Origin of the sequence: Microbacterium sp. NPDC008134, assembly GCF_042957055.1 — a bacterium.
GTDB lineage: Bacteria > Actinomycetota > Actinomycetes > Actinomycetales > Microbacteriaceae > Microbacterium.
Genome location: NZ_JBIBHO010000002.1, coordinates 54,971 through 110,193, shown reverse-complemented (window position 1 = coordinate 110,193; position 55,223 = coordinate 54,971). Strand labels below are relative to the sequence as shown.

62 protein-coding genes (2 of these 62 running past the window's edge) are annotated in these 55,223 nt (G+C 68.2%); 4 read left to right on the top strand and 58 right to left on the bottom strand.

Translation table 11 applies throughout. The features are described 5' to 3' along the window. On the top strand, positions 1 to 1,060 hold the 3' portion of the coding sequence (locus tag ACFY9N_RS11045; RefSeq protein ID WP_391478596.1) for a pyridoxal phosphate-dependent aminotransferase. It extends 161 nt beyond the left edge of the window; 1,060 of the gene's 1,221 nt are visible here — the last part of the coding sequence; its start codon lies off the left edge, out of view; its stop codon occupies positions 1,058 to 1,060. A gap of 27 nt (positions 1,061 to 1,087) precedes the next feature. Here ACFY9N_RS11045 and ACFY9N_RS11040 read toward each other — a convergent pair whose 3' ends face one another. The 53 genes from ACFY9N_RS11040 to ACFY9N_RS10780 form a co-directional block, all read right to left on the bottom strand. Further along, positions 1,088 to 1,489: a VOC family protein gene (locus ACFY9N_RS11040; RefSeq protein ID WP_391478594.1), complete on the bottom strand. Its 402-nt coding sequence runs from the start codon at positions 1,487 to 1,489 to the stop codon at positions 1,088 to 1,090. Then, the gene (locus tag ACFY9N_RS11035) at positions 1,486 to 2,841 is read right to left on the bottom strand and encodes an AMP-binding protein (protein ID WP_391478593.1); all 1,356 of its coding nucleotides are present in this window, start codon (positions 2,839 to 2,841) and stop codon (positions 1,486 to 1,488) included. The genes ACFY9N_RS11040 and ACFY9N_RS11035 overlap by 4 nt, the downstream gene beginning before the upstream one ends. Continuing rightward, on the bottom strand, positions 2,834 to 3,451 hold the full coding sequence (locus ACFY9N_RS11030; RefSeq protein ID WP_391478591.1) for a phosphohydrolase: 618 nt from the start codon (positions 3,449 to 3,451) through the stop codon (positions 2,834 to 2,836). Before ACFY9N_RS11030 ends, ACFY9N_RS11035 begins: the two co-directional genes overlap by 8 nt. After that, a complete protein-coding gene (locus ACFY9N_RS11025; RefSeq protein WP_391478590.1) occupies positions 3,444 to 5,294 on the bottom strand; it encodes a VWA domain-containing protein in 1,851 nt (616 codons plus the stop codon). The genes ACFY9N_RS11030 and ACFY9N_RS11025 overlap by 8 nt, the downstream gene beginning before the upstream one ends. After that, the gene (locus ACFY9N_RS11020) at positions 5,291 to 5,971 is read right to left on the bottom strand and encodes a potassium transporter Kef (RefSeq protein ID WP_391478589.1); all 681 of its coding nucleotides are present in this window, start codon (positions 5,969 to 5,971) and stop codon (positions 5,291 to 5,293) included. The genes ACFY9N_RS11025 and ACFY9N_RS11020 overlap by 4 nt, the downstream gene beginning before the upstream one ends. After that, a complete protein-coding gene (locus ACFY9N_RS11015) occupies positions 5,968 to 7,539 on the bottom strand; it encodes an AAA family ATPase (protein ID WP_391478588.1) in 1,572 nt (523 codons plus the stop codon). Before ACFY9N_RS11015 ends, ACFY9N_RS11020 begins: the two co-directional genes overlap by 4 nt. A gap of 9 nt (positions 7,540 to 7,548) precedes the next feature. Then, positions 7,549 to 8,697 (bottom strand): AAA family ATPase, encoded by a 1,149-nt coding sequence (locus ACFY9N_RS11010; RefSeq protein WP_391478587.1) that lies wholly within the window; start codon positions 8,695 to 8,697, stop codon positions 7,549 to 7,551. Continuing rightward, positions 8,694 to 9,293, bottom strand: coding sequence for a nicotinamide riboside transporter PnuC (gene pnuC / locus ACFY9N_RS11005; RefSeq protein ID WP_391478585.1), 600 nt, complete (start codon positions 9,291 to 9,293; stop codon positions 8,694 to 8,696). Before pnuC ends, ACFY9N_RS11010 begins: the two co-directional genes overlap by 4 nt. Positions 9,294 to 9,299: 6 nt before the next feature. Beyond that, entirely contained in the window at positions 9,300 to 10,430 is a 1,131-nt protein-coding gene (locus tag ACFY9N_RS11000) for a UDP-N-acetylmuramate dehydrogenase (RefSeq protein WP_391479235.1), read from the bottom strand. Positions 10,431 to 10,444: 14 nt separating this feature from the next. Then, a complete protein-coding gene (locus tag ACFY9N_RS10995; RefSeq protein ID WP_391478584.1) occupies positions 10,445 to 10,843 on the bottom strand; it encodes a MaoC/PaaZ C-terminal domain-containing protein in 399 nt (132 codons plus the stop codon). Then, entirely contained in the window at positions 10,843 to 11,289 is a 447-nt protein-coding gene (locus ACFY9N_RS10990; RefSeq protein WP_391478583.1) for a MaoC family dehydratase N-terminal domain-containing protein, read from the bottom strand. The genes ACFY9N_RS10995 and ACFY9N_RS10990 overlap by 1 nt, the downstream gene beginning before the upstream one ends. 50 nt (positions 11,290 to 11,339) lie before the next feature. Then, on the bottom strand, positions 11,340 to 12,143 hold the full coding sequence (locus ACFY9N_RS10985) for a sulfite exporter TauE/SafE family protein (RefSeq protein ID WP_391478582.1): 804 nt from the start codon (positions 12,141 to 12,143) through the stop codon (positions 11,340 to 11,342). Between the two features lie 48 nt (positions 12,144 to 12,191). Beyond that, on the bottom strand, positions 12,192 to 13,022 hold the full coding sequence (locus tag ACFY9N_RS10980) for an ion transporter (protein WP_391478581.1): 831 nt from the start codon (positions 13,020 to 13,022) through the stop codon (positions 12,192 to 12,194). 82 nt (positions 13,023 to 13,104) lie between these two features. After that, positions 13,105 to 13,641: a 50S ribosomal protein L17 gene (gene rplQ, locus ACFY9N_RS10975; protein ID WP_391478579.1), complete on the bottom strand. Its 537-nt coding sequence runs from the start codon at positions 13,639 to 13,641 to the stop codon at positions 13,105 to 13,107. Between the two features lie 33 nt (positions 13,642 to 13,674). Further along, positions 13,675 to 14,664 carry a DNA-directed RNA polymerase subunit alpha gene (locus tag ACFY9N_RS10970; RefSeq protein ID WP_391478577.1) on the bottom strand — a complete coding sequence of 330 codons (990 nt, stop codon included), beginning with the start codon at positions 14,662 to 14,664 and terminating at the stop codon, positions 13,675 to 13,677. A 149-nt stretch (positions 14,665 to 14,813) separates the two neighbouring features. Beyond that, the gene (gene rpsK, locus ACFY9N_RS10965; RefSeq protein ID WP_017829189.1) at positions 14,814 to 15,212 is read right to left on the bottom strand and encodes a 30S ribosomal protein S11; all 399 of its coding nucleotides are present in this window, start codon (positions 15,210 to 15,212) and stop codon (positions 14,814 to 14,816) included. Between the two features lie 31 nt (positions 15,213 to 15,243). Next, positions 15,244 to 15,618, bottom strand: coding sequence for a 30S ribosomal protein S13 (gene rpsM, locus ACFY9N_RS10960; protein ID WP_050722514.1), 375 nt, complete (start codon positions 15,616 to 15,618; stop codon positions 15,244 to 15,246). Positions 15,619 to 15,784: 166 nt separating this feature from the next. Beyond that, complete coding sequence (gene rpmJ / locus ACFY9N_RS10955) at positions 15,785 to 15,901, bottom strand: 50S ribosomal protein L36 (RefSeq protein WP_005050492.1); 117 nt, start codon at positions 15,899 to 15,901, stop codon at positions 15,785 to 15,787. A 64-nt stretch (positions 15,902 to 15,965) separates the two neighbouring features. Beyond that, positions 15,966 to 16,187, bottom strand: a complete 222-nt coding sequence (infA, locus tag ACFY9N_RS10950) for a translation initiation factor IF-1 (RefSeq protein WP_017201569.1) — start codon at positions 16,185 to 16,187, stop codon at positions 15,966 to 15,968. A 225-nt stretch (positions 16,188 to 16,412) separates the two neighbouring features. Then, a complete protein-coding gene (locus ACFY9N_RS10945) occupies positions 16,413 to 17,072 on the bottom strand; it encodes a DsbA family protein (RefSeq protein ID WP_391478575.1) in 660 nt (219 codons plus the stop codon). Positions 17,073 to 17,235: 163 nt separating this feature from the next. Then, entirely contained in the window at positions 17,236 to 18,084 is an 849-nt protein-coding gene (map, locus tag ACFY9N_RS10940; protein WP_391478573.1) for a type I methionyl aminopeptidase, read from the bottom strand. An 11-nt stretch (positions 18,085 to 18,095) separates the two neighbouring features. Then, on the bottom strand, positions 18,096 to 18,692 hold the full coding sequence (locus ACFY9N_RS10935) for an adenylate kinase (protein WP_391478572.1): 597 nt from the start codon (positions 18,690 to 18,692) through the stop codon (positions 18,096 to 18,098). Further along, complete coding sequence (gene secY, locus ACFY9N_RS10930) at positions 18,689 to 20,011, bottom strand: preprotein translocase subunit SecY (protein ID WP_247625168.1); 1,323 nt, start codon at positions 20,009 to 20,011, stop codon at positions 18,689 to 18,691. Before secY ends, ACFY9N_RS10935 begins: the two co-directional genes overlap by 4 nt. A 129-nt stretch (positions 20,012 to 20,140) precedes the next feature. After that, complete coding sequence (gene rplO / locus ACFY9N_RS10925) at positions 20,141 to 20,776, bottom strand: 50S ribosomal protein L15 (RefSeq protein ID WP_391478570.1); 636 nt, start codon at positions 20,774 to 20,776, stop codon at positions 20,141 to 20,143. Beyond that, the gene (gene rpmD, locus ACFY9N_RS10920) at positions 20,776 to 20,961 is read right to left on the bottom strand and encodes a 50S ribosomal protein L30 (protein WP_017201575.1); all 186 of its coding nucleotides are present in this window, start codon (positions 20,959 to 20,961) and stop codon (positions 20,776 to 20,778) included. Before rpmD ends, rplO begins: the two co-directional genes overlap by 1 nt. Next, the gene (gene rpsE, locus ACFY9N_RS10915) at positions 20,961 to 21,638 is read right to left on the bottom strand and encodes a 30S ribosomal protein S5 (RefSeq protein WP_282185367.1); all 678 of its coding nucleotides are present in this window, start codon (positions 21,636 to 21,638) and stop codon (positions 20,961 to 20,963) included. The genes rpmD and rpsE overlap by 1 nt, the downstream gene beginning before the upstream one ends. Positions 21,639 to 21,658: 20 nt before the next feature. Beyond that, positions 21,659 to 22,018, bottom strand: coding sequence for a 50S ribosomal protein L18 (gene rplR / locus ACFY9N_RS10910; RefSeq protein ID WP_391478569.1), 360 nt, complete (start codon positions 22,016 to 22,018; stop codon positions 21,659 to 21,661). A gap of 2 nt (positions 22,019 to 22,020) precedes the next feature. Beyond that, positions 22,021 to 22,557, bottom strand: coding sequence for a 50S ribosomal protein L6 (rplF, locus tag ACFY9N_RS10905; protein ID WP_247634096.1), 537 nt, complete (start codon positions 22,555 to 22,557; stop codon positions 22,021 to 22,023). Between the two features lie 6 nt (positions 22,558 to 22,563). Further along, the gene (gene rpsH, locus ACFY9N_RS10900; RefSeq protein WP_247625172.1) at positions 22,564 to 22,962 is read right to left on the bottom strand and encodes a 30S ribosomal protein S8; all 399 of its coding nucleotides are present in this window, start codon (positions 22,960 to 22,962) and stop codon (positions 22,564 to 22,566) included. A 132-nt stretch (positions 22,963 to 23,094) separates the two neighbouring features. After that, on the bottom strand, positions 23,095 to 23,685 hold the full coding sequence (rplE, locus tag ACFY9N_RS10895) for a 50S ribosomal protein L5 (protein WP_096715096.1): 591 nt from the start codon (positions 23,683 to 23,685) through the stop codon (positions 23,095 to 23,097). Continuing rightward, a complete protein-coding gene (gene rplX, locus ACFY9N_RS10890; protein ID WP_391478567.1) occupies positions 23,685 to 24,044 on the bottom strand; it encodes a 50S ribosomal protein L24 in 360 nt (119 codons plus the stop codon). The genes rplE and rplX overlap by 1 nt, the downstream gene beginning before the upstream one ends. 3 nt (positions 24,045 to 24,047) lie before the next feature. Continuing rightward, a complete protein-coding gene (rplN, locus tag ACFY9N_RS10885; RefSeq protein WP_045253838.1) occupies positions 24,048 to 24,416 on the bottom strand; it encodes a 50S ribosomal protein L14 in 369 nt (122 codons plus the stop codon). After that, positions 24,413 to 24,730, bottom strand: a complete 318-nt coding sequence (gene rpsQ, locus ACFY9N_RS10880) for a 30S ribosomal protein S17 (RefSeq protein ID WP_391478565.1) — start codon at positions 24,728 to 24,730, stop codon at positions 24,413 to 24,415. Before rpsQ ends, rplN begins: the two co-directional genes overlap by 4 nt. Next, positions 24,730 to 25,047, bottom strand: coding sequence for a 50S ribosomal protein L29 (rpmC, locus tag ACFY9N_RS10875; protein ID WP_050722500.1), 318 nt, complete (start codon positions 25,045 to 25,047; stop codon positions 24,730 to 24,732). Before rpmC ends, rpsQ begins: the two co-directional genes overlap by 1 nt. Continuing rightward, complete coding sequence (gene rplP, locus ACFY9N_RS10870; RefSeq protein WP_129385843.1) at positions 25,047 to 25,466, bottom strand: 50S ribosomal protein L16; 420 nt, start codon at positions 25,464 to 25,466, stop codon at positions 25,047 to 25,049. Before rplP ends, rpmC begins: the two co-directional genes overlap by 1 nt. Beyond that, complete coding sequence (rpsC, locus tag ACFY9N_RS10865; RefSeq protein WP_017201587.1) at positions 25,466 to 26,221, bottom strand: 30S ribosomal protein S3; 756 nt, start codon at positions 26,219 to 26,221, stop codon at positions 25,466 to 25,468. The genes rplP and rpsC overlap by 1 nt, the downstream gene beginning before the upstream one ends. Continuing rightward, on the bottom strand, positions 26,221 to 26,619 hold the full coding sequence (gene rplV / locus ACFY9N_RS10860) for a 50S ribosomal protein L22 (RefSeq protein ID WP_247625177.1): 399 nt from the start codon (positions 26,617 to 26,619) through the stop codon (positions 26,221 to 26,223). Before rplV ends, rpsC begins: the two co-directional genes overlap by 1 nt. Continuing rightward, positions 26,619 to 26,900, bottom strand: a complete 282-nt coding sequence (gene rpsS, locus ACFY9N_RS10855; protein WP_017201589.1) for a 30S ribosomal protein S19 — start codon at positions 26,898 to 26,900, stop codon at positions 26,619 to 26,621. Before rpsS ends, rplV begins: the two co-directional genes overlap by 1 nt. A gap of 12 nt (positions 26,901 to 26,912) precedes the next feature. Continuing rightward, complete coding sequence (gene rplB, locus ACFY9N_RS10850; RefSeq protein ID WP_017201590.1) at positions 26,913 to 27,752, bottom strand: 50S ribosomal protein L2; 840 nt, start codon at positions 27,750 to 27,752, stop codon at positions 26,913 to 26,915. A 20-nt stretch (positions 27,753 to 27,772) separates the two neighbouring features. Further along, positions 27,773 to 28,096, bottom strand: coding sequence for a 50S ribosomal protein L23 (gene rplW / locus ACFY9N_RS10845; protein ID WP_391478563.1), 324 nt, complete (start codon positions 28,094 to 28,096; stop codon positions 27,773 to 27,775). Then, complete coding sequence (gene rplD / locus ACFY9N_RS10840) at positions 28,093 to 28,755, bottom strand: 50S ribosomal protein L4 (RefSeq protein ID WP_391478562.1); 663 nt, start codon at positions 28,753 to 28,755, stop codon at positions 28,093 to 28,095. The genes rplW and rplD overlap by 4 nt, the downstream gene beginning before the upstream one ends. Before the next feature lie 2 nt (positions 28,756 to 28,757). Further along, entirely contained in the window at positions 28,758 to 29,417 is a 660-nt protein-coding gene (rplC, locus tag ACFY9N_RS10835; RefSeq protein WP_391478561.1) for a 50S ribosomal protein L3, read from the bottom strand. A gap of 8 nt (positions 29,418 to 29,425) precedes the next feature. Further along, positions 29,426 to 29,734, bottom strand: coding sequence for a 30S ribosomal protein S10 (rpsJ, locus tag ACFY9N_RS10830; RefSeq protein ID WP_030147986.1), 309 nt, complete (start codon positions 29,732 to 29,734; stop codon positions 29,426 to 29,428). 794 nt (positions 29,735 to 30,528) lie between these two features. Then, positions 30,529 to 30,741: a hypothetical protein gene (locus ACFY9N_RS10825; protein WP_391478560.1), complete on the bottom strand. Its 213-nt coding sequence runs from the start codon at positions 30,739 to 30,741 to the stop codon at positions 30,529 to 30,531. Between the two features lie 46 nt (positions 30,742 to 30,787). Next, positions 30,788 to 40,000, bottom strand: a complete 9,213-nt coding sequence (locus ACFY9N_RS10820) for an isopeptide-forming domain-containing fimbrial protein (RefSeq protein WP_391478559.1) — start codon at positions 39,998 to 40,000, stop codon at positions 30,788 to 30,790. Positions 40,001 to 40,329: 329 nt separating this feature from the next. After that, positions 40,330 to 41,520, bottom strand: coding sequence for an elongation factor Tu (gene tuf, locus ACFY9N_RS10815; protein ID WP_391478557.1), 1,191 nt, complete (start codon positions 41,518 to 41,520; stop codon positions 40,330 to 40,332). 147 nt (positions 41,521 to 41,667) lie between these two features. After that, positions 41,668 to 43,782: an elongation factor G gene (gene fusA / locus ACFY9N_RS10810; protein ID WP_391478556.1), complete on the bottom strand. Its 2,115-nt coding sequence runs from the start codon at positions 43,780 to 43,782 to the stop codon at positions 41,668 to 41,670. Between the two features lie 93 nt (positions 43,783 to 43,875). Further along, a complete protein-coding gene (gene rpsG / locus ACFY9N_RS10805) occupies positions 43,876 to 44,346 on the bottom strand; it encodes a 30S ribosomal protein S7 (RefSeq protein ID WP_017201608.1) in 471 nt (156 codons plus the stop codon). 5 nt (positions 44,347 to 44,351) lie between these two features. Further along, positions 44,352 to 44,720: a 30S ribosomal protein S12 gene (rpsL, locus tag ACFY9N_RS10800; protein ID WP_017201609.1), complete on the bottom strand. Its 369-nt coding sequence runs from the start codon at positions 44,718 to 44,720 to the stop codon at positions 44,352 to 44,354. A gap of 228 nt (positions 44,721 to 44,948) precedes the next feature. Continuing rightward, positions 44,949 to 45,596, bottom strand: a complete 648-nt coding sequence (locus ACFY9N_RS10795) for a spermidine/putrescine ABC transporter substrate-binding protein (RefSeq protein ID WP_391478555.1) — start codon at positions 45,594 to 45,596, stop codon at positions 44,949 to 44,951. 68 nt (positions 45,597 to 45,664) lie between these two features. After that, entirely contained in the window at positions 45,665 to 46,168 is a 504-nt protein-coding gene (locus ACFY9N_RS10790) for a hypothetical protein (protein WP_391478554.1), read from the bottom strand. Next, positions 46,168 to 47,223 carry an ABC transporter gene (locus ACFY9N_RS10785; protein ID WP_391478552.1) on the bottom strand — a complete coding sequence of 352 codons (1,056 nt, stop codon included), beginning with the start codon at positions 47,221 to 47,223 and terminating at the stop codon, positions 46,168 to 46,170. The genes ACFY9N_RS10790 and ACFY9N_RS10785 overlap by 1 nt, the downstream gene beginning before the upstream one ends. 123 nt (positions 47,224 to 47,346) lie before the next feature. Then, positions 47,347 to 47,499: a hypothetical protein gene (locus tag ACFY9N_RS10780; RefSeq protein ID WP_391478551.1), complete on the bottom strand. Its 153-nt coding sequence runs from the start codon at positions 47,497 to 47,499 to the stop codon at positions 47,347 to 47,349. A 116-nt stretch (positions 47,500 to 47,615) separates the two neighbouring features. On the opposite strand from ACFY9N_RS10780, the gene ACFY9N_RS10775 reads away from it, so the two are divergent. Beyond that, positions 47,616 to 48,104 carry a YajQ family cyclic di-GMP-binding protein gene (locus ACFY9N_RS10775; protein WP_391478549.1) on the top strand — a complete coding sequence of 163 codons (489 nt, stop codon included), beginning with the start codon at positions 47,616 to 47,618 and terminating at the stop codon, positions 48,102 to 48,104. 88 nt (positions 48,105 to 48,192) lie between these two features. On the opposite strand, the gene ACFY9N_RS10770 is transcribed toward ACFY9N_RS10775, so the two are convergent. After that, positions 48,193 to 48,708 carry a GNAT family N-acetyltransferase gene (locus tag ACFY9N_RS10770; RefSeq protein ID WP_391478548.1) on the bottom strand — a complete coding sequence of 172 codons (516 nt, stop codon included), beginning with the start codon at positions 48,706 to 48,708 and terminating at the stop codon, positions 48,193 to 48,195. Positions 48,709 to 48,805: 97 nt separating this feature from the next. On the opposite strand from ACFY9N_RS10770, the gene ACFY9N_RS10765 reads away from it, so the two are divergent. Further along, positions 48,806 to 50,227 carry a DUF222 domain-containing protein gene (locus tag ACFY9N_RS10765; RefSeq protein ID WP_391478547.1) on the top strand — a complete coding sequence of 474 codons (1,422 nt, stop codon included), beginning with the start codon at positions 48,806 to 48,808 and terminating at the stop codon, positions 50,225 to 50,227. A gap of 371 nt (positions 50,228 to 50,598) precedes the next feature. Further along, complete coding sequence (locus ACFY9N_RS10760; protein WP_391478546.1) at positions 50,599 to 51,231, top strand: GntR family transcriptional regulator; 633 nt, start codon at positions 50,599 to 50,601, stop codon at positions 51,229 to 51,231. Between the two features lie 40 nt (positions 51,232 to 51,271). Here ACFY9N_RS10760 and ACFY9N_RS10755 read toward each other — a convergent pair whose 3' ends face one another. The 4 genes from ACFY9N_RS10755 to ACFY9N_RS10740 form a co-directional block, all read right to left on the bottom strand. Then, positions 51,272 to 52,294: an alpha/beta hydrolase gene (locus ACFY9N_RS10755; protein WP_391478545.1), complete on the bottom strand. Its 1,023-nt coding sequence runs from the start codon at positions 52,292 to 52,294 to the stop codon at positions 51,272 to 51,274. A 60-nt stretch (positions 52,295 to 52,354) separates the two neighbouring features. After that, positions 52,355 to 53,728 carry an FAD-dependent oxidoreductase gene (locus ACFY9N_RS10750; protein ID WP_391478543.1) on the bottom strand — a complete coding sequence of 458 codons (1,374 nt, stop codon included), beginning with the start codon at positions 53,726 to 53,728 and terminating at the stop codon, positions 52,355 to 52,357. A gap of 63 nt (positions 53,729 to 53,791) precedes the next feature. Beyond that, positions 53,792 to 54,853 carry a polyprenyl synthetase family protein gene (locus ACFY9N_RS10745; protein ID WP_391478542.1) on the bottom strand — a complete coding sequence of 354 codons (1,062 nt, stop codon included), beginning with the start codon at positions 54,851 to 54,853 and terminating at the stop codon, positions 53,792 to 53,794. Positions 54,854 to 54,873: 20 nt separating this feature from the next. Next, positions 54,874 to 55,223: the final stretch of a class I SAM-dependent methyltransferase gene (locus ACFY9N_RS10740; protein ID WP_391478540.1), read on the bottom strand. 382 nt of this gene lie beyond the right edge of the window; only the last 350 of its 732 coding nucleotides appear in the window; its start codon lies beyond the right edge, outside the window; its stop codon occupies positions 54,874 to 54,876.

Here is a 55,223-nt window from a genome sequence, read left to right as displayed (position 1 = left end):
TGCCGCGGCCGAGGCCCTGGCCGACCCCGCGAGCTACCGCTACACCCCCGCCGCCGGTCTCCCGGCGCTGCGCGAGGCGATCGCCGCCAAGACGCTGCGTGACTCGGGTCTCGAGGTCTCGCCGAGCCAGGTCATCGTGACCAACGGCGGTAAGCAGTCGGTGTACCAGGCGTTCCAGGCCGTGGTGAACCCCGGCGACGAAGTGCTGCTGCCCGCGCCGTACTGGACCACGTACCCCGAGGCGATCCGTCTCGCCGACGGCACGCCCGTCGAGGTGTTCGCGGGTGCCGACCAGGACTACAAGGTCACGGTCGCGCAGCTCGAGGCCGCCCGCACCGCGAAGACGACCGCGCTCGTGTTCGTCTCGCCCTCCAACCCGACCGGGTCGGTGTACACGGCCGAGGAGACGAAGGCCATCGGCGAGTGGGCGCTCGAGCACGGCATCTGGGTCATCAGCGACGAGATCTACCAGAACCTCACCTACCCTGCGACGGGATCAGGAACCGCGGTGAAGGCCACGTCGATCGTCGAGGCGGTCCCCGAGGTCGCCGGCCAGACGATCCTCGTCAACGGCGTCGCGAAGACCTACGCGATGACCGGCTGGCGCGTGGGCTGGATGGTCGGCCCGCAGGACGCGATCAAGATCGCCGGCAACCTGCAGTCGCACCTCTCGAGCAACGTGAACAACGTCGCCCAGAAGGCTGCGATCGCCGCGCTCAACGGACCGCAGACCGAGGCCGAGCAGATGCGCGAGGCCTTCGACCGCCGCCGCAAGCTCATCGTCTCGGAGCTGTCGAAGATCGACGGCATCGTCGTGCCGAACCCGCTCGGCGCCTTCTACGTCTACCCCGATGTGCAGGGCCTCCTCGGCCGCACCTGGGGCGGCGTCACGCCGACCACCTCGCTCGAGCTGGCCGACCTCATCCTCGAGCAGGCCGAGGTCGCTGTCGTCCCGGGCGAGGCCTTCGGCCCGAGCGGCTACCTGCGCCTGTCGTACGCGCTCGGCGACGACGCACTGCTCGAAGGCATCCAGCGCCTGCAGCGCCTGTTCGCCTCCTGACGCATCACGGTGTCACCCGGAGGAGCCTCACTCCTCCGGGTGGTGCCCGATCAGCCAACGGATGCCGTAGCGATCCACGAGCGACCCGTCGACGTCGCCCCAGGGCCGCGTGGTCAGCGGAGACAGCACCCGACCGTCGGCCGCCAGGGACTCGAACCATCGGGTGAGGGTCTCGGCATCCGCAGTACCCAGCAGCGAGAAGAACATCCCGCCGATCTGCACCGCATCGTCGTCGGCCCCGGCATCCGCTCCCGCGAGCTCGACGACGCCGCGCAGCATGCCGTGCCCGATCGCGTCGGCCGGACCGTCGTGGCGACCGAGCTCGGCGTAGTCGAAGAGCTGCAGCTCACCGCCGAAGATGCCCTGGTAGTGAGCGAACGCCTCCGCGGCATTGCCGGGGAAGAGGAGGTAGGGGATCAGTCCGCTCATTCCGCGAGTGTACTGCGGTAGCGGCGAGGCTTGCCCTCGCCGAGGTCGATCACCCGCGCCACGGCGGTGATCTCGATCGGCACCCCCAGCAGCGCGGCGAGCGCCGCCTCGATGGCCTCCGAATCGCCGCCGGCGATCGTCGCTCGCACGACCCGGTCGTCGCCCTGCACGACCGACCACCCCTCGGCGCCGTGCGCCTGCAGGTGCTGGGTGAGGTCGACGCTCGCGACAAGCGACCCGTCGCCGGCGAGGAAGCGGGTGTTCTCGCGTCCCTCGAGGTCAGCGATCCCGACCGCACCGTCGGGTAGCCGCACGAGCCGCCCGACGTCGCCGGTGCGGTAACGCACCAGGGGCAGCAACGGGTTCTCCCCCGCGGTCACCGTGATCTCCCCGATCTCGCCGTCGGGTACGGCGACGTCGCGCCGCGGATCGAGCACCTCGACGAGCACTCGCCGACCGAGCACCCGGAACGGACCGTCGTCGGCGCGCGCCGCGATCGGCCGCGTCTCGTGCAGCCCGTAGACATCGATCACGGGGCACGCGAACGCACGCTCCAATCGCGCACGAAGGGGTGACGACAGCGCCATCGCCCCCGAGAAGATCACCGACGGATGCAGGACCCCGTCGAGACCCGCATCGACGAGCTCGGCGAGGCTGGTCGGGTGCCCGCTGAGGATCTGCGGGTCGGCGTCGGCGAGGAACCGACGCCGGGCGTCGGCACCCGGCCAGGCGGAGACGTGCAGGTTGAGCCGCGCCATCGCGCACTGCCCGAAGCTGCTGATCACCGAGACGTAGGTGAACGCCTGGCGCTGGAAGACGAGGTTCGCGACCGCCATACGTTCGCCGCCCTCCCCCACGGTCACGCCCGCGTCGGCGGCCAGGGCACGCAGCAGATGGAATCCTCGCGCCACCTCCTCGACGTCGTCGGGGATCAGGAGTGCGGCACCGGTCGAGCCCGAGCTTGTGCCGTGCAGCATCCGGCTCAGGTCGGCGTCGAGCGGCACGTGCGCGCCGAGGTCGGCGACGAGGTCACTGCGGCGCGTGGTCGGGTAGTCGGCGAGCGCGGCATCCGCGGGCATCGCCCGATGCCGGAGGGTGCCGCGGACGGCGGCCAGATGCTCGTCGAGCCAGCCGTCGGTCGACAGCGGATGCCGCACCCGCTCGACCTGTGCGGCGGTGAGCCGGTCGCCGGTCGCGTGTGTCCACTGCGGGGCGTCCGGATGCCGTCGCCACCGGGCGAGGCGCGCGGCCCCCGCGTCGTCGAGGGTCGGCCAGCGCTCGGCATCCGTGAGCACCGCCGCCGCTCCCGGCGCGTACTCGGCGAGCGCGAGCGGATCTACGACGTCACTCACTGGAGTACCGCGCCGCCGCCTCCTTGCGACGCGCCTCCTGCAGCTTGCGGGCGATCTCGGCGCGGTGCCGGTACCCCTCGTAGGCATCCGCGAGCGCCTTGTCGCGGGCGAGCGAGTCGACGGCGGCGAGGAGCGAAACGGCGGTCTGCGCGTCCTCGCTCTGCGGGAGGTACCCGCGCCAGAGCAGGAAGGTGCGCGCCGCCTCGACGCGCCGCTCGTCGTCGGAGATCCAGTCCAGGGGGTCGGCGACCGGCGCGAGCCGCAGAGCGAGCGCATCGACCGCGAGCGCCGCGGCACCCCCACCCACGGGGTGGGAGAACGGCTCGATCAGGTCCTCGCTCGCGACGATCCAGAGGGCGATCGCGGCACCCCTCCGCACGCACTCGTCGGCCGCGAAGGACACGCAGGCGGGCGCCGTCCCGAGCACGTCCCCCGCGAGCGCGCGCACGGAGACGCGGTCGTCGAGGAACATCTGCGGCACGGCCGAGAGCCGGGCCGCGATGGCGTCGAGCGCGGGGCCCGGGCGCACGCGCGCCCACGCCTCCTGCTCCCCGCCCGACCGCTCGGTCCAGGCCGCGAGCAGGTCTTCCGTCGAGATGTGCTCAGCCATGCAACCGCTCCGCGAGGGCGGCGCATGCCGCCGGGGCATCGTCCATGCTCGACAGGTACACCACGTCGTAGCCGTCGCGCTGGGCGAGGTCGGAGACGCGGTGCAGACGATCCATGAGCACGAGCGTACCCGTGGTGAGCTTCTCCCTCACCGCTCGGGCCACCCCTCCGAACGGCTCGTTCCCGACGCCGAACATCGACACGAGTCCGTCGTCGGAGAGCACCACGACGTGGCGCTGCACCTCGCCGGTCGCCCGCGGCAGACCGGCGTAGCGGGAGCCGTACAGGTCGAGGGGGAACGACGTACCGCCACCGAAGAACACGCACAGCGCGCCGACGATCTCGACGGGGTCGCGGGTGGCGCGTTCCATCCCGGCGACCTGGCCGGCGGCCGAGAAGCTGGTCACCCGCACGCGCCCACCGCCACGGAGCACCGAGAGGGCGAGGATCGTGCCCGCCAGCACGGCGGGCGATCCCCGACGCGGATGCCGCATCGACCCGGAGGAGTCGATGTACAGATCGATCTCGAGGCTGGTCTCGCGCACGACCGGTTCGTCGTCGAGCTCGGTGCGGCGCCGGGTCGTCACCCCGGGGATGACGGGCCCGCCGCGCAGGGTGGCGGCCCAGTCGATGTCGCCGAGCGCATCGCCGGTCTCCCAGAGTTCGAGCGGCCCGGGGAGGCCACCCGTGGGCTGCACGGGCGCGCGTCGCGTGTAGGGGCGCACCCAGCGCGACGCCTCGGTGCGGTACCAGGCGGCGAGAACCTCCGCGGGGGCGAGATCGGAGTACAGACCCAGCGTTCGGGCGACATCGAGGCGTTGGCCGGGTTGCTGCGCGCTCTCCTCCTCTTCCGCGTCGGCGTCCCCATCCGGCGCACCGGGATGAACCGGCAGATCACCTCGCAGGCGCTGATCGGCGAGGATGCGCCCGAGCTCGTCGGGGGTCGGCCCGGTGTCGTCGGCCGCGCATCCGACCCCGCCGCCGACCGATGGCTCGCTCGCGGCATCCTGCCGTTCGGCGATGTACGGCGCGGCGATCACGCCGAAGCGCACGGCGCCCGACACCGGGTCGGCACCGAAGGTGCGCACGCTGTCGGCGACCAGAGCGGCGTCGACCACGGGATTCGTCGTGCGCGCGCCGGCGAGCTCCGCGGCGATGCGCGCACTCTCGGCTTTGCGCTCGCGCAGGATGCGCTCCTTCTCGCGGTGCTTCTCGGCGATCGTGTCGAGCGGCGGCAGTTCTTCGTGCGCGATCGCGGGCGGCGGCGCGGGCGGAGCATCGACCGCGCACAGCGTTCCGGCCGGCAGCCGCCACAGGATCTCGTAGGCCCGGCAGTACACCCACCACAGGCGGTCGGCGCTCCCGGCGGGTGCCGGGTACAGCACGCGGCCGAGACGGATGATCCCCGCCTCGCCCACGGCATCCCCCTCGGCGCGCTGCAACTGTGCGAGCCGCGTGTTGACGAGCAGGTCGTTCCAGAGATTGGCGAGCAGCCCGATGTCGGATGCCGCGGGCGGGCGCGGCGACACCGCCGCGAGGGCCCGCGCCATCTGATGCCGTACCTTGAGACCGTCGATCCGGGTGCTCGGGGCGAGCACGTGGTGCCCGATCTCGTGGGCGAGCATGCTCCAGAGTTCGTCCGCGAGCCCCCGCTCCGACAGGTAGTCGGGATCGATCGAGATCGAGGGCGGGAAGGTGAACCAGGCGGGCGCTCCGGCCGTCGCGTGCGCGCCCGGCAGCACCTCGGGGTCGTTCAACCGCACGCCCCACAGGGCGAGCGCGCGCTCCCAGGCCGCGCGCACGGTGTCGTCCATCGGGACGCGCGGCGCGGTACCGGTTCTCACGCGGCGTCTCGCACGTGGACCCAGGCGAGGTGGGTGTCGGGACCGATGACGATGCTCACGCCGTCGGAGGCCCCGTCTTCGGCTGCAACCGCCTCGGGCTCGACGGATGCCGTGAGCCGGGCGCCCCAGACATCGGCGTCGAGTCGCCACCACTCTCCCGCGACGAGGAACGCGAACGCCCCGGCATCCGCGAGCCGGACGACCCGGTCCGGAGGCCGGATCCACGCACCGCCGACGCCGCGGAACCCTCCGGTCGCGAGCACGTAGCCGCGCTCGTCGGCGCGCCCCGGCCACCAGAACCGGTCGGTCCGCTGCCGTCGCAGGAACGCCTCGAGAAAATCGACGCCGATCCCGAGGGTCTTCGCGGCGGCCCGCCGCTCGACCGCGGCCTCGATCCGCTCGAGTCGGGTCAGGGCATCGGCGCGAAGTGCCAGGGCGCCGGACCGCCAGGCGGCGATCGCGACGAGGTCGAGGGCGCGCTCACGATCGGCCGCGGCATCCGTGTCTTCCGCGAGCCCCGCGGCGAGCGCGCGCACGAACAGCCCCACCTCGCCATGCTCACGACGCACGCCCTCGATCGCCGCGGCGACGTCGAGCCCGGCGGCCATCAGGTCGGGCGGCGAAGCCGGCGGGAACCCGTCCCGCGCGTTCGCGAGCTGCAGGGGGCGGCGGATCACCCGCGGGTCTCCTGCCAGCGGGCGAAGGCGGTGTAGCGCTGGTGCAGGTACTTGAGCGCGATCACGTCGTCGAAGTCCCGCCCGTAGAGTTTGCCGACGCCGGCGATCCGGCGCAGCTGCGCCTCGATCGCGGTGACCCGGCGCGAGACGTCGAGGGCCGAGACGCCGTCGAGTCCGCTGTCGAGTTCGGCGAGGAGGGCGGCGACCGGGTCGTCGGCGTCGCGACCGAGCATGTCGTACTGGCGACAGGACTGCACGAAGAGGTCGTTCAGCCAGCTGACCGTATCGGTCGCGAGCTCCCGCTCGGCGCCCACATCGAAGCGCGGGTGCGTGTCATTGGGCAGCAGTTTGCCGCGCAGCACGAAGGGCAGGATCGCGGCGATGTCGGCGAGCTCGACGGCATCCGCTCCCCGGAACCAGGCCATCGCCTTCGCGTAGAGGATGAGGGTCTGCAGCGCACGGACCGAGAGCCCGTTGCGCGTCTGGGCCCCGAGGTCGACCTCGAGGTCGGCTCCGCTGTTCGCCTCGATGACCTCGCCGACGCTGCCGCCCGCCGTGGTCACGACGTCCTTCGTGCGGTACTCGAAGCGGCGTCCACCGTGCTGCACGAACTCGAAGTGGCTGAGGAAGAACCGCAGGCGGTGGCGCACCCCCTCGGGAATCGGCACGGCGCGGATCAGCGTGCGCATCCGCTCCTGCTCGACCGCATCGAAACGCAGCTCCGACGGCACGTGCTCCTCGGGCTTCTCCCCCGCCTCGACCCGCGTGATGAGCTCGTCGAGGAAGCGGCTGTTGAAGCCCGCGGCCTGCACAGTGACGTCCATGCGGTCGCGCAGCGCCTGGATCACCGGGAACGTGCCGCCGCCGGCGTCGTCGTTCGCGGTGAAGAACCAGCTCTCGACGCCGCCGTCCGGCGCGGTGCGCCGCATCTGATCGTGACTCTCGACGTACCCCTCGGCGACCATCGTCAGCAATGCCGACTGCGTCTTGGTGGGGATGCGGTTGTACTCGTCGATGATCTTCACCGGGAGCCCGAGCCAGTCCCGCCAGGCGATGCGGATGTCGCTGAGCTTCTCGGCCTCGACGAGGTCGCGCGGAAGCGGGATGCCCACGAGGTCGCTCACGGTGAGCTGCGGCTGCCCCTGCTGCACGGCCCGGCGAACGTCCTCGGCACCGGTGCCGGCGAGCACGCCCATGAGCACGGCGACGGTCGTCTTGCCGCGTCCCGGCCCACCGATCAGCAGGCATTTGCCGCCGACCGCGAAGGTGAGCAGCGGCAGCAGCACGTTCGACGAGAAGGATGCCTGGGTCGGCAGCGACACCCGGGCGTCGGCGTCGCCGAGCGCGATCGAGAGCGGATCGCCGTGCGAGAACTCGATGTCGTAATACGGCGAGATGACGGCCCGATTGACCATCCAGTAGTACGCCTGACGCAGCTTCTCGTCGAGGGGCACCGCCGCCTCGGCCGGTGCCGCGCGGAAGAGATCCTCGGCGGTCATCTGCCCGACGCCGTGATCGGCACCCGGGTTCGTGGGCGATGCGGACACGCGGCTCCAGCGATCGGACATGCGATCATCCTACGGGCGGCGGCTCAGGCGCTCCCGTGCGGTCTCCCCGGCATCCAGGACCGCATTCTGGGCGGCCGCGCGCTGCAGGGCACGCTGCTCGCGCATCGGCCGCGCCTCCAGCGGGATCGCGAAGCTCAGGTGCGCAGCCATCAGCGGTTCGAGAGCGGATGCCGCGGCCGCCACGCGCGCCGGAACGTCGCCGCGCACCTCGAGCCAGGGCACGGGCTGCGCGGCGAGGACGTCCCGGAAACGCTGTTGCATGTCGTGGCGGATGTGCTCGCCGTCACGCATGCCGTCCTGCTCGAACGGGATCTCGTCACCGGTGAGCACGTAGAGGAGCGGCCGGTGGCGGTCGGCGGTGCGATGCAGGCGTTCCGCGACCGTGCCGACGTACCTCTCGTGCCAGAGCGCGGTCGCGAGCACATCGGTGTCGCACACCAGCACGGGACGGGGCACGCGGCGGAGCGCGCGCTCCTCGAGAGCGATCTGGCGGTCGACGATGAGGTCGAACTCGTCGCTGCGCCAGGGCGCTTCGAGCCCGCCCTCGCGCACCTCGGAGTGCTCCCGCCCGTACTCCGGCACCCACAGCGTGCCGAGGTGCGCGGCCAGAGCGCCTGCGAGCGTCGTCGATCCGGTCGACTCGGCGCCGAGCACCACGACCCGCGGAGTGAGCGACGCCCGCACGGCCGGCGCGAGCTCGTGCCAGAGCGCCGCGGGGTCGGCGCGGATCGCCGTGCCCGACACCGGGTTTGTCCGTCGCCCCTCGTCGACCTGCACCCAGCGCGCGCCGAGGCGCTGTGCGAGCTCGCCGCCATAGGCATCGCACGAGAAGACGGTGTCGACGGGCTCATCGAGCAGCGACTCGATCACGGCGAGATGCTCGCGCCACGCGGCATCCGATCCGAAATCCACCGGGGCGTCGTCCATCGCCGCCACGACCCGCGCACCGGGGTGCGATTCGCGGATCCAGTCGGCGCGCGTCTCGAGCGGGATTGATTCGACGGAGGCTCCGAGCACCTGGACGGTCACGCGTGCGCTGCGGCGCTGGGCCTCGCGGATGAGGTGCGAGTGCCCGCTGTGGAACGGATAGAACTTGCCGATCACGAGCCCGTGACCTTCGCGGCGCTGGGCCTGGATGCGCGATGGCGTCTCGGTCACGCGGGTGCCTCGGCCCGTGTGCGCTCCCCGGCCGCCACCCGACGCCACGACGCGAAGCCGAACACGCACAGGCCGATGAACAGCAGGTACAGGGCCGCGATGACCCAGAGTCCGGTGACGATCGAGATACCGATGATCACGACGTCGACGCCGATCCACACGAACCAGTTCTGGATCCACTTGCGGTTGAGCATGTACTGCGCGACGAGGCTCGCAGAGGTGGTCAGCGCATCCGCGATCGCGACCTCGGAGTCGGTGAACGACGTCAGCGCCCAGACCAGCACGGCGGCGCCGGCGATCCCCGCGAGCACCAGCCACGGGACGGCCCGGCGCGGCGTGCTCGCGATGTAGGTGCGGCTCTGTTCGACACCGCGCGTCCACCGCCACCAGCCGTGCACGCCCATCACGAGGTAGACGACCTGGAGACCGGCTGCGGCGTAGACGCCCGCGCCGAGGAAGACGACGAACAGCACCACGTTGTTGGCGATGCCGATCGGATAGGTCCAGACGTTGCGGAGCCCGGCCAGGAGCACGCAGGCGGCTCCGGTCACGAAACCGAGCACCTGCGGCCACTCGGCGGCCAACCAGTCGAGCACGACGGCCTAGAGGTCGACGCCGACGAGCACGGGTTCGGGCTGCAGGACGAGCCCGAACTCGCTGTGCACCCGGCTCTGGATGAAGCGCGCGAGTTCCGCCACCTCGGCGGCGGTCGCACCGCCCCGGTTCGTGAGCGCGAGCGCGTGCTTGGTCGAGACCGAGGCGCGCGAACGCGGCAGCTTGAACCCCTTGCGGATGCCGGCCTGCTCGATGAGCCACGCGGCACTGACCTTGACGTCGGCCGCTTCGCGCGCCGGCGCCGGGATCAGGCCACCGTACGACGACAGCGGGATGACCGTGACGGTGTCGAGGTCGGGCGAGACCGGCCAGCGCGGGCACTCCGGCGGGAGTGCCCGGGCGACCGTCTCGGTGACGATCGCGTTCTGGAAGAACGACCCCACGCCGTGCGTGTCGGGATCGACCTGATCCCACAGCATGCCCTTCGATGCGCGCGTGGCGAGGATGCGCTCGCGCACCCACGTCAGCAGCACCGGGGCGTCGTCGCCGAGGGTGAGCGCGCGACGCAGCTGTTCGCCGCGCACGATGCGCTCCCGCGCGACCAGCAGGTCGACCGTGATCGACAGGATCACCGCGCGGCGTTCGGGCTCGCTGCCGTAGTGGTGCTTGAGCACCGAGGTGCGGAACCCGAGGCCCAGCTCCGAAGCCGGCACCGTCGAGATCTCGCCGGTGGCCTGGTCGATGAGCTCGACCTCGACCAGCGTCTCCTGGATCTCCTGGCCGTAGGCGCCGATGTTCTGCACGGGGGCTGCGCCGACCGTGCCGGGGATGCCGCTCATCGCCTCGAGTCCGGCATAGCCGCGCTCGACCGCGTACGCGACGAGCTCGTCCCAGCCGTGCCCCGCCTGCGCGCGCAAACGGATGCGCCCCTCGTGCGGGGAGGGCAACTCATCGATCCCGCGTGTGAGCACACGGATGACCGTGCCCTCGAACTGCTCGTCGCCGACGAAGAGGTTCGACCCTCCGCCGAGCGCGAACCACTCGTCGCCGCGCGCCCACGTCCCGCGGAGCGCGCTGACGAGCCCCTCGGTGGTCGTGGCGTCGAGCATGCGTTCGGGAGCGCCACCGGTCGCGATGGTGGTGAGCGCGGACAGCGGGATCGGCGTGATCTCGTGCACCTCGGCGTCGCCCATCAGACGGCGATGCGCAGCTGCGCCTTGACGAGCACGGTGGCCTCGCCGAACGTGACCTTGAGGTCGACGCGCGCCGCCGTCTCGTCGACGGCGCCGATCGTGGCCAGCACGTGCACGTCGGCGCCGTGCTCGGGGTCGACGACGACAGGCTTCGTGAAGCGCACGCCGTAGTCGAGGATGCGGGTCTGCGGGTCGAGGGCGGCGACGACCACCGACGAGGCGATGCCCATCGTCAGCATGCCGTGCGCGAGCACGCCGGGCAGACCCACGGATGCCGCGACGTCGTCGCGGTAGTGGATGGGGTTGAAGTCGCCGGAGGCTCCGGCGTAGCGCACGAGCGACTCGCGCGTCAGGTGCACGGTGCGTTCGGCGATCACGTCTCCGATCGAGTACGCCATCACTCCCCCTCTCCGACCAGCAGCACACTGGTCGCGGTCACGACATGGGCGCCGGCGGCATCCGTGATCTCGGCCTCGCTCGTGATCATCGCGTTGCCGGCCATCATGCGGATGCCGGTGACGCGCAGCTGAGCGGTGAGCTCGTCGCCCGCGACGATCGGCCGCGAGGAGGTGAAGCGCTGCTCGGCGTGGATCGTGCGCGCCAGCACGATGCCCGAGTCCTCCGCGCTCAGCAGCTGCTGGAGCGTGAGGTCCTGGATGACCATCGCGAACGTCGGCGGAGCGACCACGTCGGCGAAGCCGGCCGCGCGGGCCGCCTCGACGTCGGTGTGCTGCGGGGCGTCGGCGAAGACGGCGCGGGCGAACTCGCGCACCTTCTCACGACCGACGAGGTACGGGGGCGTCGGCGGGAACTCCCGGCCGACCAGTTCTTGGTTCACTGGCACCCCTCGATCCTATCGAGGGTCGCCGACAGCCGCCCCGCTCGTCCGGACCCTCAGTCCTTCTTCCTGCGGCCGCGGATCGCCTTGAGAGCCATCTGCACGCCGATCACGAGGAGGTACGCCGCGAAGAGGATGTTTCCCGTGCCGGGATCGATCAGCGTCGCGAGCCATGCGCCGAGCGCGGTCGTCGTGCACGCGGCGATGCCGATCAGAGCGGCGGCGAGAAGATCGACGTTGCGGTTGCGGAGGTTGCCGACCGTGCCGGAGACAGCGGTGGGGATCATCATCAGCAGCGATGTGCCCTTGGCGACGAGGTCGCTGGTGCCGAAGGCCAGCATGAGCACCGGGACGACGATCACACCCCCGCCGACGCCGATGAGCCCGGCGAGGATTCCCGTGCCGACGCCGACGGCGACGAGAGCAATGCCCGAGATCCAGGTGAGGTCGAACGGAGCATCCCGCGAGGGGATCACGAGGAAGAGGCTCACGATCACGACGACGAGGAAGCCGACGAATCCCCACCGCAGGGCGGTCTGGGAGATGCGCGGCAGCAGACGGGTGCCGATCTGGGCGCCGACGACGGCTCCCGCGGCGAGGATCAGCGCCGGGATCCAGGCGACGGATCCCGAGGCGGCGTAGGAGATGACGCCGACGCTCGCGGTCGGGACGATCGCGGCGAGCGACGTGCCGGCCGCGAGACGCTGATCGAAGTGCAGGAAGAGCACCAGCAGCGGGACGATGACCGTGCCGCCGCCCACGCCGAAGAGTCCGGAGAGAAGACCGGCGAGCAGGCCGATCCCGATGAACGTCGTGTAGGCCCGCGGTCCACGGAATGGCTTGGTCACCGCGTCGTTCACGTCGCTCCTTCTCACGCGGCCCACGCTGCGGCCGCACCGTCCGACAGCCTACTCCCGCGCCGACCGCGACCCCGACTCGATGACATGGGTCATCCGCTCCACCTGCGCACGCAATTCCCGCAGCTCGGCGAGCACCTCGGTGTCCGGGCCACCTGGACCCGGGCCGCCCTTCGAGGTCCGATCCTCGTCGAGCCCCTGCATGGCATCGACGATCACGGCGATGAAGAGGTTGAGCACCGTGAGCGCGCTGATCAACACGAAGGGCACGAAGAACGCGGGAGCCCACGGTATCTCGGCCGTCACGGTGCGGGCGATCGCGCTCCACGAGTCGAGGGTCATGATCTGGAACAGCGAGAAGAGGGAGGCCCCCATGTCTCCGAAGTACTCGGGGAAGCGCGCCCCGAACAGCATCGTCGACATCACCGCCCCGACGTAGAACACGATCGCCAGCAGCGCCGCGATCGATGCGATGCCCGGCACCGCGCGCACGAGCGCATCGACGACGCGGCGGAGCGAGGGGATCACCGAGATCAAGCGCAGCACCCGTAGCACGCGCAACGCACGCAGCACCGCGAAGCCGTCGGCGCCCGGGATCAGCGCGACGCCGACGACCAGGAAGTCGAAGACGTTCCACGCGCTGCGGAAGAACGCCAGCCGCTGGGCATAGAGCTTGAGGCCGATCTCCACCAGGAAGATGCCGAGGCAGATCTTGTCGAGCACGTGCAGCAGTTCGCCGAACGACTGCATGACGGTCGTCGAGGTCTCGAGCCCGAGGATCGCGGCATTGATGAGGATGACGACGATGATGACGGTCTGCACACGCGCGGAGAGCACGAATCGCCCGATCGCCGCGCGGGAGTACCAGGGCTCGGTTCGCATGACGGCATCCTTTCATGCCGTACCCGGTACATACGAAGAAGCCCGCCACCTCGCGGTGACGGGCTTCTCTCGAGTCGAGTGATTACTCGGACTTCTCCTCGGCGGCGGGCGCCTCGGTGGTCTCCTCGGCGGCGGGAGCCTCCTCGGCGGCGGGAGCCTCCTCGACGACCTCGGCGGTCTCCTCGGCCGGAGCCTCCTCGACCGGCTTCTCGGCCTTCGGCGCGGCAGCAGCCTTCTTGGTCGACTTCGCCTTCGGGGTGACGGGCTCGAGAACGAGCTCGATCACGGCCATGGGAGCGTTGTCGCCCTTGCGGTTGCCGACCTTGGTGATGCGCGTGTAGCCACCCTCGCGGTCAGCGACCAGCGGAGCGATCTCGGTGAAGAGCGTGTGCACGACTTCCTTGTCACCGATGACCGACAGCACGCGACGGCGTGCGTGCAGGTCTCCGCGCTTGGCGAAGGTGATGAGACGCTCGGCGAGCGGACGCAGGCGCTTGGCCTTCGTCTCGGTCGTCTTGATCGACTTGTGGGTGTACAGCGCAGCGGCGAGGTTGGCAAGCAGCAGGCGCTCGTGGGCGGGGCCGCCTCCGAGGCGGGGACCCTTAGTGGGCTTGGGCATAATCGTCTAACTCCTGGTCAGAAAGGTCGGGTATCAGAAGGACTCGTCTTCGCTGCCGCCGTAGAAGTGGGCGCCGTCGAAACCGGGCACCGAATCCTTGAGCGACAGACCGAGCGAGATGAGCTTGTCGCGCACCTCGTCGACCGACTTCTGGCCGAAATTGCGGATGTTCATGAGCTGCGTCTCCGACAGGGCGACGAGTTCAGAAACGGTGTTGATGCCCTCACGCTTCAGGCAGTTGTACGAGCGGACCGACAGGTCGAGGTCCTCGATCGGCATCGACAGCTCGCTGGAGTTCACAGCCTCCACCGGTGCCGGGCCGATCTCGATGCCCTCGGCCTCGACGTTCAGCTCGCGGGCGAGACCGAACAGCTCGGTGAGCGTCTTGGCAGCCGAAGCGACGGCGTCGCGGGGGCTGATCGAGTTCTTCGTCTCGACGTCCAGGACGAGCTTGTCGAAGTCGGTGCGCTCCCCGGCACGGGTCGCGTCGACGCGGTAGCTCACCTTGAGGACCGGCGAGTAGATCGAGTCGATCGGGATCTGACCGGCCTCGGCGTACTCGTTGCGGTTCTGCGTCGCCGAGACGTAGCCGCGGCCACGCTCGATCGTGAGCTCGAGCTCGAACTTCGCGGTGTCGTTGAGCGTCGCGATGACGAGCTCGGGGTTGTGCACCTCGACACCGGCCGGAGCCGAGATGTCTGCGGCGGTCACTTCGCCCGCACCGGTCTTGCGCAGGTACGCGGTGATGGGCTCGTCGCGCTCCGAGGAGACGACCAGCTGCTTGATGTTGAGGATGATCTCGGTGACATCCTCCTTCACACCGGGGATCGTGCTGAACTCGTGCAGCACGCCGTCGAGACGGACGCTGGTGACAGCGGCACCGGGGATCGACGACAGCAGGCTGCGACGCAGCGCGTTGCCGATCGTGTATCCGAAGCCGGGCTCCAGAGGCTCGATGACGAACCGGCTCCGGTTCTCGACGATCTTTTCCTCGGTGAGTGTGGGACGCTGTGCAATGAGCACTCTGTGTTCCTTTCGATCACATGACCGCTATATGACATGTGGTGGGTGAGGTCTTGAGTTGTGGAAGTCGATGCCCGCGAACGGGCGGGCGAGCCGCTCGGCCCCGGCCGTTCAGTGAACGGGACGGAGCGAGCGGCTCGCGAGCCGGATCAGACGCGGCGACGCTTCGGCGGGCGGCATCCGTTGTGCGCCTGCGGGGTGACGTCCTGGATCGAGCCGACCTCGAGGCCGGCGGCCTGGAGCGAGCGGATCGCGGTCTCGCGGCCGGAGCCCGGACCCTTCACGAGGACGTCGACCTTCTTGACGCCGTGCTCCGCAGCCTGACGGGCAGCGGACTCGGCAGCCATACCGGCGGCGTACGGGGTCGACTTGCGCGAGCCCTTGAAGCCCACGCCACCCGACGAAGCCCAGGCGATGACAGCGCCGGACGGGTCGGTGATCGAGACGATGGTGTTGTTGAACGTCGACTTGATGTGGGCCTGGCCCAGCGCGATGTTCTTCTTCTCCTTGCGGCGCGGCTTGCGCGCGGCGGCCTTGGGTGCAGCCATGAAAGTGTTCTCCTAGTCCCTGGGGCCGCGCTTAGCGGGCCTTCTTCTTGCCGGCGACGGTGCGCTTCGGGCCCTTGCGGGTACGGGCGTTGGTCTTGGTGCGCTGACCACGGACCGGGAGGCCACGACGGTGGCGGATGCCCTCGTAGGAGCCGATCTCGACCTTGCGGCGGATGTCTGCGGCGACCTCGCGGCGCAGGTCACCCTCCACCTTGTAGTTGCCTTCGATGTAGTCGCGGAGGGCGACGAGCTGGTCGTCGCTGAGGTCCTTCACGCGGATGCTCTCGTCGATCTCGGTCGCCTTGAGGATCTCGACCGAGCGGGTACGGCCGACGCCGTAGATGTAGGTAAGGGCGATCACCACGCGCTTGTCGCGCGGGATGTCAACGCCGGCAAGACGTGCCATGCGGTTCTCCTGGGTGTTGTGGAGGTGTGGAACAGGATCGGTGCCCGGGCCTCCGCCCCGAGGTGTCGGCTCCGGCGGACACAGCTCCCCTGTGGGTTGCTGAGCCTGTCGAAGCGTCTGATCCTGCCGTTCGTGTATTCAGTTGTGTGTCAGATCCGAAGAGTGATCAGCCCTGGCGCTGCTTGTGGCGCGGGTTGCTCTTGCAGATCACCATGACGCGGCCGTGACGGCGGATCACCTTGCAGTGATCGCAGATGGGCTTGACGCTGGGGTTGACCTTCATGATGTTTCCTGTTCGCTGTCTTCGTACCGCCCCGCTGAGGGGCAGGCCGTTACTTCTCGACCGATCAGCGGTAGCGGTAGACGATACGGCCGCGGGTGAGGTCGTAGGGGCTGAGCTCCACGACCACGCGGTCCTCGGGGATGATGCGGATGTAGTTCTGCCGCATCTTGCCGGAGATCGTTGCCAGGACCTTGTGTCCGTTGCTGAGCTCAACGCGGAACATCGCGTTGGGAAGAGCCTCGGAGATCACGCCCTCGATCTCGATGACACCGTCTTTCTTAGCCATAGCCTCGCTGACGCTTCTGCAGACCGGTCGATCTGCGGTGGGTGATTGGTTTGCTGGTGCTGCGCCGACGGACACGCCGAATCAGTGCGCAAGGCACCAAAGATCTATGTTAGACGACGCCGGAGCATCCGGCAACCTGAGTCGTCGGCATCCGTTCATCGATGACCGCGTACGCGCCGAGGGCGGCCCCGCGTCGGGACCGCCCTCGGCGTCGTGTGGATCCGATCAGGGCAGGATCTGTGCGAAGCGCGACTGGATGTCGGCGTTCTCGATGCGCTCACCGTTGATCTCGACGGTGGGCGTGCCCTGGATCTCGTGCTGGTTGGTCTGGTCGCGGACGAAGTTCATGTACGTGCCGTCCGCGATGCAGTCGGCCGCCGCCCCCGCACCGACCTGCTCGGCGTAGGACGCGAGCTCCTCGTCGGTGTAACCCGCGGTGTTCTCCTGCGGCTGGTTGGTGAACATGAAGTTGAAGAAGTCCAGGAACGAGTCCGGTGCGTTCTCGGCGACGCAGTACGCGGCACCCGCGGCGCGGGTCGAGTACTTCGTGTTCTGCGAGTAGCGGTCGAGGATCGAGATCGGGTGGATGTTCAGCGTGATGTCGTCGCTCGCGGCGGCGGACTGCAGCTGCTCGCCGTAGGCGTCCTCGAAGTCACCACAGATGGGGCACATGAAGTCGACGAAGACGTCGATCTCATCGTCGCCGCCACCGAAGCTGATCGCGCCGGTCTCCTGGTTGACATTGCCGCCCTCGGGGGCGACGCCGGGGGCCGTGGCCTGGTTGTTCAAGAACACCACGAGGCCGCCGAGGACGACCAGCACGACGACGACTGCTGCGGACACCCCGATCGCGAACCAGTTGGTGTTGCTCTTCGCCGCTGCCATTGTCTTCCGTTTCTCTCGGTCTCGCCGCAGTTATTGCGGACGCAAGTACCCTGTGATCTTCCTGCATCAGCCTATGGGGTTCGTGTGAGGCGGGCCTTGCCTGCAGTTCACGCTTGCGTAACGGATGCCCTGCGGCGAGAGACGATCGGGCGCCAGGCGCCTCTCAGGCGACGGGGACCGGCGTCACGCCGAAGGGGGCGAGACCCGCCGCACCGCCGTCGGGGGCGGTGAGCACCCAGATGCCGTTGTCGTGCACCGCGACGCTGTGCTCCCAGTGCGAGCCGTCGGAGCCGTCGACGGTCGAGACGGTCCAGTCGTCGTCCTCGATGAATGTCGCCTCGCCACCGGCGGTGACCATCGGCTCGATCGCGAGCACCAGGCCCGGCTTGACCTCGGCTCCGGGGTCGGGCGTGCGGTAGTTGAAGACGCTCGGCGCCTCGTGCATCTTGCGGCCGATGCCGTGGCCGACGTACTCGCGCAGGATGCCGTAGGTCTCCCCCGACACCGCCGACGGGCCCTGAGCCTCGATGTACCCCTGGATCGCAGCGCCCAGGTCGCCGAGATGCGAAGCGCTCGCCATCGCGGCGATGCCGGCCCACATGGAGCCCTCGGTCACGCGCGAGAGCTCCTCGCGGTTCGCGACCACCTCGGGACGCGACTCGTCGGGGACGACCACGGTGATCGCGCTGTCGCCGTTCCAGCCCTGGTACTGCGCACCGCAGTCGACCGAGACGATGTCACCGGGCTGCAAAACCTGCTCGCCGGGGATGCCGTGCACGACCTGCTCGTTCACCGAGACGCAGATCGTGTGATGGTAGCCGCGCACGAGCTGGAAATTCGATTCCGCACCGCGCGCGAGGATCACACGACTCGCCTCGGCGTCGAGCTCGAGCGTCGACACTCCGGGGCGGATCAGCGGACGCACGGCATCGAGCGCCGCCGCCGTGATCAGCCCGGGCTCGATCATCGATCGCAGCTGGGCCGGGGACTTGTAGATCGACCGGCGGAACATCCCGGACCCGCTCAGACGGCGACGCGCAGACCGCGGGCGTCGAGCGCCGCGACGATGCGCTCGGTGATCTCGTCGAGCGAACCGACGCCGTCGATGCGGTCGACGATGCCCTTCTCGCTGTAGACGTCGATGATCGGAGCCGTCTCGCGCTCGTAGATGTCGAGCCGGTGCGCGATCGCCTCTTCGGTGTCGTCGGAGCGGCCCTGCTCGATCGCCCGGAGGCTGAGACGCGAGATGCTCTCGTCGCGCGGCACGTCGAGGAGGATCACGGCGTCGAGCGACTCACCACGGCCGGAGAGGAACTCTTCGAGGTGGCCGACCTGGGCGGTGTTGCGCGGATACCCGTCGAGGAGGAAGCCGTTCGCGGCGTCGTCCTGCGCCAGACGGTCGCGGACGATCTCGCCCGTGAGTTCGTCGGGCACGAGGTCGCCGCGGTCGAGGATCGCGGTGACCTTCTGACCGAGCTCGGTGCCGCCCTTGATGTTGGCGCGGAAGATGTCGCCGGTCGACACGACCGGGATGCCGAAGGTCTCGGCGATGCGCACGCCCTGCGTGCCCTTGCCCGAGCCCTGGGGGCCGACGATCAGGAGACGTGCGGATGCCGTCATCGGAGGAGCCCTTCGTAGTGACGCTGCTGCAGCTGAGCGTCGATCTGCTTGACCGTCTCGAGACCGACACCGACGATGATGAGGATCGATGCGCCACCGAACGGGAAGTTCTGGTTGGCGCCGACCGTCGCCAGGGCGATGAGCGGGATCAGGGCGATCAGACCCAGGTAGATCGAGCCGGGCAGCGTGATGCGCGTGAGGACGTAGTCGAGGTACTCGGCGGTCGGACGACCCGCACGGATGCCGGGGATGAAGCCGCCGTACTTCTTCATGTTGTCGGCGACCTCGACCGGGTTGAACGTGATCGCGACATAGAAGTAGGTGAAGCCGATGATGAGCAGGAAGTACGCCGCCATGTAGATCGGGTGGTTGCCCGTGGTGAAGTACGTGCTGATCCAGGTGACCCACGCGGCCGGCGTCGAGCCGTCCTGAGGAGTGTTGAACTGAGCGATGAGCGCGGGGATGTACAGCAGCGACGAGGCGAAGATGACCGGGATGACACCGGCCATGTTGACCTTGATCGGGATGTAGGTGTTGGTGCCGCCGTAGGTGCGGCGTCCGACCATGCGCTTGGCGTACTGCACGGGGATGCGCCGCTGCGACTGCTCGACGAAGACGACGAGACCCATGACGATGATTCCGACGAGGAGCACGAGCAGGAAGACCTCGAAGCCCTTCGTCTGCCAGATGAGGCTCATCGCGCCGGGGAAGGTCGCGGCGATCGAGGTGAAGATGAGGAGCGACATGCCGTTGCCGACGCCGCGCTCGGTGACGAGCTCGGCGAACCACATGATGAGGCCGGTACCGGCGGTCATCGCCATGATGATGAGCAGCTGCGCCCACCACACGTCGTTCGTGAGCAGGTTCTGGCAGGCCGCGAGATCCGTGGTGCCGAAGAGCTGTCCGCTGCGCGCGACGGTGACGAGGGTCGTCGACTGCAGGAGCGCGAGGGCGATGGTGAGGTAACGCGTGTACTGGGTCAGGCGGGCCTGGCCGGCCTGGCCTTCCTTGTGCAGCGCCTCGAAGTGCGGGATGACCACGCGGAGGAGCTGCGTGATGATCGTCGCCGTGATGTAGGGCATGACGCCCAGCGCGAAGATCGACAGCTGCAGGAGCGCGCCACCCGAGAAGAGGTTGACCAGTCCGAGGAGACCCTCGGTCCCGTTGTTGGCCGCGAGGCACTCCTCGACGTTCGGGAAGTTCACGAACGGAGCGGGAACGTTGGAGCCGAGCCGGTAGATGGCGATGATGGCCAGGGTGAAACCGATCTTCCGACGCAGGTCGGGAGTGCGGAAGATCCGCGCGATGGCGCTAAACAAGAACGTGCCTCCTGAAAGGGGTTGCCGCGACCGATGGGCGGCTGAAAGACCAGAGTAACCTAATCCGGGTTCTCGGCATCCATGTGCACAGAAGGGGCCGGAGAATCTCCGACCCCTTCTGTGGTGTGGTTACTTGACGGAACCGCCCGCAGCCACGATCTTCTGCTCGGCGGAACCCGAGACCTTGTCGACCGCCACGGTGAGCTTCACGGCGATGTCGCCGTTTCCGAGAACCTTGACCTTCTCGTTCTTCCGAACCGCACCCTTGGCGACCAGGTCGCTGATGGTGACGTCTCCACCCTGGGGGTAGAGCTCGGCGAGCTTCTCCAGGTTCACGACCTGGTACTCGACGCGGAACGGGTTCTTGAACCCGCGCAGCTTCGGGGTGCGCATGTGCAGCGGCATCTGCCCACCCTCGAAACCGACGCGAACGGTGTTGCGAGCCTTCGTGCCCTTGGTTCCACGACCGGCGGTCTTACCCTTCGAGCCCTCACCACGGCCGACGCGAGTCTTGGCGGTGTTGGATCCGGGGACGGGACGCAGGTGGTGCACCTTCAGCACGCCGGGACGCGATGCCGGAGCATCCGCCTTCGGCGCAGCTTTCTTGGCAGCCGGCTTCTTGGCGGGAGCCTCAGCCTTAGCGTCGGCCGCAGCGGTCTTGGCCGGAGCCTTCTTCGCAGCGGGCTTCTTCTCGGCGGCGGCCTTGGGGGCAGCAGCCTTCTTCGGGGCCTTCTCGGCCTCGACGGCCTCGTTCTTCTCGGCCATTAGTCGATCTCCTCAACCTTGACGAGGTGTGCGACGGTCTTGACGTAGCCGCGCGTCTGCGCGTCGTCGGGGCGGACGGTGGTGTCACCGATCCGCTTGAGACCGAGGCTGCGCAGCGTGTCGCGCTGGTTCTGCTTCTCGCTCACCTTGGACTTGATCTGCGTGACCTTCAGACGCGCGGCCATCAGGCACCTACCTTCTGTGCGGCGATGGCCTCGGCCTCGGCGCGGACAAGACGCGCCGGAGCCACCTGGTCGAACTCGAGGCCACGACGCGCGGCGACCGCACGGGGCTCCTCGAGCTGCTTCAGGGCGGCGACGGTCGCGTGCACGATGTTGATCGTGTTCGACGAACCGAGCGACTTCGACAGGACGTCGTGGATGCCGGCGCACTCGAGCACGGCGCGGACGGGACCACCGGCGATGACACCGGTACCGGCGGCAGCAGGACGCAGCAGCACGACACCGGCCGCAGCCTCACCCTGCACGGGGTGCGGGATGGTGCTGCCGACGCGCGGAACGCGGAAGAAGTTGCGCTTGGCCTCTTCGACACCCTTCGAGATCGCCAGGGGGACCTCACGGGCCTTGCCGTAGCCGACGCCCACCAGACCGTTGCCGTCACCGACGACCACGAGAGCGGTGAAGCTGAAGCGACGACCACCCTTCACGACCTTCGAGACACGGTTGATGGTGACGACGCGCTCCAGGAACTGGTTGTCACCACGGTCGCGCGAGTTGCGGTCGCGGCCACCCTGGTTGCGGTCACCGCGTCCACCGCGACGACCGTCGCGCTGGTCGCGAGTCGGCTCGGCCTGCGTGGTGCCGGCGGCCGTCTCGGAAGTGGCAGCAGCCGCTTCGGTCACTTCGTTCTCCTTGTTGTCACTCACAGTGCCAGACCCCCTTCGCGGGCGCCATCGGCGATGGCGGCGACACGACCGGCGTAGCGGTTGCCGCCACGGTCGAACACTGCCTCGGAAACGCCGGCGGCCTTCGCGCGCTCGGCGACGAGCTCGCCGACCTTGCGGGCCTTGGCGGTCTTGTCACCCTCGAAGCCGCGCAGGTCGGTCTCGAGCGTCGATGCCGACGCGACGGTGTGACCCTTGCTGTCGTCGACCAGCTGGACGAAGACGTGGCGGGCCGAACGGTTGACGACGAGGCGCGGACGCGCCTCGGTGCCGACGACCTTCTTGCGAAGGCGGGCGTGGCGACGCGCGCGGGCGTCGGACTTTGACTTGAGAGCCATGGTTACTTACCACTCTTTCCGGCCTTGCGACGCACGTTCTCGCCGGCGTAGCGGACGCCCTTGCCCTTGTAGGGCTCGGGCTTACGGATCTTGCGGATGTTCGCAGCTGCCTCACCGACAGCCTGCTTGTCGATACCGCTGACGGTGAGCTTGTTCGTGCCCTCGACCGTGAGCGTGATCCCCGCCGGCGGGTCGATCAGGACCGGGTGCGAGAAGCCGAGTGCGAACTCGACCGAGCCGCCCTTCTGCTGCACGCGGTAACCGGTACCGACGACCTCGAGACCCTTGGTGTAGCCCTGGGTCACGCCGATGATGTTGTTGTTGATGAGCGTGCGGGTCAGGCCGTGAAGCGACCGCGACTCGCGCTCGTCGTCGGGACGGGTGACCAGAACCTGGTTCTCCTCGACCGCGACCTCGATGGGGCTGGCCACCGTGAGGGTGAGCTCACCCTTGGGGCCCTTCACCGCGACCTCGCGGCCGGTGACCGAAACGGTCACGCCCGCGGGAACGTCGATGGGAAGTCGTCCAATACGCGACATTTCGAATTACCACACGTAGGCGAGAACTTCTCCGCCCACGCCCTTCTGCTCTGCCTGACGGTCCGTGAGGAGACCGGAGGAGGTGGACAGGATGGCCACGCCGAGGCCGCCGAGGACGCGCGGGAGCTCGGTGGACTTCGCGTAAACGCGGAGGCCGGGCTTCGACACGCGCTTGATGCCGGCGATCGACCGCTCGCGGTTCGGGCCGTACTTCAGCGTGAGCGTGAGGTTCTGACCCACGCGGGCGTCCGAGGTCTCCCAAGCGGAGATGTAACCCTCCTGCTGGAGGATCTCGGCGATGTGCGTCTTGAGCTTGCTCGACGGCAGGGTCACGGAATCGTGGTGCGCCGAGTTCGCGTTACGCAGACGGGTCAGCAGATCTGCGACCGGGTCTGTCATTGTCATTGTTGTTTTCCTTTGTTCATGAGGTTCCGGCTGCCGTTACACGACAGACGGCCTGCGATGACACGCAATCTTCAATTGTACGCACACATCGACGGGCTCAGTGACACATGACCACTGAGCCCGCCGAGAGTGTTACGCCTGTGCGTCGTCCGAGCGGAACGGGAAGCCGAGGTGGCGGAGGAGTGCCCGACCCTCGTCATCCGTCTTCGCGGTGGTGACGACGGTGATGTCGAAACCGCGAACCCGGTCGATCTTGTCCTGATCGATCTCGTGGAACACGCTCTGCTCCTGGAGACCGAAGGTGTAGTTGCCGTTGCCGTCGAACTGCTTGGCCGAGAGACCGCGGAAGTCGCGGATACGGGGCAGTGCGAGCGAGACGAGGCGGTCCACGAACTCCCACGCGCGGTCACCGCGGAGGGTGACGTGCGCGCCGATGGCCTGACCCTCGCGCAGCTTGAACTGCGCGATGGACTTGCGGGCCTTCGTGACGATCGGCTTCTGGCCGGTGATCTTGGTGAGATCGTCGACCGCGCCGTCGATCACCTTGCTGTCGCGAGCTGCCTCGCCGACACCGGTGTTCACGACGACCTTGACCAGTCCGGGGATCTGCATGACGTTGGCGTAGCCGAACTCGTCCTGCAGAGCCTTCTTGATCTCGGCGTTGTACTTCTGCTTCAGGCGGGGCTGGATCTTGCCAGCCTCCACGGCAGTCTCGGTTGCCATCAGAGGTCCTTACCTGACTTCTTCGCGAACCGCACGCGGACGGTGCGCTTGACGCCGTCCTTGGTCTGCTCCTCGACCCGGTGGCCGACCTTGGTCGGCTTCTTGGTCGAGGGGTCGACGAGTGCGACGTTCGAGATGTGGATGGGAGCCTCGACGGTCTCGAGGCCACCGGTCTTGGTGCCACGCTGCGTCTGGCCGACGCGGGTGTGCTTGGTGACGTAGTTCACGCCCTCGACGATGACGCGGTTGCGCTCGGCAAGGATCTCGAGGACCTTGCCCTGCTTGCCGCGGTCTCCGCCGCGCTCGGGCTTGGCGCCCGTGATGACCTGAACGAGGTCACCCTTCTTGATCTTCGCCATGACTTAGATAACCTCCGGCGCCAGCGAGACGATCTTCATGAACTTCTTGTCACGAAGCTCACGGCCGACCGGTCCGAAGATACGGGTGCCGCGGGGCTCCCCGTCGTTCTTCAGGATGACGGCGGCGTTCTCGTCGAACTTGATGTACGAGCCGTCGGGACGGCGCGTGGACTTGACGGTGCGGACGATGACCGCCTTGACGACGTCGCCCTTCTTGACGTTGCCGCCCGGGATCGCGTCCTTGACCGTCGCGACGATGGTGTCGCCCACGCCGGCGTAACGGCGCTTCGAGCCACCGAGCACGCGGATCGTGAGCAGCTCCTTGGCGCCGGTGTTGTCGGCGACCTTGAGGCGGGACTCCTGCTGAATCACTTGGCCTTCTCCAGAATCTCCACCAGACGCCAGCGCTTCGTGGCGCTGAGCGGGCGGGTCTCGTTGATCAGGACCAGGTCGCCGATGCCGGCGGTGTTCGCCTCATCGTGCGCCTTGACCTTCGAGGTGCGGCGGATGACCTTGCCGTAAAGCGGGTGCTTCACGCGGTCCTCGACCTCGACCACGATGGTCTTGTCCATCTTGTCGCTGACGACGTAGCCACGACGCGCCTTGCGGTACCCACGGGCATCCGCATCGCGCACGTCGTGAGCGGCGTGCTCAGCCTCGACGGCGGCTTCCTTCTTGGTGGCCATCACTCAGCCTCTTCCTTCACGGCGTCGTCGGCGGCATCCGCCTTCTTCGCCTTCGACTTGGACGCCTTCTTGGCCGGAGCCTCGACCGGAGCGGGCGTCGCACGGATGCCCAGCTCGCGCTCGCGGATCACGGTGTAGAGGCGCGCGATGTCGCGCTTGACGGCGCGGATGCGGCCGTGGCTCTCCAGCTGGCCGGTGGCCGACTGGAAACGGAGGTTGAACAGCTCCTCCTTGGCCTTGCGCAGCTCCTCAACGAGGCGCTGGTCTTCGAACGTGTCGAGCTCTGCCGGAGCGAGCTCCTTGGTGCCGATCGCCATTACGCGTCGCCCTCCTCGCGCTTGATGATGCGTGCCTTCAGCGGCAGCTTGTGAATGGCTCGCGTGAGTGCCTCACGGGCGAGCTGCTCGTCGACACCGGCGACCTCGAAGAGGACGCGACCCGGCTTGACGTTGGCGACCCACCACTCGGGCGAACCCTTACCGGAACCCATGCGGGTCTCGGCAGGCTTCTTCGTGAGCGGACGGTCGGGGTAGATGTTGATCCACACCTTTCCACCACGCTTGATGTGACGGGTCATCGCGATACGAGCGGACTCGATCTGACGGTTCGTCACGTAAGCGGGGGTGAGGGCCTGGATACCGAACTCGCCGAAGGAGACCTTCGTGCCACCGGTGGCCTGACCCGAGCGACCCGGGTGGTGCTGCTTGCGGAACTTGACCTTACGGGGAATAAGCATCAGGCGGACGCTCCTTCTGCAACAGGTGCCTCGTTGCGCGGGGCACGGCGGCGGTCGCCACCACGGTCGTCACGACGAGCCTTGGGTGCGTTGGCCTGCTCGCGAGCGAGCTCCTTCGCCGTCAGGTCGCCCTTGTAGATCCAGACCTTGACGCCGATGCGGCCGAAGGTGGTCTTGGCCTCGTAGAAGCCGTAGTCGATGTTCGCGCGGAGCGTGTGCAGCGGCACACGACCCTCGCGGTAGAACTCCGACCGGCTCATCTCGGCGCCGCCGAGACGGCCCGAGACCTGGATCCGGATGCCCTTGGCGCCGGCGCGCTGGGCGCCCTGCAGGCCCTTGCGCATCGCGCGGCGGAAGGCCACACGTGCGGAGAGCTGCTCGGCGATGCCCTGAGCGACGAGCTGAGCGTCGGCCTCGGGGTTCTTGACCTCGAGGATGTTCAGCTGGATCTGCTTGCCCGAGAGCTTCTCGAGGTCGCCACGGATGCGCTCGGCCTCGGCGCCACGACGACCGATCACGATGCCCGGACGGGCGGTGTGGATGTCGACGCGGACGCGGTCACGGGTGCGCTCGATCTCGATGTTCGAGACACCGGCGCGGTCGAGCTGCGTCTTCAGCAGGTTGCGGATCTTGATGTCCTCGGCGACGTAGTCGGCGTAACGCTGACCCGGCTTCGTCGAGTCCGAGAACCAGCGCGACACGTGGTCCGTGGTGATGCCGAGACGGAAGCCGTACGGGTTTACCTTCTGTCCCATTACTTGCTCGCCTTCTTGTTGCTGTCACCGGCAGCGGGCGCAGCCGCCTCCGGCGTCGAGAGCACGACCGTGATGTGGCTCGTGCGCTTCTTGATCTGGAAAGCCCGACCCTGTGCACGGGGCTGGAAACGCTTGAGCGTCGTGCCCTCGTCGACGTACGCGTTGGCCACGTACAGGTCCTGCTCGTCGAGGTACTCGCCGTCGCGATCCGCCTTCACCTGCGCGTTGGCCATGGCCGACGCGACAAGCTTGTAGATCGGCTCACTGGCGCTCTGCTGTGCGAACTTGAGGATCGCGAGAGCTTCCTGGGCCTGCTTGCCCTTGATGAGCGCGACGACACGACGAGCCTTCTGCGGGGTCACGCGGATGTGCTTCACGCGTGCGATCGATTCGACCATTAGCGGCGCCGCCCCTTCTTGTCGTCCTTCTCGTGGCCGCGGAAGGTGCGGGTGGGCGCGAACTCGCCCAGCTTGTGACCGACCATGGTCTCGGACACGAACACAGGGATGTGCTTGCGACCGTCGTGGACCGCGATCGTGTGACCCAGCATGGCCGGGATGATCATGGACCGGCGGGACCAGGTCTTGATGACGTTCTTCGTGCCGGCTTCGTTCTGCACGACCACCTTGCGAAGCAGGTGCTCGTCGACGAAGGGGCCCTTCTTAAGACTGCGAGGCATCTTCTCTTACTCCTACTTGCGCTTCTTGCCGGCGTTGCGACGACGCACGATGTACTTGTCGCTTTCCTTGTTGGCGTGACGGGTGCGACCCTCGGCCTGACCCCACGGGGAGACCGGGTGACGACCACCGGAGGTCTTACCCTCACCACCACCGTGCGGGTGGTCGACCGGGTTCATGGCGACACCACGCACGGTCGGGCGGACGCCCTTCCAGCGCATACGGCCGGCCTTACCCCAGTTGATGTTCGACTGCTCGGCGTTGCCGACCTCGCCGATGGTCGCGCGGCAGCGCGCATCGACGTTGCGGATCTCGCCCGAGGGCAGACGCAGCTGGGCGTAGGGGCCGTCCTTGGCGACGAGACGGACGGATGCTCCGGCCGAACGTGCCATCTTCGCGCCGCCGCCGGGGCGGAGCTCGATCGCGTGGATGACGGTACCCGTCGGGATGTTCTTCAGCGGGAGGTTGTTTCCCGGCTTGATGTCGGCACCCGCGCCGGACTCGACGATGTCGCCCTGCTTCAGCTTCGCCGGAGCGAGGATGTAGCGCTTCTCACCGTCGAAGTAGTGCAGCAGCGCGATGCGCGCCGTGCGGTTGGGGTCGTACTCGATGTGAGCGACCTTGGCGTTCACGCCGTCCTTGTCATTGCGACGGAAGTCGATGACGCGGTACTGGCGCTTGTGGCCACCACCGATGTGACGGGTCGTGATGCGTCCCTGGTTGTTGCGACCACCGGTCTTCGAGAGCGGGCGCAGCAGCGACTTCTCCGGCGTCGATCGGGTGATCTCGGCGAAGTCAGCCACCGACGAGCCGCGACGGCCCGGGGTCGTGGGCTTGTACTTGCGAATTGCCATGATTGTCCTTATCCCCCGGATCAGCCGATTGCCGTGAAGATGTCGATGGTGCCCGACTTCAGGGTCACGATGGCGCGCTTGGTGTCCTTGCGCTTGCCGGTGCCGAAGCGGGTGCGACGGGCCTTGCCGGCGCGGTTGAGCGTGTTGACGGACGCGACCTTGACGCCGAAGATCTTCTCGATGGCGAGCTTGATCTCGGTCTTCGAAGCGCGCGGGTCGACGAGGAAGGTGTACTTGCCCTCATCGATCAGGCCGTAGCTCTTCTCGGACACGACCGGCTTCAGGATGATGTCGCGCGGGTCCTTGTTCAGGGCCGTCTGGAGAACAGATGCCTGCTCGCTCATGCGGAGACCTCCTGGTTGGCGCCGGACTTGGAGGCGATGAAGCCTTCGAGCGCGGCCTGGGTGAAGACGATGTCGTCGGAGACGAGCACGTCGTAGGCGTTGAGCTGGTCGAACGACAGCAGGTGCACGTGACCGAGGTTGCGCAGGCTCTTGAGCGCGAGCTCATCGCCGCGCTCGATGACGACCAGCACGTTCTTCGACGAGGCGACCTGACCGAGGAAGCCTGCGGCTGCCTTGGTCGACGGCGCGCCCTCGGTGCCGAAGGTGTCGATCGCGTGGAGGCGGTCGCCGCGGAAGCGGTCGCTGAGCGCACCCAGGAGGGCGGCGGCGATCATCTTCTTGGGCGTGCGCTGCGAGTAGTCGCGCGGCTTGGGGCCGTGCACGATGCCACCACCGGTCATGTGCGGCGCGCGGATGGAACCCTGACGGGCGTTACCCGTGCCCTTCTGCTTGAAGGGCTTGCGGCCGGCACCGGAGACCTCACCACGACGCTTGGTCGAGTGGGTTCCCTGGCGAGCCGCCGCGAGCTGCGCGACGACGACCTGGTGGATCAGCGGAATGTTCGTCTTGACGTCGAACAGCGCGGCGGGAAGCTCGACCGAGCCTGCCTTCTTGCCGTCTGCCTTGAGGACGTCGAGCGCGAGAGTCGAGTCAGCCATGATCAGGCACCCTTCACTGCGTTGCGGACGTAGACGATGCGGCCACGAGCACCGGGGACAGCGCCCTTGACGAGCATCAGGCCCTTCTCGATGTCGATGGCGTGCACCGTGAGGTTGAGGACGGTCACGCGCTCGCCACCCATACGGCCGGCCATGCGCATGCCCTTGAAGACGCGGCTCGGGGTCGACGATGCGCCGATGGAGCCGGGCTTGCGGTGGTTGCGGTGTGCACCGTGCGATGCCGAGACGCCCTTGAAGTTGTGACGCTTCATGACACCGGCGAAGCCCTTGCCCTTGCTCGTGCCGACGACGTCGACGAGCTGGCCGGCTTCGAAGGTGCCGTCGACCGTGAGCTCCTGACCGAGTGAGTAGTCAGCAGCATCCGCGGTGCGGATCTCGGTGACGTGGCGGCGCGGCGTGACGCCGGCGGCCTCGAAGTGAGCCGTGAGGGGCTTGTTCACCTTGCGGGGGTCGATCTGGCCGTACGCGATCTGCACGGCGTTGTAGCCGTCCTTCTCGGGGGTACGAACCTGGGTGACCACGTTCGGTGCGAGCTCGATGACGGTGACGGGAACGAGCTTGCCGTTCTCGTTCCACACCTGGGTCATGCCGAGCTTCGTGCCGAGCATGCCCTTGGAAATCTTTGCGTTGATGTCAGCCATGTCGAACCTCAGAGCTTGATCTCGATGTTGACATCGGCCGGGAGGTCGAGACGCATCAGCGAGTCGACGGCCTTGGGCGTCGGGTCGACGATGTCGATCAGACGCTTGTGGGTGCGCATCTCGAAGTGCTCGCGGCTGTCCTTGTACTTGTGGGGCGACCGGATGACGCACACGACGTTCTTCTCGGTCGGAAGCGGCACGGGGCCGACGACGGTCGCGCCCGCACGGGTCACGGTGTCGACGATCTTGCGTGCCGACGAGTCGATGACCTCGTGGTCATACGACTTCAGGCGAATGCGGATTTTCTGTCCCGCCATTGTCTGCTCACTCTCTTTAAGCGTCTTACCGGCCTGAACCCGGTGGCTCAGGGGCATTGGACGCGCGTCGGCGCTGTTCACGCCTCGGCACTCGAACGACTCCGGGGAGTCGATCTGCGCACCACTGTTCTGCTGTCATCCCGACCTCCGCCGCGCACGGCGAAGACCTCGAAAGGAAGGTGTCGGGGTTGTGTTGTCCTGCCACCCGCGGCCTAGAACCCTGCATCCCTCTGAGGAGACACCGTCTATGCACTGCCCTGGTGGTGATTCGGCGCACGCAGAGCGCACCGAAATGTCGAACCTGTCTATTCTGCCACGGGGGATTTCACTTGCGCAAACCCGGGCGTGTCGCGCCGCCGGCGAGACCTCGGCCGCGGGGTGAGAACGGGGCGAGGCATCCCCATGCCTCGCCCCGTTCGGGGAGGGCGTTCAGTGCGAGGGGGCACACCGAACGCGAGGAATCCGGCGTGAAGGGACGCCGAGATCCTCGATCGAGGGCACGGCGATGACGCCGCCGCGCAGGCGGGGTGACGGAGGCGCGCAACGAGTGCGCGCGTCGCAAGATGATCCCCAAGATCGCATTCCCCAGTTGGACGCGGACGAGCCGCGTGCTTCGGGAGTCCGGACCCCTCCGGGCTCCCCGACCGCCCTATCCCCAGTGCGGTCTCCTGCAGTCTACGCATCCGCGTGCTCCAGCGCGAGCATCCGCCGGAAGATCGCAGCGCACGACGGAGGGCGGCGACCTCCTCCCGGAGATCACCGCCCTCTGCGCGATGGACTGCCTGTGCGTCGGACTACTCGTTGCCGATCTGCTTGTCGGCCGCGTCGCGGATCTCGTCGATCTTCTCGGACGCTGCGGGAGCGATCTTCTTGGCGAAATCGGCGACGCCGTCGAGAACCTTGTCGCTGATGTCCTCGGCCTGCTCGCTCTTCACGGCCTCGGCGATCTTGTCCTTGTTCTGCTCGACGAAGTCCTTGCCCTTGTTGACGGCGTCTTCGATACCCATGTGCGTCCCCTACTGTTCATGTGCCTCGGATCGATTCCGGGCACCCTCATTCTGCATGGACGGACGCGCCGGCGGAAGAGCGTCGACGCGCAGCGACGAACAGTCCTCCCGACACCATCATCAGCAGGGCGAGGGCGAACAGACCCCAAGCCCTCTCGGCACCGGTGGTGGCGAGCGGATCGGCCGCCTTCACGTCGACCGTGGCGTCGTCGGTCAGCACGGCATCCTCGGTCTGCTCGCTGGGAGAGCCGACCATGACGACGTTAGTGACCGACGGGTACGCGGCTTCGCCGATGTCCACCCGCAGCGACAGAGTGATCTTCTCGTCGACCGCGAGACCGCTCTCCACCGTCCAGGTCACGACCTGACCGTCGACCTGCACGCCGTCGTCCGGCGACGACGCGAACGACAACCCTGCGGGAAGAACGTCCGTCACCGTGATCGGACCCGGGTCGGCGGTCGGACCGTCGTTGCGCACGACGATCTCGTACGCCCCGGCCTTGCCCACCTGGAACTCGCCGACCGCCGTCTTGCTGACGACCAGGGTCGACATCGGCGGCACCGTGACGGCATCCGACGCGCGGTTGTCGTCGGGGGTGCGGTCGGGGTGCTCCTCCGTGATCTCGATGGCGGAGACGTCCGCCACGTTCACGACCTCGGAGTACGCGGCGACGAGCACACGGGTGTTGACGCTCAGAACGGATGCCGTCTCCCCCGGGGCGAGGGGCAGCGCGTAGCGCGCGACCACGCGGGTCCCGGCCGACGCGTCCTCCGGATCGACCGGTTCGACGCTCTCGATCGACCAGTCGGTACCCACCTCGTCGCCCGCGATGGTGACGACCTCGAGCCCGGCGGGCACGACGTCGATCACGACGACTCCGGTCGCCTCCGAGGGACCGGCGTTGCGGACCTCGAGCGCGAAGGCGAGCTCATCGCCGATGCGCACGGATGCGGCATCGTGGGTCTTCGTGATCGAGAGGTCCGCCTCGCGGACGATCGTGAGATCGGCCGTGTCACCGTCGTTCTCGGGGTTCGAGTCGGGGGTGCCCGACGACACGACGGCCGTGTTGGTGAGCACCGTGTCGTGCGCCACCGTCGGGTCGACGGCGGCCTCGAACTCGATCGCCGGCGCGGCCGCACCCGTGACGAGACCCGCGTCCTCCGGCAGGAGGGTGAAGGTCACGGTCTGCGGGTCGACCTCGTCGGCCTGCGCGGACCACGTCTCGACGGCGTCACCGGTGAGCCCGATGAAGCGAATGCCGGCGGGCAGCGCGTCCGTGACCGTGATCGGGCCGATCGCATCGCTCGGACCGAAGTTCTCGGCCTCGAGACGGTAGCGCACGCTCTCCCCCGCGACGGCGGAGGTGATCTCGGCGCCCTCGGCATCGACAGCGGTCTTGACGAGGCCGAGGTCGGCATCCGTGGTGACGTCGATCACGGCATCGTCGCTGTCGGAGTGCGGCGACGTGCTCCGGCTGTCGGTCCACGACAGATTCGCCGTGTTGGTCAGCTCGGTGCCGGTGGGCACGTTCGACTCGACGAGGGCGACGACCGTGATCGTGCTCTCCCCCAGCGGGTGCCCGGTGCGGTTGCAGGTCTGGGCTGCGGGATCGCACGTCCAGCCCTCACCCGTGATCGAGACCGGGGTGAGGCCGGCCGGGAGCACGTCGGTGAGGAAGGCGTCCGCGACGGACGGGCCCTCGTTGTCGACCGTGATCGTGTACTCGACCTCGGTGCCCGCGATCCACGGGCCTTCGACGACGTCCTTCTGCACCGTCATCTCGGCGAGCGTGACGATGTCGACATCGGCCTCGCTGTGGTTGTTCGCGGGGTCGAAGTCGTCGGGACCCGTCACGTCGGCCTCGTTGACCAGTGTCTGCGGACGGACGTCCGCCGCCACGTCGGCCGTGACGACGATCACGACGGTCGATCCGACCTCGAGGGTCTCATCGTCGGCCAGCGCCGTCCAGACGATCGAGCGACCGTTCTCCGAGACCTCGGGAGCGGCAGCGGATGCTTCGGCGCCCGCGACCGAGATCGTCGACGAGACGTACGTGAGTCCTGCCGGAAGCCGATCGGCGATCGAGATGGGCGCGCTCGAGTAGCTCGGTCCCTCGTTCGTGACCGTGAGCAGGAATCGCGTCTGCGTACCCGCGGTCACCTCCGGGGTCTCCCCCGCGGCGACGGCGACGCCCTCGGCATCCAGCGACTGCTTGAGGATCGAGAGATCCGCCACACGATCGGAGTCCGTCGTGTCGCCGTCGCGCGGCTCGTTGGTCGCGTTGGTGGCCGACGCGGCCGCCCAGTTCTCGACCACCGAGGCCGGCTCCAGGGAGGCATCGACGGTGTAGGTCACGACGAACGCACGGGTGTTGTCGCCCGACGCCGCCGGCACGGTGCCGTCGACGGTGAACGTGTCGTGGCTGCCGGGACCCGCCACGCGGGTCCAGGTCCCCTTCTCATCCGCCACGGACGAGAACGAGAGCATGCTCGGCACCTCGTCCTCGACGCTGACGTCGCGGGCATCCGCCGGTCCGTTGTTCGTGACGACGACGCGGTAGCTGATCGTCTCACCGGCGACGACGTCGGGCAGCGGCCCGCCGAACTGCGCGGCATCCTTCCAGACGCCGCCGTCGTTCACGACGCGGGTCTTGGTGATGGCGAGGGTGGTCGCGTCCCCCGGGGAGACGGTGACCTCGTCGGAGTTGTTGCTCTCCGTCGGGTCGGTGGTCGCGCCCGGGGCGACGGTCGCGGTGTTGGTGATGTCGCCGTCGTCGGGCGTCCACGACGCGAGCACGGTACCGGTCAACGACAGGTCCTGCGCGGGCCCGACGGCCAGCTGAGTACCAGTGAAGGTCCAGGTGATCGTGTCACCGGCCATGGCGGGCCAGCCGTCGGATGCCGAGGCGGTCCACGCGGTGAGTCCGGCCGACGGGTCGAGCACGCCGGTGATCCCCTCCGGGATCGTGTCGGTGACGGTGATCTTCTCGTCCGTCGTCGACGCCGAGACCGAAGGCCCGTTGTTGCGCACCCGGATGCTCCACGTGATCGAGCGTCCGGCAGTCACCTCGGCGGTGTTCACCGTCTTCTCGATCGCGAGGTCGGCGGCGCTCGAGATGGGCTTCGTGGCGGTGGCCTCGTTGTCCTTCGCGATGTCGGCCGGCAGCTCGTACGTGCGTCCCGTGACCGCGGCCGTGTTCTCGGCCGTGCCGGTGGCCGGCGCCTGGATCGCGACGTTCGCGACCAGGACGATCCGGTCGGTGCCGTCGGACTTCAGCGTGGTGCCGGTGGTGCCGACGACGAACGGGTCGGATGCCGTGCCCGTCCCCGCGAGGCTGAGCGCGGTGCCCACGGTGTCCGCAGCACCGGTGTAGTAGCGCGCCGTGAACGCCCCGGTGGTCACGCCGTCCGGGAGGTCGGTGTCATCCGTCACACGGAACGGCCCGTTCGCGGCATCCGGTCCCTGGTTGGTGACCGTGATGCGCCACTGCGGCTGCGTGTATCCGCCGCGGACCGTGTCCCCGGCCGTCCAGGCGCCCTGCGCGTCTCCGCCGATCGCCTGCTTGACGATCTTCAGGTCGGCGCGGGCGATCTGGGCGTTCGCCTGGGCGGCGGTGTCGACGTACAGACCGTTCGCGTTACGGGTGACGCCCGACGTGTCGGTGGCCGAGCCCGTGAGTGTGTTGACGTGGTTCACCGAGAGACCGGCCCCCGCCGTGACGACGGCGTCGGCCAGCGGCTTCGCGGAGAACTCGACGAGCAGCGTGCGCTGCCCCTCGGTCGCAGCGTTGCCGGGAAGCAGCGCCGCACCGGTGGAGGATCCGATCGTCCAGGTGAGCACCTGGCGTCCGCCCTCCTCGCTGATCGCGAGTTCGTCGCGTCCGGTGACGATCTTGCCGTCGATGGACACCTGGGGCGCGACGGACTCGTCGTACCGCCAGTTCATCGGCAGCGTGTCGGTCAACGTGACGGTCTGAGCCGCGCCCGTTCCGACGTTGCGGGCCTGCAGCGTCCATCCGAACGCCTCGCCCACGAAGGCCTGCGAGCCGTTGCTCGCACGCTTCTCGAGTTCGATGCGCGGGAACATGGGCGTGATGGTCGCGTCACTCGTCGATGCCGCGATGTTGGCGGTCCCGCCTGGCACACGTCCGGTACCCGGCACGTATGTCCAGCCGCCCGTCGGCGCCGAGGTGTACTCCACGACGCGAGCGGTGTTCTTGTAGCCGCTTTCACGGAGGCCGTCCGCAGTCGCGAACGTGCCGATGTAGACGAGCTCGCGGCTGTTGTCTCCGCTGTTGCCGATCGATTCCGCAATGGTCCAGCGGATCGTACCTCCCCGCCCAGCTTCGATGTCCGCGCGGTTCGAGAACGAGAATCCGGAGCCGGAGAGAGCGGCCTGACGCGTGTCGACACGCACGCCGACGGGGACGACGTCCTCGACGACCGTGCCGTAGGCCGAGGACGTGCCGCTGTTCGTGGCGGTCACCCGGTAGGTGAACGACTGGTCGGGGTTGCCGTTCTTCGACGTCGCGTAGGTCGCGTCCTCCGCGCTGGTGCGCTTGACGGACTTCGCCACCGTCACCTCCGGATTGAGGAGGGTGACGTCGACGGTCGACGTCGGTGTCTTACGGTCGCCCGGCGCGGTCGAGCCATTCACGGCGCTCCATGCGAACGTGCCGGAGTTGCGGACGGACTTCGCCGCAACGGAGTCGGTGATTCGCGCCTGGAACGTCACGGTAATCGTGCGAGTCTCGCTCCACGCGAGGATGTCGTCCGGACCGATGCTCCACGTCAGCTTGCCGTCGTTCAGGGTCGGAGCGCCGATGTTCGGGACGTTCGGGTCGCTCGCCCAGTTCGCCGTCTCGGTGCGTGCACCGTCCGGGAGGTACTCCACTCCGGCGGGCAACGCGTCGGTCAGCACGGCGTCGTAGAAGTTCGTGCTGGCCGGCAGCGTGGTCGTCAACGTGTACGTGACCACAGACCCGACGGGAGCGGACGGGCGATCCACGGTCTTCAGGATGGATGCCTCGGGCATGCGCACCGTCACGGCGCTGGTCGCCGCGACCGTGCCGCGACGGTCGGAGGTGTCGGTGTCGTCGCCGACGGCGAGCGGGAGCGTGTATCCCTTGAGCTCGGCGCGGTTGACGAACGACGATCCGCCACCGGCCTGCGTCTCGACCGTTCCGGTGTAGGTCAGCGTGGGGGCCCCGGTAGGTCCGGTGCCGTTGATGACCGGGATGGTCCACTCGATGAGCGTGCCCGGGCCGGTTCCCTGCTGTATGACGTTGCCCGCGCCGATCGCGCAGTCGCCGATGATGCGTGCCGTGCCGACCGCGGGCGTGAGCGCACTCGGAGTGATCTCCGTCGGGACGCAGTCGAGTACGACGGAGTCGTAGAAGGACACCCGGTTCGCGCCGTTCTCCGCGCGCAGCGTGTAGGTCACCGTGCCGTCTGCGGCGACCGTCGCCGAGGACGCCGTCTTCGTGAGCTTGGGAGCGGGTTCGATGAACTGCACCTGGGCGTTGGCGGTGCGCGAGAGTCGCGCGTTCGCGTTCGAGCTGTTCGGGTCGACGAAGGTCAGCGTCGCCGTGTTCGTGAGCTGCGTTCCGTTCGCGATCTGCGGCTGGGTCGTATTGGCGGTGTTCGCGTCTCGGTCCTTCACCCACACGGACACCTGCACGCGGAACGTCTGCGCCGTCGCCGTTTCGTTCGTGTAGGTGCTCGGGAAGGTCAGGACACCGTGCGCGGCACCCGAGGTCTCGGCCGTGCGGAAGCCGTCCGCCTCGTCAGCCGTCTCGATCTCGTCGCCCGACGGGCCGAAGAACTTCGCGCTGCCCGGAACGTACTGGTACGTGATGCTCGCGCCACCGGTGCGGAGGGCACCGTTGTCGGAGAGCACGGCGGAGCGGATCGACGTGCGGGCCGGGATCGTCATCGAATACTCGAAGGTGGCGTACTCGCCCTGCACGATCTGCGAGGCCGAGTTACGTGTCGATGCGCCGAGGTCCGTCTGACCGAACGGGGTACCGGTCGTCGGACCGACCTCGGTAGAGACGAGCTTCTTGGCGACCGTCACCTCCGGCAGGTGCACCTCGGCGATGTCGACGGTGTCGACGTCGGATGCCGCGACCTCACCGGTCTGCGGGGTGCGGTTCGTGAGCTGCTGTCCACCGGCATCCGCCTGCGGAACGACGGTGGTCGTGGTCGAGGGCGTGTTCTCGATCGCGTAGCTGACGATGCCGGCCGTGTTCAGGTAGCTCTGCGTGAGCTGAGCGGCGGCCCCGCCGTTCGCGACGCCCGCGGGAACCGTGAGCGTGTAGCCGAGCGAGAGACCGCGCACGACCTCAGGGGCGGCGTTCTCTCCGGTCGTCGCGGGGCTGGTGCCGGGCACCGATGCGCCGACCGTCCAGACGATCACCGAGCGGCCGGTGTAGGCGGGCGTCAGAGCGATCCCGTTCGGCAGTTCTCCGCTGTCGTAGGCGACCGCGGTGACGTCCGCCGCCGGCGTCTCGGCGCCGCCGGCGTGGATCGCGGCGGTGAAGTCGCCGACATCCGCTTTCTTCACCCCGGCGGGGAGCACGTCCCACACGACGTAGTCGGTGGTCGAGTTCTGCGGCGCGGTGACGTCGATGCGGTACTCGACCTCCTGGCCCTGCACGACCTGAGCCGTCTCGGTGCGGGCGCCGAAGCGCGAGCCGTCAGCGGTGGCGACACCGTCGATCGCGGCGATGCCCTTGGTGAGCGTCGATCCCCAGTCGAGGTCGATACCCGCGTCGTCGCGGCGGAACGAGATCTCGCCGTTGACGTTCACCTGCTGGTACTTCGCCTGGTTCTTCGGGCTGTCGACCTCTTCACGCGAGGCGGACTGCGCCTGCACCTCGCCGCGGATGTACACGGTCACGGTGCTGCCGGCGGGCATGAAGCGGTGCTCGCTCGCTCCGCGGTTGCGCGAGCCGAACTCCCACGTGAGCGACGACTCGGTCGTCACCGGGTTCGGGATGTAGTCGGTCGGGAATCCCGGCGCGCCGTATGCCACCGGGGTCGTCGACGACGCCCCCTCGGGGAATCCCGTGTACGCGTAGCGGACCTCCTGCAGCTCGATGCCCTCGGGGAGGTAGTCGACGAGCTCAGGGTTGCGAGTGTCGATGCCCGTCGCGAAGGGGACCTGGATGCGGTACCAGACCGAGTCGCCGGGAGAGAAGGGCTGGACGGCATCCTTCACCCACGCCTCAGGGTCGGTGGTGAGGTCGTTGCCGCGCTCGAGCACCGTCTTCGTGAGCCCCGTGAGGCCCGACGTGATGATCGCCGCGGAGTCGTCGGAAATGAGCAGGGCACCGCCGACGCGATCGCTGAGGTTCGGATCGTTCGCGATCGCGTCGATCGGATCGGTCTGCGCCGTCACGGTGACACGGTTGACGAAGCTGTCACCCGAGCTCGTGCCGCCGCTGGGGCCGCTGTAGTTGGGGCGCTGCATCACCGAGTAGCGCCCGGTCATCGACTCGCCGGCGAGGAGATCGTCGGCCGAGAACACCACGGTGAACGTGCCGGCGGCGCTGTCGTAGTCGATCGAGACGACCGTCAGCTCGTCGGAGAGCACGGCTCCGCTCGCGGTGGTCGGGTAGTTGCAAGCCTCGCCGGGGATCTCGGAGTTCCAGCGCTCGGAGGTGACGGTCGCGCCGTCGATCATCAGCGTCGCGGCGGTCGCGCCCGCGGGAAGCGCGGGGCAGAGACCGTTCGGGATCACATCGGTGAGGACGATGTCGCTCGCGTCGACGTACTCGCTGACGTCGACCTGCATCGAGTAGACCGCCACCGAGCCGGTCGTGAACAGTCCGCTCGTGTCGACGCTCTTGAGGACGCGCACGTCGACGGCCTCGATGATCTCGTCATCGTCGTCGGAGCTCGCACGCAGCGACTCGTCACCGCCGAAGACCGGGCCCTGGTAGGTGCCGACGACCGACGCGACGTTGCGGAACGTCTGTGCTGTGGCCGGGGCATCCGTCGCACCGTGGCGGGTGGACGCACCGGTGTTGTTGTCGAGGTTGGCCGCCTGGGCGCCGCTCTCGGCGGAGGGGGCCGTGCCCTCCGCCCAGGCCGCGTTGGCGAACAGCGGGACGACGGCGCGGTACTGGAGGGTACGCGTCTCGTTCGCCGCGAGGTCGCCGATCTGCCAGGTGACCTTGGTGTACACGCCCGCGCCCGGGAGGTGCAGCGCCTGCGCCTGCGCCTCGGTGAGCTGCACGGTCTCGACGGTCTCACCGTCGATCGCGCCACCGGCGAGACGCGGCGCCGTGGTGTACTCGCCACCGGGAGTCGAGTTGTCGACGGTCGTGCCGTCCCCGAGGTACTCGATCCCGGCCGGGAGGTAGTCGGTCACGGTCGCGCCGAGGGTGGCCTCGCGCTTCGTGTTCTGCACCGTCACGGTGTAGACGGTCGGGGTGCCATGCGCACCGCGCAGGCGCTCGTCCTCGGCGCTGGGCTCGGACTTCGTGACGCGGAGGGCCTTGACCGGCACGTCGTCGTCGGCGAATCCCGTACCGGACGTGTGGTCGGACGTGCGCGAGACGCTGGTCGACCCGTCGAAGGTGGGCAGACGCGCGGGATCGTCGCTCGTGAAGGCACGGATCGAGAAGTCGATACGGCTGCCGACGGGGTAGGCGTCGCGGGCCGGTGCGATCGTGATCGTCGCGGGAACGGTTCCCCCCTGGGGGAGGTCGTTGACGTTCGACCAGACCCAGACCTGCTGGCCGGCGGGCACCGCGCACAGGTACGGCTGAGTGGAACCCGCGGGGGCGGCCACGAGGCCCAGGTCGGTGCAGCTGGGAAGGTCGGTGGTGGCGGTGCGGCTGCGGTTCGGCAGCACCTGGCCCTCGGTGAAGACCGTCGGGGCGCCGAACTCACCGCCGGAGACGAACGAGACGTCTGCCGGAACGACGGCCATCAGGCTGAGGTTGAACTGACGTCCGCCGGAGGTGTTCGACACGGCGACATCGAACGCGACGTTCTCCTCGGCGAGGACGAAGTCCTTGCCTGCGCCCGAAGGGTCCCCGCTCTCGACCGAGACCGTGGGTGTCCAGCTGTTGGCGGACGCCATCTGGGCCGAGACACCGGCGACGAACGCCCCGGCGATCACCGAGACGATGGCGGCGATCGCCGTCACCTTCCGGGCATGCTGCTGCTTCTGCGGCTTCGGCTGCTTCTGCGACTTCTGCTGCTCCTGCGACTTCTGCTGCTTCTGAGCGCGCGCGTTCGAACGCATGGTGAAACTCCCCTTTCCCGCGCGCCACTCCCCGACGCGCAGGCTCTCCCCGATCGCATGCACATGCACGCGAGCAACGCAGGCGCACGCAGATCAGCGGCTCAGGGAAGCTTCGGGTTTCCCTGGCCGCTGCAGCGCCGGTTCGACCTAGGGCTCGAACGCATGCCTGCCTGCCGCGCTTTCGCACGGCGAAGATCACACTATCCAACACTTCGTGTTTTATTCAAGTGGATAGGGAGACGGGTTTGGGATACCAGATTCACCGGCCTCCGGGTAACACAAAAGGGGCCGGACCCGAAGGTCCGACCCCTTGTGCAGGAAGCAGATGCTTACTTGATGATCTTCGTGACCGTACCAGCGCCGACGGTACGTCCACCCTCACGGATGGCGAAGCCGAGGCCCTCCTCCATGGCGATCGGCTGGATCAGCTCGACCGTCACGTCGGTGGTGTCGCCGGGCATGACCATCTCGGTGCCCTCGGGCAGCGTGATGACGCCGGTGACGTCGGTGGTGCGGAAGTAGAACTGCGGGCGGTAGTTCGTGTAGAACGGGTTGTGGCGGCCACCCTCGTCCTTCGACAGGATGTACGCGGTGCCCTCGAAGTCGGTGTGCGGCGTAACCGAACCCGGCTTGACGATGACCTGACCGCGCTCGACGTCCTCACGCTTGGTGCCGCGGAGCAGCAGACCACAGTTCTCGCCGGCCCAGGCCTCGTCGAGCTGCTTGTGGAACATCTCGATACCCGTGACGGTGGTCTTCTGCGTCGGGCGCAGACCCACGATCTCGACCTCGGAGTTGATGGCCAGCGTGCCACGCTCGGCGCGACCCGTGACGACGGTTCCACGACCGGTGATCGTGAAGACGTCCTCGACGGGCATCAGGAACGGCTTGTCCTTGTCGCGCACCGGGTCGGGCACGTTCTCGTCGACGGCCTCCATGAGGTCGAGGATCGACTGGACCCACTTCTCGTCGCCCTCAAGGGCCTTGAGAGCGGAGACGCGGACGACAGGAGCGTCCTCAGCGAAGCCCTGCGAGGCGAGCAGCTCGGAGACCTCGAGCTCGACGAGCTCCAGGATCTCCTCGTCGTCGACCATGTCGGACTTGTTCAGCGCGACGAGCAGGTACGGAACGCCGACCTGCTTGGCGAGCAGAACGTGCTCACGCGTCTGAGCCATGGGGCCGTCGGTGGCGGCGACCACGAGGATCGCGCCGTCCATCTGAGCCGCACCGGTGATCATGTTCTTGACGTAGTCGGCGTGGCCGGGGGCGTCAACGTGCGCGTAGTGGCGCTTCGGGGTCTCGTACTCGATGTGCGAGATGTTGATGGTGATACCACGCTGGCGCTCTTCCGGCGCCGAGTCGATGGAAGCGAAGTCGCGCTGCACGTTGGTGTCAGACGGGAACTTGTCAGCAAGCACCTTCGAGATCGCTGCGGAGAGCGTGGTCTTGCCGTGGTCAACGTGACCGATGGTTCCGATGTTGACGTGCGGCTTGGTCCGCTCGAACTTGGCCTTAGCCACTGGGTCCTCCTCAGGACGTCGTGTAGAGATCGCCGGGCACTGGATTGCGACCGGTTCTCTACGGGTGTGAATCTCAGTTTAGTAGAGAGGGAATGTGAAGTTGTAGGGGACCTGGGAGCCGGGCGTGAACCCGGCTCCCAGAAGTTGTTACTCGCCCGCGGTCTTCTGGACGATCTCGTCGGCCACGTTGCGGGGAACCTCGGAGTAGCTGTCGAACTCCATCGAGTAGACGGCGCGGCCCGAGGTCTTCGAGCGCAGGTCGCCGATGTATCCGAACATCTCGGACAGCGGCACCGACGCGCGGACGACCTTGACGCCGGCAGCGTCCTCCATCGACTGGATCTGGCCACGACGCGAGTTCAGGTCACCGATGACGTCGCCCATGTACTCCTCGGGAGTACGGACCTCGACGGCCATCAGCGGCTCGAGCAGGACCGGGCTGGCGCGGCGAGCCGCCTCCTTGAAGCCCATGGATCCGGCGATCTTGAACGCCATCTCCGAGGAGTCGACGTCGTGAGCGGCACCGTCGACGATGGTCGCCTTGACGCCCACCATCGGGTAGCCCGCGAGGACTCCGACGTTCATGGCGTCCTGGAAACCGGCGTCGATCGAGCCGATGTACTCACGCGGGATGCGTCCACCGGTGACGGCGTTGACGAACTCGTAGGTCTTCTCGGAATCCAGGTCCATCGGCTCGATGGTGAACTGGATCTTCGCGAACTGACCCGAACCACCGGTCTGCTTCTTGTGCGTGTAGTCGTGCTTCTCGACGGCCTTGCGGATCGTCTCGCGGTAGGCCACCTGCGGCTTTCCGACGTTCGCCTCGACGCGGAACTCGCGCTTCATGCGGTCGACGAGGATGTCGAGGTGCAGCTCGCCCATTCCCTTGATGGTCGTCTGACCGGTCTCGGGGTTGAGTTCGGTGCGGAAGGTCGGGTCCTCTTCAGCGAGCTTCTGGATCGCGAGACCCAGCTTCTCCTGGTCGGCCTTGGTCTTCGGCTCGATCGCGACCTCGATCACGGGCTCCGGGAACGTCATCGACTCGAGGACGACGGGCTGCGCGATGTCGGCCAGGGTGTCACCGGTGGTGGTGTCCTTCAGACCGATCACGGCGTAGATGTTGCCCGCGGTCAGCGAGTCGACCGGGTTCTCCTTGTTGGCGTGCATCTGGAAGATCTTTCCGATGCGCTCCTTCTTGCCCTTGGTCGAGTTGATGACCTGCGCGCCGGACTCGAGGTGACCCGAGTACACGCGGACGTAGGTGAGACGACCGAAGAACGGGTGAACCGCGACCTTGAACGCGAGAGCCGCGAAGGGGTCGTTGGCGTCGGGGTGACGCTCGATGACCTTCTCCTCGTCCTTCGGGTCGTGCGCTTCGATGGCGGGCACGTCGAGGGGCGACGGAAGGTAGTCGACGACCGCGTCGAGCATCGGCTGCACACCGCGGTTCTTGAACGCGGAACCGCAGAGCACGGGGTAGATCTCGCTGGCGATGACCATCTTGCGGATGGCGCCCTTGATCTCGGCGACCGTGAGCTCCTCGCCACCGAAGAACTTCTCGAGCAGCGCGTCGTCGGTCTCGGCGACGGTCTCGAGGAGCGCCTGGCGGTACTCGGCGGCCTTGTCGGCGAGGTCGGCGGGGATCTCCTGCACCTCGTACGAGGCACCCATCGTCACGTCACCCTTGGCGTCACCGGGCCAGACCAGCGCACGCATCTCGATGAGGTCGATGACGCCGACGAAGTCATTCTCGGCACCGATCGGGAGCTGCAGCACGAGCGGCTTGGCACCCAGACGGTTCACGATGGTGTCGACGGTGAAGTAGAAGTCGGCGCCCAGCTTGTCCATCTTGTTGACGAAGCAGATGCGAGGGACGTCGTACTTGTCGGCCTGACGCCAGACGGTCTCAGACTGGGGCTCGACGCCCTCCTTGCCGTCGAAGACGGCGACGGCACCGTCGAGCACGCGGAGCGAACGCTCCACCTCGACCGTGAAGTCGACGTGACCGGGGGTGTCGATGATGTTGATCTGGTTCTTGTTCCAGAAGCAGGTGACGGCGGCGGAGGTGATCGTGATGCCACGCTCCTTCTCCTGCTCCATCCAGTCGGTCGTCGACGCACCGTCGTGCGTCTCACCGAGCTTGTGGTTGACACCCGTGTAGAACAGGATGCGCTCAGTCGTGGTGGTCTTGCCGGCATCGATGTGCGCCATGATGCCGATGTTGCGGACCTTACTCAGGTCGGTGAGCACGTCTTGTGCCACGGGAGTGTCCTTATCTTTTCTGGCAGTCGTACTGCGAAGAGGGGGTGTGACGGGCTCGGGCGCAGGATGGGCGCCCGAGCCCGTCGGAGCTGTTTACCAGCGGTAGTGAGCGAACGCGCGGTTCGACTCGGCCATCTTGTGGGTGTCCTCGCGGCGCTTGACCGCGGCACCCAGGCCGTTCGAGGCGTCCAGGATCTCGTTCTGGAGACGCTCGGTCATCGTCTTCTCACGACGACCCTTGGCGTAGCTGACGAGCCAGCGCAGCGCGAGGGTGTTCGCGCGGTGCGGCTTGACCTCGACCGGAACCTGGTAGGTCGAGCCACCGACGCGGCGGCTGCGGACCTCGAGGGTCGGGCGGACGTTGTCGAGCGCCTTCTTGAGCGTGGCGACGGCATCCTGACCGTTCTTCGCCTCGACACCGCGGAGGGCGCCGTAGACGATCGACTCGGCCAGCGACTTCTTGCCGTCGACGAGGATCTTGTTCACCAGCGAGGTGACGATCGGAGCGCCGTAGACCGGGTCGTTGACGACGGGGCGCTTGGGGGCGGGACCCTTACGAGGCATCTAACTCAACCCTTCTTCGCGCCGTAGCGGGAACGAGCCTGCTTACGGTTCTTGACGGCCTGGGTGTCCAGGGCGCCACGGACGATCTTGTAACGCACACCGGGGAGGTCCTTGACACGACCGCCACGGACGAGCACCAGCGAGTGCTCCTGGAGGTTGTGGCCCTCACCGGGGATGTACGCGGTGACCTCGGTGCCGTTGCGGAGCTTCACACGAGCGACCTTGCGCATCGCCGAGTTCGGCTTCTTCGGGGTGGTGGTGTAGACGCGGGTGCAGACCCCGGCCTGCTGCGGGTTCGACTTGAGCGCCGGAGCCTTGGTCTTGGTGACCTTGGGCGAGCGACCCTTGCGAACCAACTGCTGAATGGTTGGCACGTTCTCTCCTCATAATGCTGCACGGTGACAGCGTGATGGGTTTCACATCATGACCCACCGGCTCGCCTGAACAGACGAGCCTTTGGTGTGGTGGGTATGCCGTGGGGGCGGACCGGCCATGGGGCCGGCGCCCAGCGCGCACGTCGAGACGTGCACACACCTGACCAAGTGTAATGGCGCGTAACGTAGCGGTCAAATGGTGGCGGACTCCCCGAGCGGATGCCGTCGCTAGCTCGGATCGGCGTCGAACGGCGAGTCCAGGGACTGCGTGAGCTCGGCGAGGAGAGCTTCGATCTGCGGCTCGATGTGCTGCGCGATGGCGGCCTGGATCGGCAGGCGGTGACGCAGCAGCAGTCCGCAGATCTCCCGGCCGACCATGTTGGCGTACTCGTCGGCGAGGCCGACCTCTTGCCGCAGCGCCACCTTCGCCTCCTCGGTCAGCGGTGGCAGGGGCGGCAGCGACTCGGCGGCGTCGTCGGCGAGCCCGGCGATCGTGAAGAGGAAGGGGGCACCCGGAACCGGGTCGGGATCGAGCGGCAGGCCGTCGAACTCGGGGTCGAGATCCTCCGCCGGACGGTAGCTGCGCGCGCGGTTGCGCGCGGCCTGCTGGTCGAGTTCACGCTGCAGCATCGGCAGGTTCCGCGCCGTGTAGTCGGCGACCGCGTGGTCGACGATCGTCTTCAACCGCGTCGAGAGACCGTGCTGCACTCCGTGGGGGACGTTCGCGCCGATCCCCGCGGCCGAGAGGAGCGGCGACCCGAGACAACGGCGGCAGGGCGCGATACGACCACGATGGGTCGCCGGCTCCCAGCGCGGCACCCAGCGCAACCAGGCCTCCACGGCCTGGTCGACCTGCGTCTCCAACGAGCGCTCCACCCCACCAGGGTACGCGGGAGCGACCGTTCCGCGGCGACACGCCCGGCGAACGGCGCGTCAAGGCGGGTTCACTCCCCGTCGTCGTCGCGTTCCCACGGCCAGCGCGGATGCCGTGCGCGGGTGCGCCGCAGGGCGATTCCCGCCCACGCGCCGATCGCTGCGGCCACCAGCAGCACGGCGCTCGCTCCCCCGCGCACCAGGTCTCCGGCGACCGCCGTGGCGAGCAGAGCGCTCCCGGCGACGCTCGCCACGGCGATCCAGACCGCAGCCAGGTGGACGAGGGCCGTCGAGACCGCGATCACGAGCGTCGAGAAGAACGACGGCGCGGGGCGACGGACCACCGACCAGAGCAGGAGGGCGAAGGCGAGCACGGACGCCGCCATTCCCCCGATGCCCGGCCACTGCCCCAGCCCCGGCGTCGCGATGATGTCGGTGTCGGTGAGTACGCTCACTCCACCGAGGCCGAAGATCGTCAGCGCGAAGAAGCCGATGGTCGCGAAGACCACCGCCAAGACGGGCGAAACCCCCGCGGACTCCGGTCCGCGGGGGTTCGACATCGGCGTGTGCGTCATTACCTCGAGAGCGTGGGGCCGGCCTCGAGAGTGCGCTCGTACTCGCGCTGCGCCTCGAGGTTCAGCTCGGTCTTGCGGGCGCCACTCCGGGCGACCCACGCGCCGAACCAGATGGTCAGCTCGCGGGCGAACACGAAGGCGACGATCGCGAGCGGGGCGAGGAGCTGCCCCCCGATGAGGTAGGCTCCCTCGGATGCCGTCAGCGTCCAGAACTGCGCCTGGAAGAGCTGACCGAGGAGGTGACCGCCGTACGCGATCGCGCCGACGATGATGCCGAACACGACCCAGAGGCCCCAGCGGCCGCGGTTGATGATCGCGCCGAGCAGCCAGAAGCCGAGGAAGAAGACGGCGACCGGGACCCAGTAGCCCGCGGTCTGCAGCGGGGCGAGCGCGGCCTGTCCGATGTTGTTGCCGTCGACATCGCCCGCGAGTGCGCCCAGTCCGAGGGTGGCACCGAGGTAGAGCACGGCGAAAGCGAGCGTCGCGAGGAGTCCGATCGCTCCGGCGGTTCCGCGGTTGCCACGGTCGCGCGGCGGCTCGGGGGCCTGCACGAAGATCGGCTGCGGGGAAGGAGCGGCGGCGGCGTACGCCGGCTCCGACGGGACGATCGTGGTCTCAGCGTCAGCACGCGACGAATAGGCGGTGTCCGCGACCGTCGGGGTCTCGTCGACGAAGGCGGCGGGAGCGGCGATGACCTCGGTCGCCTCGGCGCCGTAGGCGGCGTCGCGACGCTCGGCCGGAGCCGTGAACGTTCCCGGGTGATCGCGCTCGGCGGCCTCGAAGGCGGCGAGGTCGGGGTCGACGACAGCGCCGGAGCGCTCAGTCGACGGGGCAGCGGTCGCGGCATCCGTGTTCGCAGCGTTCGCGGCATCCGTCGTCGCGGCATCCGTCGTCGCGGCATCCGATGCAGCGACGTCGGCGCGGGTCGCGGCGTTGTCGCCGGCGGGCACGTCGGCACCGGCCGCAGCGGCGGCGTCGAGACCCTCGTTCGCGCTGTCGAGGACGTCGTTGACGTCTTTCGGCCGCTCGGGCTGGGGAACCTCGGGGTCACTCATGGGGTGCGCCTCTCATCGGAAGTGTGCAGTGCGAGGGTACCGCCGCCCACGGACACGCTCCGGGAGGCGTGCCGACGTGTCGGCATTCGCCCTCCGTGGGCGCGATCGGGACGAGGGTTCCGCTCAGGGGAACATCGAACGCAACGTGTCACCGGCGAACTCGGCGAGCACGGGCATCATCGGCAAGGAGAACCAGACCAGCCCGGCCACGACACCGGCGCAGACCACTCCCGCGAACCAGCTCATCGCCAGGTTGCGTCCACCGACTCGTGCCATGCATTCACGGTACGACCGATGTATCGGTTGCACGCGGAGCAACGCCGCGACACCCGCGTGTCGCCGGGTCGCGGCGGCGAGGGGCACGCGATACGCACTCTCGGTACACTCCCTGTATGGCTGACAGTTCCTTTGACATCGTCTCGAAAGTGGATCACCAGGAGGCCGAGAACGCCCTGAACCAGGCTCGCAAGGAGATCGAGCAGCGCTACGACTTCAAGGGCACGGGTGCGTCGATCGCCTGGAGCGGCGAGCAGATCCTCATCATCGCCGGCTCCGAGGAGCGGGCCAAGGCCGTGCTCGACGTGTTCCAATCCAAGCTCATCAAGCGCGGTATCTCGCTCAAGAGCCTCGACTCAGGCGACCCGTTCGCCAGCGGCAAGGAGTTCCGCATCGTGTCGTCGCTCAAGGACGGCATCTCCTCGGAGAACGCGAAGAAGATCAACAAGATCATCCGCGATGAGGGCCCCAAGGGCGTCAAGAGCCAGATTCAGGGCGACGAGCTGCGCGTACAGTCGAAGAGCCGCGATGATCTGCAATCGGTGATCGCCCTGCTGAAGGGCTCCGACCTCGACGTGGACCTGCAGTTCATCAACTACCGGTAAGCAGCCCCGCTGACCCGATGCAGCGCTGACACCGTCCGCCGCCGACACCGTCGCGACCCCCTTCGTGAAGCCCCGCTCCGGCGGGGCTTCACGCGTTCATGGGCTCACCTCCCCCGAGGTCGTGCGCCCATTCGTTGATCGCGAGCGGCGCCCCACGGAACTCCTCGACCACCGAACCGACGTGCGCGAATCCCGCGCGACGGCACACGGCGTTCGATGCGGGGTTCTCGACGCCGGGGAAGGCCACCAGCATCCGCCGATCCCCCGGCGCGGCCCGCACCTGCTCGACGATCAGTGCGACCGCACGCGCCGCGATTCCGCGACCCTGCGCCTCGGGAAGGACGAACCATCCCGTCTCCCACACGTCGGCATCGTGCCAGTGCACAGGCCAGTAGCCGATCGACCCGACCGGGATCCCGCCCTCGAGGATCACCGACATGTTCGCCTCACCCGAGGCGTTCAGTCGCAGATAGCGCGCATGTCGCTCCTCGACCTGGACGTCACTCTCGGAACCGTTCAGGTGCGACGTCATCGCGGGCTCGTTCGCCCGGTGCAGCAGCGGCAGGTCGCCGGATTCCCAGGGTCGAAGAGTGAGATCTTCCATGCCCGGAGCCTCTCACCGACCACCGACACGGCATCCGCCTTCGAGCGGTTTCTCGGATGTTTGTTCGAATGTCGGTGGTGTGTGGTGGGCTGTTCGCATGACGGAATTGCTGGACGCGACGGACTCCCAGACGGCGATGATCGCTGACCTGGTGGGGTCGGTGCGCGCGGTCGAGGAGACGATCGCGCGGTTGATGGCGGTGCGGGACGGGATGCTCGCCGTCGCGGCGCGGGTCGCGGTCGATGTCGCGCGGCAGGGCGCGCATCCGGATCACGGCGACATGGCTCTGCGGGCGGTGGCGGCGGAGATCGGGGCGGCGGTGCGGGTGAGTGACCGGACGATCGAGCGGCGCATGGACGCGGCGTCGTGGACGGTCGAACGGTTCGCCGAGGTCTGGGCGGCGCAGGGCGCGGGGCGGATCAGTGCCGCGCACGCCCGGGTGATCGTCGACGCGGGCGCGCACCTGGACGACTTAGCGGACCGGGCAGGGTATGCGGCAAGGGTGTTGGAGATCGCCGTGGCCGAGTCACCCAATCGGTTGCGGCGGGCGGCACGGCGGATCGCGGAACAGTTCCAGGCCCGCACCATCACCGAACGCCACCGCGACGCGCGGGAGCTGCGACGCGTGTGGGTGAAGGACCTCGACGACGGGATGGCCGAACTCGGGATGCTCGGCCCCGCCGTCCTCGTCCACGGCATCCACGACCGCCTCACCCAGATGGCACGCACCCTCACCCTCGAGCACACGAAAACCGCGAAAGCAACGAAGGCCGCGGAGGCAGAGAACGCCGCGAGCACAGAGAAAGACACCGCCCCGGACGCCGTCTCCGCCTCCGATACCCGCACGACCGACCACCTGCGCGCGGACTTCCTCGCCGACATCGCCCTCACCGGCACCCCGACCGGACACGACACCGAAACCGGACTGCTCAGCGAGATACGCGCCCGCGTCGAAATCACCGTCCCCGTGCTGACCCTCATCGACAACGAGAACCGCTCCGGGTCACCCCCGCCCGAACTCGACGGACGCTCCCCCATCGACACCCCCACCGCCCGGATCCTCGCCGGCGACACAACCGCGTGGGAACGCATCCTCACCCACCCCATCACCGGGGCACTCCTCGCCGTCGACCGCTACCGCCCCACCGACTCCCTTACCCGACACCTCCGCGCGCGAGATCAACGCTGCCGCTTCCCCGGTTGCGGAATCGCCGCCCGCAGATGCGACATCGACCACACCCACGCCGCCTCCGACGGCGGAGAAACCTGCGCCCACAACCTCGCCCACCTCTGCCGACGACACCACACACTCAAACACCACTCCCCCTGGCACGTCGAACACCACCGCGCCCCCGCCGGAACCACCGAAGCCACTGCAACCACCGGAACCACCGGACACACCGGACACACCGCACTCACCGGACGCACCGGCGACCTCATCTGGACCAGCCCCACCGGAAACACCTACATCGACCACCCACCCGCGCAGAACACCGTCACCTTCACCGACAGCGCCTGAGCCGGCTGATGATGATCGCGTTGGTGGCAGGGAGGAGCACCGAAGGCAAGAACACCACCGGCAGGAGCGCCAAAGGCAAGAGCACCAAAGGCAAGAGCACCAAAGGCAAGAGCACCGCAAAGAACACTGCAAGAACAGCGCAAGAACCATGGGCACGGCGGCTGCACAGGTGCATGATGTAGTTTCCTGCGGGAGCGTATGGGGCGCTCACGCACGACGGCACGACGGCACGACAAGCACGACAGCACGACAAGCACGACAAGCACGACAGCACTACCGAAGACAGCAGGACAGCACGACAGCAGGCGCACCGCGCGATCGGGACGCGCGGCCTGCGGTCGTGCACCGACGAACTTACTGGGGGTAAGTCGATGAGCAGCATTCACACCACGCATGTCGGCGACGGCAAGCAACTCCTCGCCGACGAGGTGTTCCATCACATCGGCCAGCAGATCATCGATGGGGTCATGGAGCCGGGCTACCGCATCCGCGACGTCACGGTCGCGGACGAGCTCCACGTCTCCCGCACGCCGGTCCGTGAAGCGTTGCAGCGGCTCGAGCGTCTGGGACTTGTCACGATGTATCCCAGCCGCTACACGGAGGTAACGCTCGTCACACCCGAGATCGTGCTCGGCACCCTCGAGTTCGCAGGCTACCAGGCCGGCGTCTCCGCGCGCATGGGCGTCCCCAAGCTGACCGAGGTCGAGCGCGCCTATCTGGCGGGACTCGTCGACCAGCTGCACACCACGCTCGACGACGCGGCGAAGACCTCAGAGAGCCGGTGGAGCGTCTTCTCGTACCTCACCCACCGCGCCGGCAACCCCCAGCACAGTGCCCTCGTCAACGACTCGAGCATCGCGCTTTTCCGCAACCTCCGCACCTGGACGGTGCCGGTCGAGGACCGCGCGCACATGATGCAGGTCTACGCCGATTTCCGCGATGCGGTGGAACGCGGAGACGGCGACGACGCCGAACGTCTCGCGCGCGCCATGTACTACGTCTGACCGCCGTCCGTCCTCTGAGCAGCATCCACCAGCCCGCGCATTACCCGGCGGCTCGCCACCCTCTCACCCAACGGTCGAGCCGCCGGTACGCGTCCTCGCGCGCGTCGTGCGCCGAGAGGAACACGTCGTGCAGCGCACCGTCGATCCGCTCGACGGTGATCGAGGGCCCGAGCCGCAGGGCGGCGCGGGCGATATCCTCGACCACGAGCACGGTGTCCGCGCGGGTGAGCTCGTCCGACCAACGAGTCGGAGACGCGAAGCGCGCCGACAACAGCACGCACACCGGAGCCGTGATCGACAGCCCCGCCGCCACCGTGCGGTGGCCGCTGAGGATCGCGTGCAGCCACCCCGCGTGCACGGCCATCGTCTGCTGCGGGCGCCAGCGGAGGTCGACCTCCATCGGATCTTCGGGATCGGCGACCGCCTCCTGCGCCCGACTGTAGAACCCGAGGTCGATCTGCGGCGCGGCATCGAGCGGCCGCAGCCGCGCCTGCAGCTCGACCATCGGCGCGATCGCCGCCCGTGCCGCAGCGAACTGGAACTCCAGCCACGGACTGTTCAGGATCACGCCATCCGCCACCCCCGGATGCCGTGACGCCCAGAGGCTCAGCGTCAGCCCGCCCGTCGAATGCCCGAGCAGCACGAGACGCCGGCCGGATCCCGCGACATCCGTGCCCCGCCCCATCGCAGCGAGCGCCGCGGCGATGTCCTCGTCGTAGGTCGCCAGATCGGTCACGTAACCGGGCGTCTGCCCGTCACGCAGGCTGCGCCCGTACTTGCGCAGATCCAGCGCGAAGAACCGCGCACCGCGCGAGGTCCAGAACCGCGCGAGGCGCTTCTGGAAGAAGTAGTCCGACCACCCGTGCACGTACAGCACGTCGACGTCGTGGAGGAGCGGCATCCGCCCCCGCATGCGCTGCCACCACCCGACGGATGCCGGAAGCGCACGAACCAGGGTCGCCACGACCGGCCCCTGGTCGTCGTCGGCGAGCGGCAGCGTCAGCTGCTCGAACTCGTCGCCGAGGACGTCGGGGATCCAGGTCGCGGAGCCGCTGTCAGCCATGCGGCCAGGCTAGCCGAGGCGAACTCGCTCCCCGCGGGAGACTCACTCCCCGCGGCGAACTCACTCCCCCCGGGAGACGCGCACCATCTCGTCGCGCGGCACGACCTTGACGCGCGCCCGCTCCTGCGGAGCACCGAGGGAGATCTCGTGCTCGTCGAGCCGGTGCCATCCGTCGAGGTCGGTCCACTTCACGTCGCGCTCCTGGAGCAGCGCCGGGATCGCCTCTTCGGACGGATCCTCCGGGTGCCACCACGACCCCTGGTCGTTGATGATGTGGCGCACGGTCTCCATCGCGTCGGACTTGGTGTGGCCGATGAGGCCGACCGGCCCGCGCTTGATCCACCCGGTCGCGTAGATGCCCGGCAGCTGCTCGTTCGAGTCCTTCGCGAGCACCTGCCCCTCGCGGTTCGGGATCACACCGTGCTTCTTGTCGAAGGGCACGCCCGGCAGCGGCGAGCCGAAGTAGCCGATCGCGCGGTACAGCGACTGGATGGGCACCTCGCGCATCTCGCCGGTGCCGATCGCGCCGCCCTGGCCGTCGGGCTGGGTGCGCTCGTAGACGAGCGCCGCGACGCGACCGCTGTCGTCGGTGCGCACCTCCACCGGGCGGGCCCAGAAGTGCAGGTGCAGACGACGGGATGCCGTGCCGCCGGCGTTGTTGACCGAATCGAGCTTGCGCCACGACTGCAGGATCCGATCGATGACCATGACCTGCTTGTTGCTCGCGACGGCATCCTTCGCGGCGTCGTCGTAGTCGAAGTCCTCGTCGTACACGACCATGTCGACATCGCGCAGCTCGCCGAGCTCGCGCAGTTCGAGCGGCGTGAACTTCACCTGCGCCGGACCGCGGCGCCCGAAGACGTGCACGTCGGTCACGGCACTGGACTTCAGTCCCTCGTAGACGTTCTCGGGCACCTCGGTGACGAGCAGATCCTCGGCGTGCTTGGCGAGCATGCGCGACACGTCGAGCGCCACGTTGCCGTTGCCGAGCACGGCGACCGATGCCGCGTCGAGCGGCCACTCGCGCGGCACGTCGGGGTGACCGTCGAACCAGCTCACGTAGTCGGCCGCGCCGTAGGAGGCGACCGCATCGATCCCGGGGATGTCGAGCGAAGTGTCGCGGATCGCGCCGGTCGCGAAGATCACGGCGTTGTAGTGCTTCTTGAGGTCGTCGAGCGTGATGTCCTCACCGAAGCGCACGTTGCCGAACAGCCGGATGTCACCGCGGTCGAGCACATCGCGCAGCGCGTTGATGATCCCCTTGATACGGGGGTGGTCGGGTGCCACGCCGTAACGGACCAGCCCATAGGGCGCCGGCAGCTGCTCGAACAGGTCGATCGACACGTCGAACTTGCGCTCGGCCTTCAGCAGCAGGTCGGCCGCGTAGATCCCCGCGGGTCCTGCGCCGACGATGGCCAGTCTGAGCTTGGTCATGGAGGTCCTTTCGTATGCCGTCGCGTGTGCCGCACAGCCGCGCCCGTCGGGACGCGGCGCCGGTCAGCTGGAGCGTTCGGCGAGGGTCTCGGCGAAACGTGTCAGCGCCTCGCGCACGGTGCCCCGGGGCAGCGGAGCGAGCGCATCGATCGCGTCGCGCGTCCAGGTGAGGGCGAGATCGAGGGTCTTCTGCGTCGCCTCGTGATCGCGCAGCTCGGCGAGCGGGCGATCGAGGATCGCAGGGTCCGCACCGTCGGCGATGCGCACCACGCCGGCGTCGATGCGAGCGGCGAGATCGGCGGCATCCGCGTCGTCCTGTGCCTTCAGCAGCAGGTACGGCATCGTCGGCACGCCCGCACGCAGGTCGGTGCCGGGAACCTTGCCGGTGTCCTCGGGCTTCGCCGACAGGTCGATGACGTCGTCGAGCAGCTGGAACGCGACACCGATCTTCTCGCCGTAGACGCGCAGTGGCTCCTCGTACTCGCTCGGCGCGTTGGAGAAGATCACCCCGCCCTGCGTCGCGGCGGCGATCAGCGAGCCGGTCTTGTCGGCCAGCACCTGGATATAGAAGTCGATCGGGTCGTCGTCGGGCTGAGCACCGAGGGTCTCGTGCATCTGCCCGAGCACGAGGCGCTCGAACGTGTCGGCCTGCAGACGGATCGCCCGCTCACCGAGACGCGACATGAGCTGGCTCGCCCGGGAGAACAGGATGTCGCCGGTGAGGATCGCGATGTTGTTGCCCCACACGGCGTGCGCGGCGGGAACCCCGCGGCGGCGGTCGGCTCCGTCCATGACGTCGTCGTGGTACAGCGAGCCGAGATGCGTGATCTCGAGCGCCTTCGCGACGTCGATAACCTGCTCGGTGTTGCCGTCGCCGAGCTGGGCGGCGAGGAGCGTGAGCACCGGACGGATGCGCTTGCCTCCGGCCTCGTACAGGTAGCGGCTCGCGGCGTCGGCGAGGGGATCGGCGACGCGCACGTCTTCCGCCAGTCCGGTCTCGACGAGCTCGAGGCCGTCTTCGATCGCGCGCGCGACGCGCCGCGCCGCAGGACCGATGAACACACGGTCGCTGAAACCCAGACGGCTCGCCAGTCGCGAACCCGGGGCTACGGGGCTCGAAGTCACGATGTCAGCCTACCGTCGTCTCAGGCGGGCTTCCGCGCCCGGTGCAGGGCGACGATCCCGAAGGTGAGGTTGCGGTACGCGACGTCGGTCCAGCCGGCCTCGCGGATCCACTCGGCCAGGCGCTTCTGATCGGGCCAGGCCGCGATCGACTCGTTCAGGTAGTCGTAGGCCTCGCCGTTGGTGCCGGCGACGCGGGCGACGCGCGGCAGCACCTGCGCGTTGTAGAAGCGGTAGGCCCCCCGGAACAGCGGCGCGGGCGGGGTGGAGAACTCGTTGATCACGAGACGCCCGCCCGGCTTGGTCACGCGGAACAGCTCGCGCAGCGCCTTCTTCGGGTCGTTCACATTGCGCAGCGCGTACGACATCGTGA

Excerpts from the sequence above, each read along its gene's own strand:
- ACFY9N_RS11040 (WP_391478594.1), bottom strand. The coding sequence starts at position 1,489 with ATGAGCGGACTGATCCCCTACCTCCTCTTCCCCGGCAATGCCGCGGAG.
- ACFY9N_RS11030 (WP_391478591.1), bottom strand. The coding sequence starts at position 3,451 with ATGGCTGAGCACATCTCGACGGAAGACCTGCTCGCGGCCTGGACCGAG.
- ACFY9N_RS11015 (WP_391478588.1), bottom strand. The coding sequence starts at position 7,539 with ATGTCCGATCGCTGGAGCCGCGTGTCCGCATCGCCCACGAACCCGGGT.
- ACFY9N_RS10995 (WP_391478584.1), bottom strand. The coding sequence starts at position 10,843 with ATGGCGTACTCGATCGGAGACGTGATCGCCGAACGCACCGTGCACCTG.
- ACFY9N_RS10980 (WP_391478581.1), bottom strand. The coding sequence starts at position 13,022 with ATGCGAACCGAGCCCTGGTACTCCCGCGCGGCGATCGGGCGATTCGTG.
- rplQ (WP_391478579.1), bottom strand. The coding sequence starts at position 13,641 with ATGCCCAAGCCCACTAAGGGTCCCCGCCTCGGAGGCGGCCCCGCCCAC.
- rpsK (WP_017829189.1), bottom strand. The coding sequence starts at position 15,212 with ATGGCTGCACCCAAGGCCGCCGCGCGCAAGCCGCGCCGCAAGGAGAAG.
- rpsM (WP_050722514.1), bottom strand. The coding sequence starts at position 15,618 with ATGGCACGTCTTGCCGGCGTTGACATCCCGCGCGACAAGCGCGTGGTG.
- rpmJ (WP_005050492.1), bottom strand. The coding sequence starts at position 15,901 with ATGAAGGTCAACCCCAGCGTCAAGCCCATCTGCGATCACTGCAAGGTG.
- infA (WP_017201569.1), bottom strand. The coding sequence starts at position 16,187 with ATGGCTAAGAAAGACGGTGTCATCGAGATCGAGGGCGTGATCTCCGAG.
- ACFY9N_RS10945 (WP_391478575.1), bottom strand. The coding sequence starts at position 17,072 with ATGGCAGCGGCGAAGAGCAACACCAACTGGTTCGCGATCGGGGTGTCC.
- map (WP_391478573.1), bottom strand. The coding sequence starts at position 18,084 with ATGTTCCGCCGGTCGATCTACAAGTCCCCGGCCCAGCTGCGATCGATG.
- ACFY9N_RS10935 (WP_391478572.1), bottom strand. The coding sequence starts at position 18,692 with ATGACGGCATCCGCACGTCTCCTGATCGTCGGCCCCCAGGGCTCGGGC.
- rplO (WP_391478570.1), bottom strand. The coding sequence starts at position 20,776 with ATGGCCGAGAAGAACGAGGCCGTCGAGGCCGAGAAGGCCCCGAAGAAG.
- rpmD (WP_017201575.1), bottom strand. The coding sequence starts at position 20,961 with ATGGCCGCGCGTCTGAAGGTCACGCAGATCAAGTCCAAGGTGAGCGAG.
- rplR (WP_391478569.1), bottom strand. The coding sequence starts at position 22,018 with ATGGCTCTCAAGTCAAAGTCCGACGCCCGCGCGCGTCGCCACGCCCGC.
- rplF (WP_247634096.1), bottom strand. The coding sequence starts at position 22,557 with ATGTCGCGTATTGGACGACTTCCCATCGACGTTCCCGCGGGCGTGACC.
- rpsH (WP_247625172.1), bottom strand. The coding sequence starts at position 22,962 with ATGACAATGACAGACCCGGTCGCAGATCTGCTGACCCGTCTGCGTAAC.
- rplE (WP_096715096.1), bottom strand. The coding sequence starts at position 23,685 with ATGGCAACCGAGACTGCCGTGGAGGCTGGCAAGATCCAGCCCCGCCTG.
- rplX (WP_391478567.1), bottom strand. The coding sequence starts at position 24,044 with ATGGCGAAGATCAAGAAGGGTGACCTCGTTCAGGTCATCACGGGCGCC.
- rpsQ (WP_391478565.1), bottom strand. The coding sequence starts at position 24,730 with ATGGCCACCAAGAAGGAAGCCGCCGTCGAGGCTGAGCACGCCGCTCAC.
- rpmC (WP_050722500.1), bottom strand. The coding sequence starts at position 25,047 with ATGGCGATCGGCACCAAGGAGCTCGCTCCGGCAGAGCTCGACACGTTC.
- rplP (WP_129385843.1), bottom strand. The coding sequence starts at position 25,466 with ATGCTTATTCCCCGTAAGGTCAAGTTCCGCAAGCAGCACCACCCGGGT.
- rpsC (WP_017201587.1), bottom strand. The coding sequence starts at position 26,221 with ATGGGACAGAAGGTAAACCCGTACGGCTTCCGTCTCGGCATCACCACG.
- rplV (WP_247625177.1), bottom strand. The coding sequence starts at position 26,619 with ATGGTCGAATCGATCGCACGCGTGAAGCACATCCGCGTGACCCCGCAG.
- rpsS (WP_017201589.1), bottom strand. The coding sequence starts at position 26,900 with ATGCCTCGCAGTCTTAAGAAGGGCCCCTTCGTCGACGAGCACCTGCTT.
- rplB (WP_017201590.1), bottom strand. The coding sequence starts at position 27,752 with ATGGCAATTCGCAAGTACAAGCCCACGACCCCGGGCCGTCGCGGCTCG.
- rplW (WP_391478563.1), bottom strand. The coding sequence starts at position 28,096 with ATGAGCGAGCAGGCATCTGTTCTCCAGACGGCCCTGAACAAGGACCCG.
- rplD (WP_391478562.1), bottom strand. The coding sequence starts at position 28,755 with ATGGCTGACTCGACTCTCGCGCTCGACGTCCTCAAGGCAGACGGCAAG.
- rplC (WP_391478561.1), bottom strand. The coding sequence starts at position 29,417 with ATGGCTGACATCAACGCAAAGATTTCCAAGGGCATGCTCGGCACGAAG.
- rpsJ (WP_030147986.1), bottom strand. The coding sequence starts at position 29,734 with ATGGCGGGACAGAAAATCCGCATTCGCCTGAAGTCGTATGACCACGAG.
- ACFY9N_RS10825 (WP_391478560.1), bottom strand. The coding sequence starts at position 30,741 with ATGGGTATCGAAGACGCCGTCAACAAGGGCAAGGACTTCGTCGAGCAG.
- ACFY9N_RS10820 (WP_391478559.1), bottom strand. The coding sequence starts at position 40,000 with ATGCGTTCGAACGCGCGCGCTCAGAAGCAGCAGAAGTCGCAGGAGCAG.
- rpsG (WP_017201608.1), bottom strand. The coding sequence starts at position 44,346 with ATGCCTCGTAAGGGTCCCGCCCCCAAGCGCCCCGTCGTCAACGACCCG.
- ACFY9N_RS10790 (WP_391478554.1), bottom strand. The coding sequence starts at position 46,168 with ATGACGCACACGCCGATGTCGAACCCCCGCGGACCGGAGTCCGCGGGG.
- ACFY9N_RS10785 (WP_391478552.1), bottom strand. The coding sequence starts at position 47,223 with ATGAGTGACCCCGAGGTTCCCCAGCCCGAGCGGCCGAAAGACGTCAAC.
- ACFY9N_RS10780 (WP_391478551.1), bottom strand. The coding sequence starts at position 47,499 with ATGGCACGAGTCGGTGGACGCAACCTGGCGATGAGCTGGTTCGCGGGA.
- ACFY9N_RS10775 (WP_391478549.1), top strand. The coding sequence starts at position 47,616 with ATGGCTGACAGTTCCTTTGACATCGTCTCGAAAGTGGATCACCAGGAG.
- ACFY9N_RS10770 (WP_391478548.1), bottom strand. The coding sequence starts at position 48,708 with ATGGAAGATCTCACTCTTCGACCCTGGGAATCCGGCGACCTGCCGCTG.
- ACFY9N_RS10765 (WP_391478547.1), top strand. The coding sequence starts at position 48,806 with ATGACGGAATTGCTGGACGCGACGGACTCCCAGACGGCGATGATCGCT.
- ACFY9N_RS10760 (WP_391478546.1), top strand. The coding sequence starts at position 50,599 with ATGAGCAGCATTCACACCACGCATGTCGGCGACGGCAAGCAACTCCTC.
- ACFY9N_RS10755 (WP_391478545.1), bottom strand. The coding sequence starts at position 52,294 with ATGGCTGACAGCGGCTCCGCGACCTGGATCCCCGACGTCCTCGGCGAC.
- ACFY9N_RS10750 (WP_391478543.1), bottom strand. The coding sequence starts at position 53,728 with ATGACCAAGCTCAGACTGGCCATCGTCGGCGCAGGACCCGCGGGGATC.